At 71.7% G+C, this 57,077-nt stretch carries 48 protein-coding genes (2 of these 48 cut by a window edge); 18 read left to right on the top strand and 30 right to left on the bottom strand.

The features are described 5' to 3' along the window. From CGL27_RS12530 to CGL27_RS12520, 3 genes are all read right to left on the bottom strand, one after another. Positions 1 to 25: the 5' portion of a glycosyltransferase family 2 protein gene (locus tag CGL27_RS12530; protein WP_014059617.1), read on the bottom strand. 788 nt of this gene lie to the left of the window's left edge; the window shows 25 of its 813 coding nt (coding positions 1-25); the start codon lies at positions 23 to 25; the stop codon falls past the left edge of the window. Between the two features lie 368 nt (positions 26 to 393). After that, positions 394 to 1,497: a GNAT family N-acetyltransferase gene (locus CGL27_RS12525; RefSeq protein ID WP_119986627.1), complete on the bottom strand. Its 1,104-nt coding sequence runs from the start codon at positions 1,495 to 1,497 to the stop codon at positions 394 to 396. A 4-nt stretch (positions 1,498 to 1,501) separates the two neighbouring features. Continuing rightward, positions 1,502 to 1,897, bottom strand: a complete 396-nt coding sequence (locus tag CGL27_RS12520) for a hypothetical protein (protein ID WP_119986625.1) — start codon at positions 1,895 to 1,897, stop codon at positions 1,502 to 1,504. A gap of 404 nt (positions 1,898 to 2,301) precedes the next feature. Here CGL27_RS12520 and CGL27_RS12515 point away from each other — a divergent pair, with 404 nt between their 5' ends. Further along, positions 2,302 to 3,108, top strand: a complete 807-nt coding sequence (locus CGL27_RS12515; RefSeq protein ID WP_078640610.1) for an SGNH/GDSL hydrolase family protein — start codon at positions 2,302 to 2,304, stop codon at positions 3,106 to 3,108. 93 nt (positions 3,109 to 3,201) lie between these two features. On the opposite strand, the gene CGL27_RS12510 is transcribed toward CGL27_RS12515, so the two are convergent. The 3 genes from CGL27_RS12510 to CGL27_RS12500 all read right to left on the bottom strand — a co-directional run bounded on the left by CGL27_RS12510 (position 3,202) and on the right by CGL27_RS12500 (position 7,918). Continuing rightward, a complete protein-coding gene (locus tag CGL27_RS12510; protein WP_119986623.1) occupies positions 3,202 to 4,857 on the bottom strand; it encodes a sulfite exporter TauE/SafE family protein in 1,656 nt (551 codons plus the stop codon). After that, positions 4,854 to 6,215: a tetratricopeptide repeat protein gene (locus tag CGL27_RS12505; RefSeq protein WP_240450480.1), complete on the bottom strand. Its 1,362-nt coding sequence runs from the start codon at positions 6,213 to 6,215 to the stop codon at positions 4,854 to 4,856. The genes CGL27_RS12510 and CGL27_RS12505 overlap by 4 nt, the downstream gene beginning before the upstream one ends. Positions 6,216 to 6,403: 188 nt before the next feature. Next, positions 6,404 to 7,918, bottom strand: a complete 1,515-nt coding sequence (locus tag CGL27_RS12500) for a DUF4331 domain-containing protein (RefSeq protein WP_119986619.1) — start codon at positions 7,916 to 7,918, stop codon at positions 6,404 to 6,406. Between the two features lie 222 nt (positions 7,919 to 8,140). Here CGL27_RS12500 and CGL27_RS12495 point away from each other — a divergent pair, with 222 nt between their 5' ends. After that, positions 8,141 to 8,404: a hypothetical protein gene (locus CGL27_RS12495; protein ID WP_078640606.1), complete on the top strand. Its 264-nt coding sequence runs from the start codon at positions 8,141 to 8,143 to the stop codon at positions 8,402 to 8,404. Between the two features lie 245 nt (positions 8,405 to 8,649). Here the strand turns inward: CGL27_RS12495 and CGL27_RS12490 are convergent, their stop codons facing one another. The 3 genes from CGL27_RS12490 to hmgA all read right to left on the bottom strand — a co-directional run bounded on the left by CGL27_RS12490 (position 8,650) and on the right by hmgA (position 12,163). Continuing rightward, on the bottom strand, positions 8,650 to 9,858 hold the full coding sequence (locus tag CGL27_RS12490) for a type ISP restriction/modification enzyme (protein ID WP_119986617.1): 1,209 nt from the start codon (positions 9,856 to 9,858) through the stop codon (positions 8,650 to 8,652). A 95-nt stretch (positions 9,859 to 9,953) separates the two neighbouring features. Continuing rightward, a complete protein-coding gene (locus tag CGL27_RS12485; protein WP_014059608.1) occupies positions 9,954 to 10,703 on the bottom strand; it encodes a GntR family transcriptional regulator in 750 nt (249 codons plus the stop codon). Between the two features lie 110 nt (positions 10,704 to 10,813). Further along, a complete protein-coding gene (hmgA, locus tag CGL27_RS12480; protein WP_119986615.1) occupies positions 10,814 to 12,163 on the bottom strand; it encodes a homogentisate 1,2-dioxygenase in 1,350 nt (449 codons plus the stop codon). Positions 12,164 to 12,237: 74 nt separating this feature from the next. Between hmgA and CGL27_RS12475 the strand changes: the two genes are divergently transcribed. From CGL27_RS12475 to CGL27_RS12460, 4 genes are all read left to right on the top strand, one after another. Further along, a complete protein-coding gene (locus CGL27_RS12475; protein ID WP_119986613.1) occupies positions 12,238 to 12,972 on the top strand; it encodes a TetR/AcrR family transcriptional regulator in 735 nt (244 codons plus the stop codon). 140 nt (positions 12,973 to 13,112) lie between these two features. Beyond that, on the top strand, positions 13,113 to 15,341 hold the full coding sequence (locus CGL27_RS12470) for a molybdopterin oxidoreductase family protein (RefSeq protein WP_119986611.1): 2,229 nt from the start codon (positions 13,113 to 13,115) through the stop codon (positions 15,339 to 15,341). A 122-nt stretch (positions 15,342 to 15,463) separates the two neighbouring features. Continuing rightward, complete coding sequence (locus CGL27_RS12465) at positions 15,464 to 16,915, top strand: citrate:proton symporter (RefSeq protein ID WP_119986609.1); 1,452 nt, start codon at positions 15,464 to 15,466, stop codon at positions 16,913 to 16,915. Positions 16,916 to 16,918: 3 nt separating this feature from the next. Beyond that, positions 16,919 to 18,202: an MFS transporter gene (locus CGL27_RS12460; RefSeq protein WP_119986607.1), complete on the top strand. Its 1,284-nt coding sequence runs from the start codon at positions 16,919 to 16,921 to the stop codon at positions 18,200 to 18,202. A gap of 28 nt (positions 18,203 to 18,230) precedes the next feature. On the opposite strand, the gene CGL27_RS12455 is transcribed toward CGL27_RS12460, so the two are convergent. Beyond that, on the bottom strand, positions 18,231 to 18,746 hold the full coding sequence (locus CGL27_RS12455; RefSeq protein WP_119986605.1) for a DUF402 domain-containing protein: 516 nt from the start codon (positions 18,744 to 18,746) through the stop codon (positions 18,231 to 18,233). Positions 18,747 to 18,796: 50 nt separating this feature from the next. Between CGL27_RS12455 and sigJ the strand changes: the two genes are divergently transcribed. Both sigJ and CGL27_RS12445 read left to right on the top strand, forming a co-directional pair. Next, the gene (gene sigJ / locus CGL27_RS12450) at positions 18,797 to 19,732 is read left to right on the top strand and encodes an RNA polymerase sigma factor SigJ (protein WP_119986604.1); all 936 of its coding nucleotides are present in this window, start codon (positions 18,797 to 18,799) and stop codon (positions 19,730 to 19,732) included. A gap of 12 nt (positions 19,733 to 19,744) precedes the next feature. After that, positions 19,745 to 20,527 (top strand): aminotransferase class IV, encoded by a 783-nt coding sequence (locus CGL27_RS12445; protein WP_119986602.1) that lies wholly within the window; start codon positions 19,745 to 19,747, stop codon positions 20,525 to 20,527. A gap of 204 nt (positions 20,528 to 20,731) precedes the next feature. Here CGL27_RS12445 and CGL27_RS12440 read toward each other — a convergent pair whose 3' ends face one another. The 11 genes from CGL27_RS12440 to ispH form a co-directional block, all read right to left on the bottom strand. Next, positions 20,732 to 22,984, bottom strand: a complete 2,253-nt coding sequence (locus tag CGL27_RS12440) for an MMPL family transporter (RefSeq protein ID WP_119986600.1) — start codon at positions 22,982 to 22,984, stop codon at positions 20,732 to 20,734. A gap of 135 nt (positions 22,985 to 23,119) precedes the next feature. Further along, a complete protein-coding gene (gene pcaB, locus CGL27_RS12435; protein WP_119986598.1) occupies positions 23,120 to 24,565 on the bottom strand; it encodes a 3-carboxy-cis,cis-muconate cycloisomerase in 1,446 nt (481 codons plus the stop codon). After that, the gene (locus tag CGL27_RS12430) at positions 24,562 to 26,559 is read right to left on the bottom strand and encodes an FAD/NAD(P)-binding protein (RefSeq protein ID WP_078640594.1); all 1,998 of its coding nucleotides are present in this window, start codon (positions 26,557 to 26,559) and stop codon (positions 24,562 to 24,564) included. The genes pcaB and CGL27_RS12430 overlap by 4 nt, the downstream gene beginning before the upstream one ends. 37 nt (positions 26,560 to 26,596) lie before the next feature. After that, on the bottom strand, positions 26,597 to 27,406 hold the full coding sequence (locus CGL27_RS12425) for a hypothetical protein (protein WP_119986596.1): 810 nt from the start codon (positions 27,404 to 27,406) through the stop codon (positions 26,597 to 26,599). 104 nt (positions 27,407 to 27,510) lie between these two features. Continuing rightward, positions 27,511 to 29,130: a class I adenylate-forming enzyme family protein gene (locus CGL27_RS12420; RefSeq protein ID WP_119986594.1), complete on the bottom strand. Its 1,620-nt coding sequence runs from the start codon at positions 29,128 to 29,130 to the stop codon at positions 27,511 to 27,513. Between the two features lie 52 nt (positions 29,131 to 29,182). Beyond that, a complete protein-coding gene (locus tag CGL27_RS12415) occupies positions 29,183 to 30,151 on the bottom strand; it encodes a UbiA family prenyltransferase (protein ID WP_119986592.1) in 969 nt (322 codons plus the stop codon). Then, complete coding sequence (locus CGL27_RS12410; RefSeq protein WP_240450479.1) at positions 30,148 to 31,356, bottom strand: 4-hydroxybenzoate 3-monooxygenase; 1,209 nt, start codon at positions 31,354 to 31,356, stop codon at positions 30,148 to 30,150. The genes CGL27_RS12415 and CGL27_RS12410 overlap by 4 nt, the downstream gene beginning before the upstream one ends. Before the next feature lie 11 nt (positions 31,357 to 31,367). Further along, positions 31,368 to 32,519 carry a flavodoxin-dependent (E)-4-hydroxy-3-methylbut-2-enyl-diphosphate synthase gene (gene ispG / locus CGL27_RS12405; protein ID WP_119986591.1) on the bottom strand — a complete coding sequence of 384 codons (1,152 nt, stop codon included), beginning with the start codon at positions 32,517 to 32,519 and terminating at the stop codon, positions 31,368 to 31,370. Beyond that, the gene (dxs, locus tag CGL27_RS12400; RefSeq protein WP_119986589.1) at positions 32,516 to 34,414 is read right to left on the bottom strand and encodes a 1-deoxy-D-xylulose-5-phosphate synthase; all 1,899 of its coding nucleotides are present in this window, start codon (positions 34,412 to 34,414) and stop codon (positions 32,516 to 32,518) included. Before dxs ends, ispG begins: the two co-directional genes overlap by 4 nt. Before the next feature lie 68 nt (positions 34,415 to 34,482). Further along, entirely contained in the window at positions 34,483 to 35,556 is a 1,074-nt protein-coding gene (locus tag CGL27_RS12395; protein ID WP_237298801.1) for a polyprenyl synthetase family protein, read from the bottom strand. Next, positions 35,553 to 36,614: a 4-hydroxy-3-methylbut-2-enyl diphosphate reductase gene (ispH, locus tag CGL27_RS12390; protein ID WP_119986587.1), complete on the bottom strand. Its 1,062-nt coding sequence runs from the start codon at positions 36,612 to 36,614 to the stop codon at positions 35,553 to 35,555. Before ispH ends, CGL27_RS12395 begins: the two co-directional genes overlap by 4 nt. Positions 36,615 to 37,560: 946 nt before the next feature. Here ispH and pabB point away from each other — a divergent pair. Beyond that, a complete protein-coding gene (pabB, locus tag CGL27_RS12385; protein ID WP_119986585.1) occupies positions 37,561 to 39,687 on the top strand; it encodes an aminodeoxychorismate synthase component I in 2,127 nt (708 codons plus the stop codon). A 117-nt stretch (positions 39,688 to 39,804) separates the two neighbouring features. Next, a complete protein-coding gene (locus CGL27_RS12380; RefSeq protein ID WP_078640585.1) occupies positions 39,805 to 40,455 on the top strand; it encodes a TetR/AcrR family transcriptional regulator in 651 nt (216 codons plus the stop codon). Between the two features lie 44 nt (positions 40,456 to 40,499). Here CGL27_RS12380 and CGL27_RS12375 read toward each other — a convergent pair whose 3' ends face one another. Next, positions 40,500 to 40,961, bottom strand: a complete 462-nt coding sequence (locus tag CGL27_RS12375) for a MaoC family dehydratase (protein WP_119986583.1) — start codon at positions 40,959 to 40,961, stop codon at positions 40,500 to 40,502. Between the two features lie 236 nt (positions 40,962 to 41,197). After that, positions 41,198 to 41,809, bottom strand: a complete 612-nt coding sequence (locus tag CGL27_RS12370) for a hypothetical protein (RefSeq protein WP_078640583.1) — start codon at positions 41,807 to 41,809, stop codon at positions 41,198 to 41,200. A gap of 201 nt (positions 41,810 to 42,010) precedes the next feature. Here CGL27_RS12370 and CGL27_RS12365 point away from each other — a divergent pair, with 201 nt between their 5' ends. Then, positions 42,011 to 44,854 carry a penicillin acylase family protein gene (locus CGL27_RS12365; RefSeq protein ID WP_119986581.1) on the top strand — a complete coding sequence of 948 codons (2,844 nt, stop codon included), beginning with the start codon at positions 42,011 to 42,013 and terminating at the stop codon, positions 44,852 to 44,854. A gap of 61 nt (positions 44,855 to 44,915) precedes the next feature. On the opposite strand, the gene CGL27_RS12360 is transcribed toward CGL27_RS12365, so the two are convergent. Beyond that, the gene (locus CGL27_RS12360) at positions 44,916 to 46,250 is read right to left on the bottom strand and encodes a serine-threonine protein kinase (protein ID WP_119986579.1); all 1,335 of its coding nucleotides are present in this window, start codon (positions 46,248 to 46,250) and stop codon (positions 44,916 to 44,918) included. A gap of 300 nt (positions 46,251 to 46,550) precedes the next feature. Here CGL27_RS12360 and CGL27_RS12355 point away from each other — a divergent pair, with 300 nt between their 5' ends. The 4 genes from CGL27_RS12355 to CGL27_RS12340 all read left to right on the top strand — a co-directional run bounded on the left by CGL27_RS12355 (position 46,551) and on the right by CGL27_RS12340 (position 50,824). Further along, on the top strand, positions 46,551 to 47,591 hold the full coding sequence (locus CGL27_RS12355) for a LysR family transcriptional regulator (protein ID WP_119986577.1): 1,041 nt from the start codon (positions 46,551 to 46,553) through the stop codon (positions 47,589 to 47,591). Positions 47,592 to 47,704: 113 nt separating this feature from the next. After that, positions 47,705 to 48,487, top strand: coding sequence for an SDR family oxidoreductase (locus CGL27_RS12350; protein ID WP_119986576.1), 783 nt, complete (start codon positions 47,705 to 47,707; stop codon positions 48,485 to 48,487). A 69-nt stretch (positions 48,488 to 48,556) separates the two neighbouring features. Then, entirely contained in the window at positions 48,557 to 50,200 is a 1,644-nt protein-coding gene (locus CGL27_RS12345; protein ID WP_119986574.1) for an AMP-binding protein, read from the top strand. Positions 50,201 to 50,230: 30 nt separating this feature from the next. Continuing rightward, positions 50,231 to 50,824 carry a TetR/AcrR family transcriptional regulator gene (locus tag CGL27_RS12340; protein WP_078640577.1) on the top strand — a complete coding sequence of 198 codons (594 nt, stop codon included), beginning with the start codon at positions 50,231 to 50,233 and terminating at the stop codon, positions 50,822 to 50,824. Positions 50,825 to 51,265: 441 nt separating this feature from the next. Here CGL27_RS12340 and CGL27_RS50010 read toward each other — a convergent pair whose 3' ends face one another. After that, positions 51,266 to 51,757 carry a hypothetical protein gene (locus CGL27_RS50010; protein ID WP_162501056.1) on the bottom strand — a complete coding sequence of 164 codons (492 nt, stop codon included), beginning with the start codon at positions 51,755 to 51,757 and terminating at the stop codon, positions 51,266 to 51,268. A 12-nt stretch (positions 51,758 to 51,769) separates the two neighbouring features. Beyond that, positions 51,770 to 52,099 (bottom strand): hypothetical protein, encoded by a 330-nt coding sequence (locus CGL27_RS51960; RefSeq protein ID WP_240450972.1) that lies wholly within the window; start codon positions 52,097 to 52,099, stop codon positions 51,770 to 51,772. On the opposite strand from CGL27_RS51960, the gene CGL27_RS53125 reads away from it, so the two are divergent. Continuing rightward, complete coding sequence (locus CGL27_RS53125) at positions 52,091 to 52,216, top strand: hypothetical protein (RefSeq protein WP_276147939.1); 126 nt, start codon at positions 52,091 to 52,093, stop codon at positions 52,214 to 52,216. The genes CGL27_RS51960 and CGL27_RS53125 overlap by 9 nt on opposite strands. 108 nt (positions 52,217 to 52,324) lie before the next feature. Here CGL27_RS53125 and CGL27_RS12320 read toward each other — a convergent pair whose 3' ends face one another. The 4 genes from CGL27_RS12320 to CGL27_RS12305 all read right to left on the bottom strand — a co-directional run bounded on the left by CGL27_RS12320 (position 52,325) and on the right by CGL27_RS12305 (position 55,550). Beyond that, on the bottom strand, positions 52,325 to 52,519 hold the full coding sequence (locus tag CGL27_RS12320; protein WP_240450478.1) for a hypothetical protein: 195 nt from the start codon (positions 52,517 to 52,519) through the stop codon (positions 52,325 to 52,327). Between the two features lie 217 nt (positions 52,520 to 52,736). Beyond that, a complete protein-coding gene (locus tag CGL27_RS12315) occupies positions 52,737 to 53,951 on the bottom strand; it encodes an acyl-CoA dehydrogenase family protein (RefSeq protein WP_119986569.1) in 1,215 nt (404 codons plus the stop codon). Positions 53,952 to 53,958: 7 nt separating this feature from the next. Next, on the bottom strand, positions 53,959 to 54,981 hold the full coding sequence (locus tag CGL27_RS12310; RefSeq protein WP_119986567.1) for a phosphotransferase family protein: 1,023 nt from the start codon (positions 54,979 to 54,981) through the stop codon (positions 53,959 to 53,961). A gap of 164 nt (positions 54,982 to 55,145) precedes the next feature. Further along, entirely contained in the window at positions 55,146 to 55,550 is a 405-nt protein-coding gene (locus tag CGL27_RS12305; protein ID WP_119986565.1) for a helix-turn-helix domain-containing protein, read from the bottom strand. Between the two features lie 118 nt (positions 55,551 to 55,668). Between CGL27_RS12305 and CGL27_RS12300 the strand changes: the two genes are divergently transcribed. Together CGL27_RS12300 and CGL27_RS12295 are read left to right on the top strand one after the other, a co-directional pair. Continuing rightward, a complete protein-coding gene (locus tag CGL27_RS12300; protein WP_078640571.1) occupies positions 55,669 to 56,322 on the top strand; it encodes an NAD(P)-binding domain-containing protein in 654 nt (217 codons plus the stop codon). Between the two features lie 111 nt (positions 56,323 to 56,433). After that, a protein-coding gene (locus tag CGL27_RS12295) for an NADP-dependent oxidoreductase (protein WP_119986563.1) crosses the window boundary here: on the top strand, positions 56,434 to 57,077 show its 5' portion. 283 nt of this gene lie beyond the right edge of the window; only the first 644 of its 927 coding nucleotides appear in the window; its start codon is at positions 56,434 to 56,436; its stop codon lies off the right edge, out of view.

Below are 57,077 nucleotides of genomic sequence, written 5' to 3'. Positions count from 1 at the left end.
CGGCCGGGCGCACAAAGGAGCTCATGAGTCTGTTTTCCCTCTCGTCCGGTGGACCGTCCGCCCCCCGGACAGTCCTTTGGTGTATCCGGTTCGAAAGGGGGGTTCTCACCCGCGCATGACGGCATGGACTGCCGGCCAAGGCAAGGCAAGCTGGCTGGTGTTACTGGCCTCGCGGCCCGCGTGCACGGCGCATCCCAAAAGGATTCAGGACAGCCGGACGCGGCACCCCCCTACCGCGTTTCCCGCCCCGAGAGCCATCGCGACGCTATGAAGCCCCTCCCCTGGAGCCGCCTGAAATGATGGTCCCGACACGGGTGGAAGTGCGACGGTATTGACGTCGCAAACTGTATGGCAAGCCGGTTGCGGCTACACCCCCCTTGGTAATTTTGTTCGTCAGTCTTGTGGGTTCCTTTTCCGAAGGCTGCCCATGCTTTTGAGCACCCGGTCGGCCGGCCCGAAGAGCTCCGGCCGGGAAACCACGGTATTGCGCAGTGCGCGCACCGGGGCGCGCCGTGCCCGGTGACCGAGCGCCACCGGATGGTGGCGCGTCACCCACCCCTCCGACACGCTGAGATCGCGTGTTTTCAGGGAGTCCTTGTATTCCTTCTCACCGCGCCCGAGATCGAGATAGTCCACACCCTGCGCGGCGGCCCCTTCCGCCATGCGCAGATGCAGCACAAGTCCGGGCGAGTATTTGGCATATGCCGGGTCGTAGGCCGGAAACCAGCAGGCGAGCACCCGCTCCGAGCACAGCCCGAAGTGCGCGGCGACCGGCCGCTCGCCCGCGTACAGCACCGACAGCAGCCCCTGGCAGGAGGCGCCGCGGGTGTGGAAGAGCTGCTCCACCAGCCGGATGATCCACGGCCGGGCGAACCGGTCGCTGCGCCCGGTCCTGCGGTACTGCGCGGACTTCCAGCCGATCAGGGTGCGCAGTACGGCCGGATCGCGCTCGTCGTGCACATAGCGCACCTCGCCCACGTCCCGGCCCAGCTTGCGCTCCTTGGCCAGCGTGGTGCGGGTGAACCTCGGCGACCGGTCGCGCAGCCGGGCCAGATACGCCTCATAGCCCCGCTCCACATCGATCACGGGGGAGGGGAAGGAGCCACGGGCCCCCACCGCGAACGGCTTCTGCCCCTCCACCAGATGGTCGAACTCCCAGACGGCCAGGGAGCATGCGCGCAGCAGCTCCCGGGCGTCCCACTGGAACCCCGGCCGGTGCACCAGACCCTGGGCGTCCGAGAGGCCGAGACCGATCGCCCGCCCCACCCCGAGCCGGGTCCGCTGAAAAGGGAAGAAGGCCACCGGCTCCCCCTCCTCGCGGACCACCGCGATCCGCACCCCGCGTCTGCAGTGGCCGACGGCCAGCGTGAACTCCGGTGACAGAAAGGGGTTCGCCAGCTCCGGCGCGCCGAGCAGATGCGCCTGTGACTGCATGGCCGTCCACACCGCCCGGTCGGCCGCCGTCAGCTCCCCCGGGCGGTACACACCGATCTTCACGTATCTATTCCTGACTCTGGGTCATATGCCGTCGCCGGGTGAGGCGGGTGAGCAGCACCGGCACCAGGATCAGCAGGCTCACGACCCCGACCGCCGCCACCCCGCCGCGCGCCGACCACAGCCGCAGCGCGAGCATCGCCTGCGCCACCAGCAGATCCAGCGCGAGCGCGCCCGCCACCGCCAGCACCGGGCGGATCAGCGCGTCCAGCCCGCGCAGAGCGCTGCCGATGGCCAGCGCGGGCGCGGCGAGCAGGAAGAACAGCGTGAACGGGGCCCGCAGTGGCGAGTGGACGTCGGCCAGCGCGAGTGCCGCGCCGATGGCCGCGATGCCGACCGCGGCGCCCGCGATCACCGGCAGCGAATCCCCACCCGCCGGTCTCTTGTCAGTGATGGTATGCATTGGCGTCTTTGCCCCCCGAAGCGCCGGATGCCGGGCTTCAATGTCGCGCAGTCGACGGATGCCGTCAAGACGGAGAAAGTGTGCGAACGGTCCATGGCGGGCGCAGGGGTTGAGTGCCCATCAGGGCTGGTCGCGCCCTGTGCGCCGGTCGTGCGCCGGGTGAGTTCGGGCGGGGCGTGGTGACTCATCCGTATTCCGTCCGACCTATGGACGTATCGGCCATGGATCGAAAGATTTTTGCCAACTACCCGCATAGATCGGCCGTTTACGCGGGATGACATATCCATGTCACACCGCTGAAATCGATCCCTGGCGGCGTGGCTGACGGTTTCGAACGCGATTGCCTATTTTTCGCGCAATCGCGCCTCATATCGGCACAGCAGTGATCCTGCTAGGGAGATCGAATGAAACTGTCCAGACTCACGGCGACGATGGGTGCGTTCGTCGTCGGTGCCGTCCTCGCCCTCACCGGGGCCGGCGCAGCCCATGCCACCGAGAACAGCGCGGGCCCCGCCTATGTGGCGCTGGGCGACTCCTACTCATCCGGCCTCGGCTCGGGCAGCTACGACAGCTCCAGCGGTAGCTGTAAGCGCAGCAGCAAGGCGTACCCCGCGCTCTGGGCCGCCGCGCACGCCCCTTCGAGCTTCAACTTCACCGCCTGCTCCGGCGCCAAGACCGGTGATGTGCTGAACAACCAGCTCGGTCCGCTGGGCTCCGGCACCGGTCTCGTCTCCATCTCCATCGGCGGCAACGACGCCGGCTTCGCCGACATCATGATGACCTGCGTGCTGCAGTCCGAGTCCACCTGCATCAACGCGGTCAACAGCGCCAAGACGTTCGTCCAGAACACCCTGCCCGGCAAGCTGGACCAGGTCTACAACGCCATCAGCGCCAAGGCCCCCTCCGCGCATGTCGTCGTCCTCGGCTACCCGCGGTTCTACAAGCTCAGCGGCTCCTGCATCGTGGGCCTCAGCGAGGCCGAGCGCGCCGCGATCAACGGCGGCGCGGATCTGCTCAACTCCGTCACCGCCAAGCGCGCCGCCGACCACGGCTTCAGCTTCGGCGACGTCACCACGACCTTCACCGGACATGAGATCTGCTCCGGCGACGCCTGGCTGAACAGCGTCACCCTCCCCGTCGAGGAGTCCTACCACCCCACCCCCGCCGGCCAGTCCGGTGGCTACCTCCCGGTCTTCAGCTCGGCCGCCTGACCGTCACCCGCCACCACACACAGAAGAGGAGGCCCCGGCTGTCGGGGCCTCCTCGCCGGCCGTGGTCACCGGGCGACTCGGCCTGGGTCCACCTCATCCGAGCGTGGTCGCCGCCCCCCTCAGCACCAGTCCACACCCCAGCGCGAGCACCACGGCGGCGGTTCCGACGGGCGAGGCGCGGCGCACCGCCCCCAGCAGCCGGTCGATCCGGCCCCCCGACGCCTTACGGGCCGCCAGCCGCTCCGTGGCCCGCACGCCCAGGCGCACCGCGGCGAACCCGGCCAGCGTGAGCGTCAGCGCCAGCCCGAGCCCGTACGCCACCACCAGGACGAAGCCGAACCACGCCTGGCCCAGCGCGGCCGCGCCGACGAGCACGATGACGGCGGAGGGGCTGGGCACCATGCCCCCGGCGAAGCCGAGCAGCAGCGTGCCGCGCAGAGTGGGCCGCACCTCATGGGTGTGGGTGTGACCGTCGCCGTGGTCGTGCGTGTGCGTATGCGCGTGGCCGTGTGCGTGGTCATGCTCGTGGTCGTGTGCATGGCCGTGCGTGTGGTCATGACCGTGGTCGTGATCGTGGCCGTGGTGCTGGGCGCGCGCCTGCCTGTGGTGGCGCAGCGCCTTGCGGAGCAGCCCCGCCCCGGCCACCGCCACCAGCACGCCGCTCGCGATGCCCAGCCATGAGATCACCGACGGGGCCGCCGCCGAACCCGCCGTGACCAGCAGCCCCAGCGAGAACACCCCCAAGGTGTGCGTGACCGTCACCGACGCGCCCAGCGCCAGCACATCGCGCAGCGCGCTGCGCCCGCCCGCCGCGGCGGCCGCCGCCATCATCGTCTTGCCGTGGCCGGGGGCCAGGGCGTGCATCGCGCCCAGCAGTACGGCGGTGGCGAAGGCGGTAAGGGCGAAGCGGAGGGTGATGTCATGGCGCGCCACCATGGAGGTGAGCGCCTGTGTCCAGCGGTCCACACCGCGCGGCAGCACCGACGAGCCGATCGCGTCGTCCCGGCCGGACTGTGCCGTGGCGGCGAGCGCGGGGCCGCCCGCTGTGACGCTCAGCGCGGCCGACCGCTGATCGGGCGGCGAGGAGAGCTGCCCCGCCGGATAGCGGGTCAGCCGGTGGGAGGCCGAGGTCTTGGGGACGTCGGCGTCGGTGAGCGTCATACGGTCGCCCTGCGCGGTCACCTCCCGCCAGCCGGGGCCGGTACCGATGTCCTGTGGGCGATACGCGACCGTCGCCCGTTCGCCGTGCCCCAGTGCGGCCGTCAGCCCGCACTCCACCCGCAGCGTCGGCAGCCCGGCCTGGCCGGGGCGCTGGCGCGCCCGGGCGCGCCCGTCGCGTACGGGCACCTGGCGCCCGTCGACGGTCAGCCGCGCCCCCTTCGCCGCGCTCGCGCACCGCCGCGCCGCCCACGCGCCCAACTCCCGCCCGGACAGCGTGTCGTCGCCGTCGCGGTCGATCTCCGGCTTCGCCTGGGCGGACGGGATTTCGGCGAGGTCCTCGACATGGTCGACCCGCAGCGTCCCGGGGGTGACCACCAGCCCGTCGTAACGGTTGACGGTGAAGTTGCCGAGCGGGTGCGCCTCGGCGCTCCCGGTGGGGAGCACCACCAGCGCGACGGCCGCCATCAGCACACCGGCGGCCGTCAGCCGCCAACGGGTGCGCCGCTTCGGGGGCGTGCCCCGGGTTTCGCCGGTGGGGGTTCGGGGGCGGGAGGCCGCTCGGGACGGGGCGGGGTGCGGAAAGGTCATCGGGCACCCCCCAGCGCCTTCAGCGCCGCCTTCGCCGCCCGCGCGCCGGTCGGGGAGAAGCCCGGGTTGAGGTCGAGCGCGGCCTTCAGATGGCGGCGGGCCGACTTGTCGTCGCCGAGGGACTTCTCGATGACGCCCCGGTGGTAGAGGAACGCCGCGTTGCGGTAGCCGGGCCCGGCGGCGCGCTCGGCGTACTCCAGGGCCTTCTCGTCCTCGCCGTTGCGGTGCAGTGCCCACGCCAGCGCGTCGGCCGTGTGCACCGTCCGCCGCCGGTCCCACTCGGCTCGGGCCGCCTTCAGCGCCTCCTTCACCTCGCCGTGGTCGGCCGCCACCAGCGCGCTGTCCAGGTCGGTCGCCACACCGTTGGCCCGCGCGAGCGTGATCCAGGTGCCGACCACCGAGTACTGCCGGCGCGCCAGGGAGCGGTCGCCCCGCGCCTCGTACGCCTCGCCCAGCGCCGCGAGCTCCGCGGGCAGCGGATAGCGCCGTACGACCGCCTCCAGATCGCGGATCCCCGCCTTCTGACGGCCGTCCGCGACCGAGGTGCGGCCGCGCCCCTCCAGCGCCGGGAGATAGCCGGGAACGGCGCGCAGCGCGGTGGAGTAGGCGCGCCGCGCGGTGTCGTACTCGCCCTGGTTCCAGGCGAGTTGGCCGAGCGCCGTCGAGACGTAGGCGATATCGCTTGGCGAGGTAGCGGAGTCCTGTGCGCGCAGCAGCACGCGGCGCGCCCCGGCCGGGTCGCCGCGCAGTTCGAGGACGTAGCCGAGGCGGGTGAAGACGGGGATGCCGGGGCGCAGGGAGTCGGCCTTCTCGGCGGCCTTGTACGCGTCCTGGTAGCGGCCCAGCTCGACGAGGGCGTCCACCCGGACGGCCAGTGCCCCCTGGCTGTAGGAGTTCACCTTCAGGGCCTGGTCAACGTCGCGCAGCGCGCCCCGGAAGTCATGGCGGGCGGCGGCGAGCGAGGCGCGCCCGGCGAGCGCCACGTCGTTGTCGCGCGGCTGGAGGGCCAGGGACCGGGCGAACGCCTTCTCCGCCTGCGGATAGCGGGTGGGGTCGCCGCTGGTCCTGGCCTGCTCGACATAGGCCGAGCCGAGACCGGCCCAGCTCTCCGCGTCCTTCGGCTCGCCGCGCAGATGGGTCTGCATGGCGCCGATCTGCCGGGCCAGGCCGTCGCCGCTGAGCTGCTCGTAGCGCGCGGCGGCCGGGCGCACCCCGCGGGCGGCGTCCTGGCCGCCGCCGGACCCGCCCGGCCCGTCCGAGGCGCCGATCACGACCGAGGTGGCGGTCAGCCCGGCGGCGAGCGCGAACACCACGGCCGCGGTCCGGGCCGTATGGGGGAGGAATGGCCGAAGAGCCATGGTGACAGCTGCCTTTCGCATGAGCACGAACGCGCGGTGGGACGGGCGGATGGAAGCGGCGGGCGAACGGAAGGTGAGGGGCGAGCGGAGGGGGAAGGGCGAACGGAAGGGGCGGAGTGTGGGCGCGGCCGCCGCGCGGGTGTCGGCGGGGCCGCGCCCGGTGATACGGGCCCGAGGGCGCCCGTGGTTCAGTGCCGGCGCATGCGGGGAGCCCGCCGGCGCGACCGCATCCAGAGGAATCCGAGGCCCAGCAGCAGCACGGCCCCGCCACCGGCCGCCGCGGACCCGGCCAGCACCATGTTGTCGTCGGAGGAGGAGCCGATGCCCGAACCGCCGTTCAGCAGCGACTGCCCGGCGCTCTTCGAGACGGCCTTGGCGTCCGAACCGGAGCTGGGCAGCGCCAGATACGGGAAGGAGCCGCCGAACTTCTGGTCGTTCTCGTCCACCGCGTCGCCCAGGTCGTTCTTCTTGCCGAGCAGCTCGCCCTCCATGGCCTGCAGCGCGATGTCCAGGACGTCGTCGGAGAGCCTGCGGCCGTTGGGGAAGCCCGCGTTGTCACCGTCCAGGACGCCCAGCCGCTTGGGGCTGCCCGTGGGCGGGATGGAGGTGTTGAGCCGGAGCTCCTCGGCGGGGCGGACGTTCGGCGGCTGGTTGAGCTTGGGCACACCGGTGAGGAACGCCTGCACCAGGTCGTCGCGCGGGGTGTCCGGCGCCTTGATCTTGTAGATCTGCTCGACCAGCTTGGGGAGTTCGGGCTCCTGGACGAACTTCAGGAACTGCCCGTCGTCCCACGGCGCGGAGGCGTTGAACTTGTCCTTGTCCTTGCGCGGGATGACCACCTCGTTGACCAGCGGGCTGCCGAGCCGGGAGACCTGCGTCCAGTCGCCGTCGGCGGTCTGGCGGTGGGTGGTGGCCCATACGCCGATCACCGGCTGGTCCTTGGACTCGGTCAGCGCCGACGTCGGCACCTGGAGGGACATCGACTGGACGTTGTAGCCCTTGAGGGTGTCATTGCCGACCTCGGACATGTCGCCGCCGTACAGCAGGTCGAAGACGCGCAGATCGAGGAAGAACGGGTCGTCGGACTGGCCGGCGAAGGCCGTCGAGCCCCCGCTGTAACCGATCTTCTGCACCGCCTGGTCGCGGAGCTTCTGGTAGTCGGGCATGGACGCCTTGCCGACGTTCGACGGGGCGACCGGCAGATCGCTGCCGAGCTTGGCGCGGGCGACGGCCTTCTGATGCTTCAGCTTGATGACTTCGAGGTCGTATGTCTGGGTGAAGTTGAGGGTCGCGTCCTCGAGCGAGTTGACCGGGCCGGTGTTGTAGAGGAACGTGTCGCCGTTCTTGAGGTGGTCCTTGAAGGTCCACCGGAACAGCAGATCGCCCTGGCCGTCGCCGTTGTTGTCGACGTGCAGGTCGTAGCGGGCGTCATGGGCGAACTTGTAGAAGTTGGGGCCGCCCGCCGGGTCCTGGAACGGGAGCACGTTGACGACCATGGTGGTCGTGTCCGGCTTGTCGGGGCTGACGAACGCGTAGACGTCCGTGGCGTCGTACTGCGGCTGACCGGAGATCAGCGGCGCCTCGCGGTGGCTCGAAGCCTGCGCCGTCCCGGGCTGCAGTACGGCCACACCGGCGGCAGTGAGCCCGCCGGCGGCCAGTGCGCAGCTGACCAGCGCGGCCAAGCTCTTGGTGATTGCGGTCATCCTGTAGGTCCTTCGCACGCTTGTCGGAGCAGTCCTTCAAGCGGCTATTCGGGCCTGGCGAACGGATGGATTGGTCGGCTCGGGAATTTGTTTGCGAGTGATAGGTATCGTCAACACCCTTGACGCGGTGGTGAATCCGGAACCTGGGATGCGTGGGTGACGGCTCGGGGAGGTAGGGTTACTCTGCCCGGGGCGGGTGCCCTCGTACGGGTGGGGAGTGTCATGGAGCAGATAACGGTACGGAGCAGGCCACGAGTGCCTGCGATCAATTGCGGAAGCGGTGCGTCCAGCGCGCGGCTCGAGCGCCATCTCGCGGTGATGGGCGGCCCTGCCGTCCCCCAGCGGGAGGCGGAGGGCGCGACGGTGCTGATGCAGGAGCTGATCGCACGCGATCACACGCGCGCGAAGAACAGCCGGAGTGCGCGGGTGTCGCTGTTCGCGCCGCTGCGCCGGTTGCGCCGCACGTTGTTCGGCAACCACGGCTGACCCGGCCGGCCCGTAGGCGTCTTCGTTCGTCATCCCGGGCAGGCACGGGGTCAACCGGTTCGCTCCAGCCGGTGAGTCCGTGCTGTGGTCCACCCCACGCCGCTGCCGATGTGGGATGCCGACGAGAGGCCAGGCCGGCCGCACGGCCGTTGTCAGTGGGAGGCGCGCCCGGAGACGGGCGCGCCTCCCGTATGTAGCGGGAGAGGCGGCCCGAGAGCAGTCGGACCCAGGTCGGGCAGGCGGGCTCAGAGGAGGGCGAACTGCCCCTCCGGGCCCTCCTCATGGTGGTCCAGTACGGACGCCGGGCGCCGGGCCGCTCCGGACACCGGCAGTACCCCCGCATCCCGCAGCTCCGCCGCGTCGATGAGCGTGCCGTCCGCCAGCCGGTCGGCGAGCGCCCGCAGCTCCGGGCGCAGCGCGGCGAGCAGCGCCAGCACGGTGATCAGCTCCAGCAGCTCCGAGGTCCACGCGGGCGGCCAGCCCGCCGGGCCGATCGCCTCCAGCGTGCCCGGCTCCCGTGGGGCGGTGCGCTGCTCGAACCATGTCTCCAGCACCCGCACCCCGCCCGCCTGGAACTCCCATGCCGCCCGTGGCACCGGCGAGATACGGCCCTCGCCCAGCAGCAGGGCCTCCTCGCCCGGGTCGTAGCCCAGGGAGTCCGGCAGCCCGCTCGACGCAAGCGCGGCACGAACGTAGGGGCGCTGGCCACCCGGCATGCGCGGGCGTTCACCACTGGGCGCCCCGCGCGTATGGAGCCACAGCGCACGGCGGCCCAGCTCCACGCCCGACTCCCACATCTCGGGGTCGGCGGTCAGGGGTACGGAGCACGGGGCGCCGCGCGCCGTGGCGGCGGTCCATGCCACGAAGTCCTCGGCGGCCACCGGGCGGCCGAGCCGCGTGGCGAGGTGGTCCAGCAGCCCCGGAGCGAGATTGGGCTCCTGCCCGCCGGGGCGGCGGTACAGCGGACGGATACGGCCGGGGCGGCCCGCGGGGGAGTGGCCGTCCGGCAGCAGCGCGGAGAAGGTGAGCACCGGGTCCGGGTCCGGTCCGGCGGCCTCGATCACATGGATCTGCCGGTCGTCCGCCACCCGCCACAGCTCGGGGCGGGCGGCGTCGATCAGCCGGTGATCCGGTATCAGCCAGAGCTGGTCGAAGGGCCCGTGCGCGATCCGCAGCGGCTCGGGACACGGCCCGTCCTCGCGCGCCAGCCGGGCGGTGGAGGTGGCCTGGCCGGGCAGTTGCGGTACGGAGCTGTGCAGCGTACGGGCGCGGGTCGGCCGGAACAGCGCGGCCCGCGCCGCCTCGTCCTCGGCCCGGGTCAGCCGCTCCCAGCGCGCCTGGAGCGAGGCCGCGTCCGGTGCCGTGACCCACGCCCGCCCGAGCCGCAGCGGCCCCACGGCCCACGGCATCAGGTCCCCCAGCGGCGTCGCCTCACGTTCTCCCACGCCCGGCATGGTATCGATGCCGCCCAGGCCCCCGCCGGGGCTCCGCCCCCGGACCCCGCTCCTCAAGCGCCGGAGGGGCTGGAGTCGGAGCCGTATACCGATACCTAGTCGGCCTCGACCGTGACCGAGAAGGAGAAGCGGTCGCCCCGGTAGTGGATGCGGGCCACGTCCACCACGCGGCCGCTCTCGTCGTAGGTCACCCCCGTGTAGTGCAGGATCGGGCTGAGCAGCGGGACCTGCAGCAGGCGGGAGGTCTCGGGGTCGGCGAGGCGGGCCTCCACCGTGTCCGTGATCCGGCTGATCCGCACCCCCACCGCGTCCCGCAGCACCTTCGTCATCGGCCACCGGGCGAGGTCCGCGAGGTCGATGCGGTCGGCCAGCTCGGGGTGGACCAGGTTCTCCGCCCAGTTGGTGGGTTCACCGCTGTGGCCGTCGCGGCGCAGCCGGCGGTAGGCGGTCGTCTCGTCCAGGCCGGGGAAGTACTCGGCGAGTTCCGCCGGCACCGGCGCCGGGCCGTGCTCCAGCACCGTCGTCCGCTCACCCGACTGCTGGGCCACGATCGCGTCCACCGACCCCAGCAGCCGCACCGGCGCGGCGCGCCGCGCGCTCGGCTCGATGAAGGTGCCGCGGCGGCGGTGGCGGCTGATGAGCCCCTCCGTCTCCAGCTCCTTGAGCGCCTGCCGCATGGTGAGCACGCTGACCCCGTAGTGCTCGGCGAGCCGGTCCTCGGTCGGCAGCCGGAGCGGATCGTGCGGGGCCCGCCCGAGTATCGAGGCCCGCAGCGACTGCGAGACCTGGTACCACAGCGGCAACTTGCGGTTGAGGGCGAGGGAGTCGGGGGCGAAGGTGGTCACGCGGTCTCCGGTCACGAGTCACGGCAGCGGCCGCACGGTGGCGGTCAACCGCGTCAGCGGCACCGTCCAACCGCGTCAGCGGCACCGTCCAACGGCGTCAACGGCGGCGGTCAGGGGCGGAAATGGCGTTCCAGACCCTGCCATACGTCGTCATAGTGCCCCTGGAGATGGTCCGCCTCCAGCGCCTGCCGGGTGGGCGTGACCGGCCAGCGGGTCTCGAACATGAAGGCCAGCCCGTCGTCCAGCCGGTGCGGCGCCAGCTCGGCCGCGCTCGCCCGTTCGAAGGTCTCATGGTCCGGGCCGTGTGCGGACATCATGTTGTGCAGCGAGCCACCGCCCGGTACGAAGCCCCCCGCGCCGCCGGTCTTCGCGTCGTACGCGCCCTCGATCAGCCCCATGTACTCGCTCATCACATTGCGGTGGAAGTAAGGCGGCCGGAAGGTGTCCTCGCCGACCAGCCAGCGCGGGGCGAAGACCACGAAGTCCACGCCCGCGAGCCCGGGGGTGTCGGAGGGCGAGGTGAGCACCGTGAAGATGGACGGGTCCGGGTGGTCGTAGCTGATGGTGCCGAGCACATTGAACCGGCGCAGGTCGTACACGTACGGCACATGGTTGCCGTGCCAGGCGACCACGTCCAGCGGCGAGTGGTCGTATGTGGCGGCCCACAGGTTGCCGCAGAACTTGCTGACCACCTCCACCGGGCGCTCCACGTCCTCGTACGCGGCGACCGGGGTGAGGAAGTCGCGGGGGTTCGCCAGCCCGTTGGCGCCGATCGGGCCGAGGTCGGGCAGGGTGAAGGGGCGGCCGTAGTTCTCGCACACATAGCCGCGCACGGACGGCTCCAGCGGCTCCACCCGGAACCGCACCCCGCGCGGGATCAGCGCGACATGCCCCGGCTCGGCGCGCAGCAGGCCGAACTCGGTGCGCAGCAGCAGCCCGCCCCGCTCGGGGACGATCAGCAGCTCGCCGTCCGCGTCGCTGAACACCCGGTCGTTCATGGGCGCGTTGGCGGCGTAGAGGTGGATGGCCATTCCCGCGCGCTGGGTGGCGTCGCCGTTGCCGCCCAGCGTCCACAGCCCGCTGAGGAAGTCGGTGCCCTCCGGCGGCTCCGGCAGCGGATCCCAGCGCAGCCGGTTCGGGTCGGGCACGGCCTCGGTGAAGGGCGCGCCGCGCAGCGCGCCGCCCGCGATCCGGGTGAACGGCGGATGCGCGGCGGACGGCCGGATGCGGTACAGCCAGGAGCGCCGGTTGGTGGCGCGCGGCTCGGTGAAGGCGGTGCCGCTGAGCTGCTCCGCGTAGAGCCCGAGTGGTGCGCGCTGGGGGGAGTTGCGGCCGATGGGCAGTGCGCCGGGCACGGCCTCGCCGCTGTGCTCATTGCCGAAGCCGGAGGCGTACGCCAGCCCTTCGGCCGTCTTCCGCGCCTGCTCGATCCCTTGCTCGATGCCCGTGCCATCGCCCATCGCGCGCTCCCGCCGCTCCGCCGCACCGCTTGATTCCTATGTCAGACGATAGGAATCGAAGCCCGGGTGCGTCAATGATCGGGCAGGATGGGGGCGTGCCCATACCGCCCCTCCGCCGCCAGCCGGTCCAGCGCCGCAGCGCCGAGCGCCTCGGCCGGATCCTCGACGCCTGTGCCGAGCTGCTCGACGAGATCAGCTACGAAGAGCTGAGCACCCGGGCCGTCGCCGAGCGCGCCAATGTCCCCATCGGCTCGGTCTACCGCTTCTTCTCCAACAAGCGGGCGATGGCCGAGGCGCTGGCCCATCGCAATCTGGACGAGTACGCGGCGCGGATCACCCGGCGGCTGGCCGCGTCAGAGCCCGGGTCGGACTCCGGGCCGGACTTTGGGCCGGACTTTGGGCCGGACGGGGGCGGCGGCTGGCGGGAGGCGATGGACGTCGTCGTCGACGAGTATCTGGCGATGAAGCGCGGGGCGCCCGGGTTCGCGCTCATCGAGTTCGGGAATCCGGTCCCGGCCACCGCACAGCCGCAGCAGCCCAACCATCTGGTCGCCGACCGGCTGCGGATGCTGCTCGCCGACCGGCTCGCGAGCGGCGGTCCCGGCGGGGCCGGTGACAGTGGCGGGACCGGTGACACCGCCGGGGACGAGGCGGCCGAGGAGCGGCTGCGGGTGGCCTTCCTACTCGCGGTCGAGACGGCGGACGCGCTGCTGCGGCTGGCGTTCCGGGTGGATCCGGAGGGCGATCCGGCGATCGTGGCGGAGACGAAGGAGCTGCTGCGCGCCTATCTGGCCCGGGTCCTGGACTGATCCGGTACGTGGCCCGGGTCCTGGACTGATCCGGGACTCAAAGGGACTTCCCGTACACCTCCCCGACATGCCTACCAGTCGGTATGGTGACCGGGTCCGGCGCGTCATCGCGGCCTCGCCGCCGTCCCTGGGAGAGACCGATGAGCACTGCCCTGCGTATCTGCCCGCTCTGCGAGGCCACCTGCGGGCTGACCCTCACCATCGACGAGGGGAGGGTGACCGGGGCGCGCGGCGATCGCGAGGACGTCTTCAGCCGAGGCTTCATCTGCCCCAAGGGCGCCGCGATCGGCGAGCTCGACGCCGACCCCGACCGGCTGCGGCGCCCCCTCGTACGCCGCGCCGGGCGCCTCGAGGAGACCAGTTGGGACGAGGCGTTCGCCGCCGTGCGGGAGGGGCTGGCCCCGCTGCTGGGCGAGCACGGACCGCAGGCCGTGGGGGTCGTGCTCGGCAACCCCAATGTGCACACCGTGGCCGGAGGGCTCTATCCGCAGCTCCTGCTCGGCGCGCTGCGCACCCGTAACGTCTTCAGCGCCAGCACCCTCGACCAGATGCCCAAGCATGTCTCCAGCGGGCTGCTGTACGGCGACGCCAACGCCATTCCGGTACCCGATCTGGACCGTACGGACCATCTGCTGATGCTCGGCGCCAACCCGCTGGACTCGAACGGCAGTCTGTGCACCGCCCCCGACTTCCCCGGGCGGCTGCGGGCGCTGCGGCGGCGCGGCGGCCGGCTGGTGGTGGTCGACCCCCGGCGCACCCGGACCGCCAAGATGGCCGACCGCCATGTGGCGATCCGGCCCGGCACCGACGCCCTGCTGCTCTTCGCCATGGTGCAGGTGCTGTTCGCCGAGGACCTGGTGGCACCGGGCCCGCTCGCCGAGCACGTCAGCGGGGTGGCGGAGGTGCGGCGGCTGGCCGCGGACTTCCCGCCGGAGGCGGTGGCCGAGGCGTGCGATGTGCCCGCCGAGGAGATCCGCACCCTCGCCCGTGAGCTGGCCGCCGCGCCCAGGGGCGTGGTGTACGGGCGGATCGGCTCCACCACCGTCGAGTTCGGCACGCTCACGAGCTGGCTGGTCGATGTGGTCAACGTGCTCATCGGACAGCTCGACCGGCCCGGCGGCATGATGTTCCCGCTCGCCGCGACCGGCCGCCGGGAGCGCCCGGCGCGGCCCGGGAAGGGGTTCGCGCTCGGCCGCTGGCACAGCCGGGTCAGCGGATACCCCGAGGCCAAGGGCGAGCTGCCGACCGTCGCGCTCGCCGAGGAGATCGAGACCCCGGGCGAGGGGCGGATACGGGCGGTGCTGGCACTCGCGGCCAACCCCGTGCTCTCCGCACCGGACGGCGACCGCCTCGATGGGGCGCTGGCCGGGCTCGACTTCATGGTCAGCGTCGATCCGTACCTCAACGAGACCTCGCGCCACGCCCACGTGGTGCTGCCCCCGCCCCCGCCCAGCCGCAGCCCCCACTTCGACTACGCCTTCAACAGCCTGTCCGTGCGCAACCAGGTTCGCTACACCCGACCGGTGATCCCGCTGGAGGCGGACCGGCTGAGCGAGAGCGCCATCCTGGCGCGGCTGGTGCTGTGCGTGAGCGGGCACGGCGGCGCCGATCCGGCGGCGGTGGACGCGATGGCGATCGAGGGGACCCTCGGCAAGGAGGTCGCCGACCCGGCGTCGCCGGTGTACGGACGCGAGCCCGCCGAGCTGGCCGCGCGGCTGACCGGGGTGGACGGCCCCGAGCGTCGGCTGGACATGATGCTGCGGCTGGGCCCGTACGGCGACGGGTTCGGCGCCGACCCCGACGGGCTGAGCCTGGAGAAGCTGCTCGCCCATCCGCACGGCATCGACCTGGGGCCGCTGCGCCCGCGCGTCCCCGGGCTGCTGAAGACCCGCAGCGGCACGGTGGAGCTGTGCCCGGAGCCGCTGGCCGCCGATGTGGAGCGGCTGCGCCGGTCGCTGGCCGACCGGCCCTCGGGGCTGCTGCTGGTCGGCCGCCGCCATCTGCGCTCCAACAACAGCTGGATGCACAACGTCCCGGCCCTGATGGGCGGCACCAACCGCTGCACGCTCCAGATGCACCCCGAGGACGCCGTCCGGCTGGGCCTGGCCGACGGCGGCCTGGCCCGGGTCAAGGGCGACGGCGGGGAGCTGGAGGTGCCGGTCGAGGTGACGGACGCGGTACGGGCCGGAGTGGTGAGCCTGCCGCACGGCTGGGGCCACGCCCGTACCGGCGTCCGGCTGTCCGTGGCCGGGGCCAGCCCCGGGGTCAATGTCAACCAGCTCTTCGACGGCTCACGGCTGGATCCGCTCTCGGGTACGGCGGTGCTCAATGGCCACCCCGTGCACGTTTCGCCCTCGCTACAGCACTGACCTGGGGTTTTGCGCTTATTGCTCACGCGTCAAGACCTTGTTAACGGAAAGTTGCCGCACCTAACGTCACCTCGACCGCCAAATCTGGGGGAGTTCAAAGGCGAACGTGAGGTACCCAAAATATGCTGACCATCCTCGGCTTCGTCATGATCGCGACATTCCTTGTCCTGATCATGATGAAGAAGATGTCCCCGATGGGCGCCCTGGTGCTCATCCCCGCGCTGTTCTGTGTGCTTGTCGGGAAGGGGGCGCACCTCGGGGACTACGTCCTCAAGGGCGTCGGCGAGCTGGCACCCACGGCCGCCATGCTGATGTTCGCCATCATCTACTTCGGGGTGATGATCGACGTCGGCCTCTTCGATCCGATCGTCCGGATGATCCTGCGGTTCTGCAAGGCGGACCCGATGCGGGTGGTGGTCGGCACCGCGATCCTCGCGGCGATCGTCTCGCTCGACGGTGACGGCTCCACCACCTTCATGATCACCGTGTCGGCGATGGTGCCGCTCTACCGACGGCTGAAGATGAGCCTGGTGGTGATGACCGGTGTCGCGGCCATGGCCAACGGCGTGATGAACACGCTGCCCTGGGGCGGCCCGACCGCCCGCGCCGCCGCCGCGCTCAAGGTCGACGCCAGCGACATATTCGTGCCGATGATCCCGGCCCTCGCGGTCGGTCTGCTCTTCGTGATCGCCCTCTCCTACGGCCTCGGTCTGCGGGAGCGCAAGCGGCTCGGCGTGCTGACACTGGACGAGGTCACCGCGGGCGACCCCGAGCAGGTGCTGGTCGGCGCGGGCTCCGGTGGCAAGGGGGCCAAGGGCGGTAAGGGCGGCAAGGCCACGCTGACCGGCGGCGCGGGCTCCGGCACCGACGCGGAGACCCAGTCCCCGAACGGCTCCGGCACCTCGGACGCCTCCGACGCGGACGACGACGAGTTCAAGGGCCTCGACCCGAACCGCGCCACCCTGCGCCCCAAGCTCTACTGGTTCAACGCGGCCCTCACCATCGCGCTGCTCGCCCTGATGGTGACCGAGACCATGCCGATCCCGGTCCTCTTCCTGCTCGCCGCGGCCGTCGCGCTCACTGTCAACTTCCCGCAGATGAACGACCAGAAGGCCCGCATCGCCGCACACGCAGAGAACGTCGTCAACGTCTCCGGAATGGTCTTCGCCGCCGCCGTCTTCACCGGTGTCCTCACCGGCACCGGCATGGTCGAGCACATGGCCCGCTGGCTGGTCGACGGCGTCCCCGAGGGCATGGGCCCGCAGATGGGCATCGTCACCGGTGTGCTGTCCATCCCGCTCACCTACTTCATGTCCAACGACGGCTTCTACTTCGGCATCGTGCCGATCCTCGCCGAGGCCGGAGCCGCGCACGGGGTCTCCACGCTGGAGATCGCCCGCGCCTCGCTCGTCGGACAGGCCCTGCACATGTCGAGCCCACTGGTCCCCGCGGTCTACGTGCTCGTCGGCATGGCCAAGGTCGAATTCGGCGACCATACCCGGTTCACCGTGAAATGGGCGGTGCTCACCTCCCTGGTGGTGCTCGCCGCCGGTCTCCTCTTCGGCATCATCTGACCCGTGAAGAGTTCAGAGCCCGGTAGGGGCTGGTTGCTGCGCCTGGTCATCGCCTTCTCGTTCACCCAGGGGGCGGTGAGCATGGCGCGGCCCGCCGTCTCCTACCGGGCCCTCGCGCTCGGTGCCGACGCCCGCGCGGTCGGTGTGATCGCCGGTATCTACGCCCTGCTGCCGCTGTTCGCCGCCGTACCGCTGGGGCGCCGCACCGACCACGGGCGGTGCGCCCCGCTGCTGCCCATCGGGGTCGCCCTCATCGCCACCGGCTGCGCGTTCAGCGGCACGGCCGGATCGCTGCCCGCGATGGCCGCGTGGAGCGGGGTGATGGGGCTCGGCCATCTGTCGTTCGTCATCGGCGCCCAGTCCATCGTGGCCCGCCAGAGCGCCCCCGACGAACAGGACCGCAACTTCGGCCACTTCACCATCGGCGCCTCGCTCGGCCAGCTCATCGGGCCCGTCGCGGCCGGTCTGGTGGTCTCCGAACACGACGGGGCGATGGCCCGCACCAGCGCCGTCGCGCTGTTCGTCTCCGCCGCCCTCGCGGCGTTCTCCTGCACCTCGCTGTGGCGCATCGAGCGCCGCCCGGCCGGTAGGGCGGCCACGCCCGCCAAGGAGGCCCCCGCCCGGAAGGTCTCCGTACGGTCCATCCTGACCACCCGCGGGGTCGCCTCCGGCATGTTCATCAGCCTCGCCGTGCTCTCCGCCACCGACATCCTCACCGCCTATCTGCCAGTCGTCGGCGAACAGCGCGGTATCTCGCCCGCGGTCGTCGGGGTGCTGCTCAGCCTGCGCGCCGCCGCCACCGTGGCCTGCCGGCTCGCCATGACCCCGATGATCCGGCTGATGGGCCGCACCGTGCTGATGGCCGTCAGCTGTCTGGGCGCCGCGCTGCTGTGCGCGGGCATCGCCCTGCCGGTGCCCGCCTGGGCGCTCGGGGTGCTGCTGGCCGGACTCGGCTTCTGCCTCGGCGTCGGACAGCCGCTGTCGATGACGACCGTCGTCCAGGCCGCCCCGGAGGAGGCGCGCAGCACGGCCCTCGCGCTGCGGCTGACCGGCAACCGGCTCGGCCAGGTCGCCGCGCCCGCCTCCGCCGGTGTGCTCGCGGGGCTCGCGGGCACGGCCGCCCCCTTCGTCATGCTGGGCGGACTGCTCCTGGTATCGGCGGGCATAGCCGTCCGGCCGCTGCGCGGGCGCCCGGCCGCGGATCCCGGCGAGGCCCGGCCCGCGCCCAGGGAGCGGCGTACGGAAGGGACTTCGGCCTCGCGGGGCGCGGGACACCCACCCCGGTGAGACGGCGGTGCGATGACGGTGAGCCGCCTCAGGGCCGCTCGCCGTCGACCATGCCCAGCCACCGCTCGCAGGCGCCCGCGAACGGCTCGGCGCGCCCGCCGACCGCGTCCATCAGCCACCGCCCCGCCGCCTCGGCCTCCGCGATGACATCCGCCGGATAGCCGTACCGCACCTGGTGCTCGGCGAACTCGTCCTCGTCGTCCAGCAGGGTCCTGCCGTCCCGCTTGCGGATGACATCGAGGTCCAGGTCCACCATCGTGACCTCGTGGGAGGAGACCCACCGCGGCGGCGTGGCGATGTCGCAGTAGATCTCGGTCTCCCGGGGCGGGGCGTTGAACGCCGCGGTCCACCACGCCTCGCGCGGCAGGAGGATCACATGCGCGCAGGCGATCGACACCATCGGGCCGAACCCCTTGCGCATGACCGTCCCGCCGGGCAGCCCCAGCCAGACGCCGTGGTCGTCCTGGCCCAGCCTGCGCATCCGCAGGTTCCAGTGCGAAGTGCCGTCGTACTTGGTGTAGTTCACGGATACGAGATCGGCCATGAGCCGATCCTAAGCGGTGGCGGGAGGGGCGTGACGCCTACCATCGGTGCATGGAGACCCCCGTATCACCGTGGAAGGACCGCGCGGGACCGCAGGACAGGCCGGTGCCGGATGCGGGGAGCGAGGACTTCCTCCACCATCGTGAACTGCTCTTCTCCATCGGCTACAACATGCTCGGCACGGTCACCGACACCGAGGACGTGGTCCAGGAGACCTGGCTGTCCTGGGCGTCGGTCCAGGACAAGGAGATCGCCCACCCCCGCGCCTATCTGGTGCGGATCGCCGTCAACCACGCGCTCACCCAGATGCGCCGCGCCCGCCGGAGCCGGGAGAGCTATATCGGCCCCTGGCTGCCCGAGCCCGTGCTGACCGAACCGGACACCCCCGACACCGCGATCCGCACCGAATCGGTGTCCCTGGCGATGCTGGTGGTCCTGGAGACCCTGACCCCCTTGCAGCGCGCGGTGTTCGTGCTGCGCGAGGCGTTCGCCTACGACCACGCGGAGATCGCCGCGATCCTGGGCCGCAGCTCCGCCGCCGTCCGCCAGCTCGCCCACCGGGCCAAGGAGCGCGTCGAGGCCCGCCGGCCGCGCTACGACCTCGACCGCGGCACTCAACGCATCGTCACCGAGCGGTTCCTCGACGCGGCCCTCGGCGGCGACCTCGACGCCCTGATGGACGTCCTGGCCCCGGAGGTGGTCATGTGGAGCGACGGCGGGGGCAAGCACCGCGCCGCCCTCCGCGTGGTCGAGGGCCGGGAGAAGGTGGCCCGCCTGGTGGCCGCCGTCAGCGCGCGGCTGTCCACCTTCGCCATGCGGCCGGTGCAGCTCAACGGGGGCCCGGGGGTGGTCCTGTTCGTCGGCGGGACGCTCTACGCGGCCGCCGTGCTCGACCCCGCGCCGGGCGGCGACCGGGTGCGCGGTATCTACGGTCTGGTCAACCCGGACAAGCTGGCCGGACTCGCCGAGGCCGTCCGGCCCGGCTGAAAGACTGGCCCCATGACAGAGCTGAACGGGGAACCGGCGGGCATCCGCGAGCTGACGGCGCTGGCCATGACCAACTACGGCCACTTCACCACCATGCGGGTGGAGGATGGGCGGGTACGGGGGCTGTCCCTCCATCTGGACCGGCTGGTACGGGACAGCGGGGTGCTCTTCGGCACCGCACCGGACCGGGACCGGATCCGCGAACTGGCGCGGCGGGCCGTCGCGGACACCACGGGGCCGCTCACGGTCCGGGTGACGGTGTACGACCCCGACCTCGGGCTGGAGCGGCCCGGAGCCGAGGCCGACCCGCGGATCCTGGTCACCACCCGGCCGGCCGCCGCCCCCTCGCTGCCGCCGCTGAGCGTGCGCACCGCAGCGCACCGCCGCGACCTGCCGGAGGTCAAACACGTCGGGCTGTTCGGGCTGTTGCGGCTGCGCCGCCTCGCCCAGCTCGACGGCTACGACGATGTGCTGCTGACGGACGAGCGGGGCGCGGTGTCCGAGGGCGCGACCTGGAACGTGGGATTCTTCGACGGCCATCGCCTGCTGTGGCCGGAGGCCGGGTGCCTGCCCGGCGTCACCCAGGAACTGCTCCGCCGCGGCCACAGCGGCCCGCAGCACACCGAGCGGATCGACCGTGACCGCTTCGGCGAACTGCGCGCGGCGTTCGCCCTGAACGCGGGGGTGGGCGTACGGCCGATCCGGTCGATCGACGGCGTGGAGTTCGACCCCGGCCATCCCGTCCTGGACGTGCTGCGCGAGGAGTACGCCGCGACGGAAGCGGAACCGCTGTAGGACGGGGATCGTGCCGCCTGCGGCGGGCCGTTCCCCTCCCCGCCCCTTCCCGAAACCGGGGCTCCGCCCCAGACCCCGGACCGGGGCTCCGCCCCAGACCCCGAAACTGGGGGAACAGCCCGCCGCAGGCCGCCCGCATGCGGCGGGTCCGCCGTCCGGGATGCCGGGCGGCGGACCCGTGAGCCGCCAAACGTGGTGGGCCGGTCAGCCGGTCAGCGCCCGGTCGCCGTCGCGCCGTGGCGCCGCCGCCACGGGCTCCTCCCGCAGGCCGTACCGGCTGTGCAGCCGGCGCAGCGGAGCTGGGGCCCACCAGGTGGCGCGCCCGCCCAGCCGCATCGCGGCGGGCAGCACGGCCCCGCGGATGAGCGTCGCGTCCATCAGGACGGCCAGCGGCAGCCCGATCCCGTACGCCTTCACCAGCGAGATGCCGGAGACGGTGAAGGCCAGGAAGACCACCGAGATCGCCACCGCCGCCGCCGTGACGATGCGCCCGGTGCGCTCAAGGCCCCGGGCCACGGCGGCCGTCGGCGAACCGGTCAGCTCGTACTCCTCCCGCATCCGGGACAGCAGGAAGACCTGATAGTCCATCGCGAGCCCGAAGGCGAGGCCGAAGAGCATCACCGGGATCGTCCCCGCGATGTTGCCGGTCGGCGTGAAGTCGCCGAACAGCCCCGCGAGATGGCCGTCCTGGAAGACCCACACCAGCGCGCCGAAGGTGGCCGTCAGGCTCAGCGCGCTGAGCACCAGCGCCAGGAACGGCAACATGACGCTGCCGGTCACCAGGAACAGCAGCACCAGCATGGTCAGCAGCACCGTGCCCAGCGCGTACGGAAGCCACTTCTCCAGCGCCGAGGCGGCGTCGTGGTTGGTGGCCGCGGCCCCGCCCACCAACGCCTCGAACGGCGCCTTCTGCGACCGGATCTCGCCGACCAGCCGGTCCGCGTCGTCCGCGCTGGCCGTCTCCGGCACCACGGCGAAGTAGACGGCGTCGCCCGAGGCGAAGCGGGCGTACCGCTGATCGGGCGGGGCGGCCTGGCGGCCCTCGGCGTAGGCGCCGGTGGCGGTGCGGACCGCGGCGACGTGCGGCAGCTCGGACAGCCGCTTCGCATACGCGCCGACGGCCGCCCGGTCGGTGCCCCCCTCGGGCGCCACGACCTGCAGCGCGTTCTGCTCACTGCTGTCGAACTCGGCCCGCACGGTGTCGGCGACCTGACGGGCCGACGAGGACGAGGGCATCACCCGCTCGTCCGGCATGCCGAGGTTGATGCCGAGGAACGGCGCGCCGAGCAGCAGCAGGAACGCGGTCACGATGGTCACGATCGGCACCGGGCGCCGCATCACGGTGGTGGCCAGCCGGTGCCAGAAGCCGCTCTCCACGCTCCGGCCGGCGGGGTCGGTGCCCGTCCCGCCGGTCGCCGCGGTCCGCCGCCGGCGGAACACCCGCCCCTTCTCGATCCGGTCGCCGAGCAGGGCGAGCAGGGCCGGCAGCACGATGAGCGAGGCCGCGCCGGACAGCAGCGCCGTGAGCGCCCCCGCATAGCCCATGGACCGGACGGCCTGCAGCGGGAACCAGGCCATGGCCAGGGACGACACGGCGACGGTCAGCGCCGAGAAGGTCACCGTGCGCCCGGCGGAGGTCAGCGTCGCCCGGATGGCGTCCGGCGGGGCGAGCCCCGACCGCAGCTCCTCGCGGTAGCGGCTGACCATCAGCAGGCTGTAGTCGATGGCCAGGCCCAGGCCCAGCAGGGTCACCACGCTCGCCGCGAGCGAGCCGACCGTCGTGACGCTCGCCAGGATCCACGTCAGCCCCATCGTCAGCATCATCGCCACCAGGGCGACGGCCAGCGGCAGCGCCGCGGCCACCACGCTGCCGAAGATGAACACCAGCGCGACCAGCGTGATCGGGATGGCGACCGTCTCGCCGGTGGTGGCGTCCTTCTGCCCCTGCTCCAGCAGCTCCCGCTGGAACTTCGTATAGCCGCCGAACGTCACCTCCAGCCCGTCCCGCGAACCCTGGTAGCGGTCCGCCAGCTCGGCGACGCGCTTTTGCGACGCGGTGTCGTCCCCGGTGACCGTCCCCATGATGAGGGCCTTGTGGCCGCTCTTGCCGCGTAGCTGCGGGGCCTTCCCGGTGGTCCAGTAGGAGCTGACGTTCGCCACTCCGGGTTCCCGGCTCAGCTTCCGGGTGAGCTGGGTGCCCGCCGCCGTCACCGACGGATCGTCGACCCGCCCCTTCGAGGTCACCAGCAGCGTGAGATTGGGCAGCCCCTGCCCGAACCTCTCGTCCAGCGCGGTGATCGCCCGCGAGGACTCCGACGTCGGATCGTCGAAACCGCCCGCCGTCAGCTTGTCGAACAATGTCGTACTCGCCACCCCGCCGATCACGGCGAGCAGCAGGCCGACGACCAACACCGCCAGGCTTTTCCGCACGACGAAACCGGCCAGTCTGTCCAGCATTCCCTCTTCCTTCCTCAGGCGCACGGCGTCTGGAATCCCGTCCAGCACGGCGTCTGGATATCCGTCTCGGCATCCCAGACGCCGAGCCCCGCCCGGATGTGACATCCCCGGCCGCGGCCGCTCCCCGAGCGGCCGTCAGGACCAGTCCCCGGGCCCTCGAACCGCCCGGTCCACCAGCAGCTCGGCCACCCCCGGATAGTTCGCCGGGTCCAGCAGGGCGGCCAGCTCCTCCGCCCGGTAACGGCCCGCGAGTTCGGGGGCGGCGGCCAGCACCTCGCCCAGCGTCCGCCCGCCGCGCGCCGCCTCCGCCGAGGCCCGGCTCATCAGCTCCTTCGCGGGCCCCTTGCCCAGCACCGGGGTCAGCACCGCGGCCAGCCGCTCCGAGACGATCAGTCCGCGGGTCAGCCCCAGATTGGCGCGCATCCGGTCCGGGAAGACGGCCAGCCCCTCGACCAGTTCGACGGCCGTGTGCGCCGCCCCGCCCGTCAGCCGCAGACACTCGCGCAGCGGAAGCCACTCGGCGTGCCACGCCCCGGCCGACCGCTCGTCCTCCGCGAGCATGCACCCCATGACCGCGCTCGCCAGCGCCGGAACCTGCAGTGCGGCCGAGCGCACCAGGGTGGCCAGGGCGGGGTTGCGCTTGTGCGGCATCGCGGAGGACACCCCCCGGCCCTCGGCGGCGGGCTCGGCGACCTCGCCCGTCTCGGTGCGCGACAGCAGCTGTACGTCCACCGCGATCTTGCCGAGCGCCCCGGTGGTCAGGGCCAGTTGAGCGGTCAGCCCCGCGACCGGCGTACGGGCGGTGTGCCAGGGCAGGACGGGCTCGTTCAGCCCGACCTGCGCGGCGAACTCCGCCATCAGCCGCTCCGCGAACTCCCTGGGCCCCGGCGCCCCGGGCCGTATCCGCTGATCCATCAGGGCGTACTCGGTGTACCCCGCCAGCGTGCCCGCCGCGCCGCCGAGCTGCACCGGCAGTTCATGGTCGCGGATGCGGGCCAGCCGGGCCGCCGCGTCCTCCACACCGCTCAGCCAGCCCGCCGCCTTCAGCCCGAAGGTGGTGGGCACGGCGTGCAGGGCGAGCGTACGGCCGGGCATGAGCGTCTCCCGGTGTGCCACGGCCAGTTCACGCAGCGCCCCCGCGATCCGCTCCAGGTCGGCCACCAGGGGCCCCAGGGTTCTGCGGGCCACCAGCATGGCGGCGGTGTCCATGATGTCCTGGCTGGTCGAGCCCCGGTGCACATACTCCGCGGCGGCCGGGTCCTCGGCGGCCACCAGCGCGGTGAACGCCCGGACCAGCGCCACCACCGGATTGGCCGCGCCCCGGGCCAGCCGGGCGATCTCCACCACGTCCAGGCGCTCGGCCCGGGCGAGCGCGGTGATGGTGCGGGCCGCCGCCTCGGGCACCAGGCCCAGCCGCGCCTGCGCCCGCACCAGGCCCGCCTCCGCGTCCAGCATCGCCTGCAGCCAGGCGTCGTCCGACGTGGTCGCCTCGGCCGGGGTGCCGGCCCGGGCGGGGCTCAGCAGACCCGCGTCGGCATGGCGCGGGGCGTCATCGGTGGCATCGTTCTGGGCGTCGGTCATGGAACGGAAACCTCGATCGTCTCGGGGCCGGTGGGATCGGTGGGACCGGTGAGCGAGTCATCACTCAGCGCCAGCACGGTACGCGCTATGGCGTCGGCATCGGCCAGGATCACGGAGCCGACACCCGGGCGGATGCCCGCCGCCGTGGCCCAGTGGACGGATTCGGTGGGCACACCGAAGGCGAACCGCCGTGGATGCGGCCGACCGGAGGCGTCCAGCAGGTGGTAGGGGCTCGGCCCCACCGCGAGCCCGCCCGTCTCATGACCGCCCTGCCCGTCGCCGGTGCCGCCGACCCCGGTGCCGCCGACCACATAGGGGCCGCACTGACCGCTCGCCAGCAGCGCCGACAGCAGCGGATCGGCGCTGGAGCGCACATCGGTGCCCGGCAGCCGGGCCTCGATCAGCGTGGTCACCCGCCCCCACGAGCCGGGAACGGCACGGGATTCGAGGACGAAGGCCCCCTCCTCGGCGTCGGCGCGTGCCACGGTGCGCGGCCCCAGCACGGTCAGCACGCCCGCCTCGATGAGCGCGACCGCCTCCTCGACGCGCCGGGCCGGCGGACCGATCGACACGAAGGCGTTCAGCGGGGTGTACCAGGCGTCCAGGTCGTCGCGGTGCGAACGGTCCGTCAGCCCGCCGTGGTCCACCACCAGCCGGATCTCGTTGCGCAGATCGCGCAGCACGTCCAGGGCCGCCTTCAGCGGGCCGTGCACATTGCCCGCCCGCGCCGCGTCCAGATCCGCCCGCAGATACTCCAGCAGCCAGGACCGGAACGCCTCGGGCGACCGGAGGCCGTGGGCGGGGCAGGGCCGGGCGATCCGGTCCCAATTCCAGCGCCGGTGAGGCGGAATGCCGCTCTCGGTCAGCAGCCGGTCCTCTTCGGCGCCGCCCCGGGGAGCCGACGGATAGGCGGCGCGCAGCCGGTGCGCGGCCGCCTCCTGCCCCCGGGAGGTGAGGAGCGCGGTGTAGTAGACCGTCTCCACCTCCTTGGAGATCAGCGGCCACAGCTCGGAGCGGAAGTCCAGGCCGCCCCGCTCATGGACGCGCCGCCGCAGACCGCGGATCACCTTCGGGGTCAGCACCAGCGGGAGGTGACGGCCGTGCGGGCCCTTCTGGTTCTCGCCCCGGGAGTGGAACGGCACACCCCGGCGCGAGCCGGCCAGCAGCCGCGGCTCCCGGCCCGACGGCCGGTAGACCAGACGCCCCGCCCGCCGCTCGAACCGTCCGCCCCGGCCCTCGGTGAGCAGCGCCAGGTAGTCGAAGAAGTTCAGCCCCAGCCCCAGCAGGCCCACGGCCTCCCCGGGCCGGATACCGGACAGGTCCACCTCCGCCGGGCCGGCGGGCGGGAGGTAGCGCAGCCCCCGCGCCTCGGCGAAGGCCGCGTAGGCCGCTTCCCGCGGCGACCGCCGCTGCGGCAGATGGCCCTGGGCCAGCACCACGGCGTGCAGCCCCTCGATACGGGTGCCGTCCTCCAGCACGACGGTCTGCCCGCCGTGCGCCGTGCGCTCCTCGAGCCCGACCGCCCGCGAGCGGTGGGCCACTGTGCGCACCGACGCCGGCGCGGTGCCCGTCACCCGCCGGTGGACCCACTCCAGATAGTGCCCGTGGAAGGCGCGAGTCGGATACGAGTCGGGGCCCAGGCGTCGCGCCTCGGCCAGGACGGCCTCGTCGTACCCGCCCTCGTCGAGGGCGCCGGTGAGGCTCACGAAGCGGGCCCATTCGTACAGGCTGGGCCCGGGCAGGACCGGCCCGGCCATCTCCACGGTCTCGTCCGTGAACATGGTGACCTGGCCGGCGACGGTGTTCATGAGCAGATGGCGGGACTGGCCGGAGCGCCAGACCCGCCCCGCCCCCGGCGGATACGGGTCCACCACATGGACGGTGACCGGGGTGGTGGGCGCCGCCTCGGCGGCGTTCGCGCACAGCCGCTCCAGGACCGAGAGCCCCCGGGGCCCGGCACCGATGAGGCAGACGTCCAGACGTTGCGTGGTCATGGTCATTCTCCGTGGACGTAACAGGCCCGGGCGCGGCTCAGCCCGACGCCCCGCTGCGGACGGCCGGTTCCCGCTCCTCCTGGCGCGGTGCGCTCCCGGCGGTGGCGAGGCCGTCCGGAGCGTCGGGGGCCTCGGCCGGGGGCCGGTTCCACGCCCACGGCGAGCGGCCCTCCTCGCGGACCTTCCGGTAGAGCAGTACGCAGTAGGTCGCGTCGATGGTCCAGACGGTCAGGAAGAGGAAGATGAACAGGTGGTGGCCCGGGTACATCACCAGCACCGTCCACCCCGCGAAGAACGATCCGATGCCCTTGGCGAGCGCCACGTACATCGACTGCCCGAGCGAGGATCCGCGGCGGCTGAGCATGAAGATGAACGACAGGCTCAGGAACACGTTCAGCCCGGTGCCGGTGTAGATGCCGGTGGCGTCCTTGAGCTCATAGGTCGTCATGATGTGGAAGACCGCGGACCACGCGATGACGCCGAAGACCATCCACCGGAAGGCCCGCCGGCTCATCGACGGATAGTCCTTCCACCCGTAGCGCAGCGTCTGCCGGAGGATGAAGCAGTCGACCAGGAACCAGCTGAGATTGATCGGGCGCTGCACATCGGCCTGGTCCAGGATCAGGGAGAGGGTGAACTCCCAGGCGAGGTTGACCTCGACCACGAAGACGGGAATCCCCACCCGCTTGTCCAGTTTGGCGCGGTAGATGGCGAGCCCGTAGGCCACCAGCCAGCCCGATGCGCACGGGCCCATCAGGATCCAGAACAGCCAACTCGGCCGGTCCGCCTCCGGCAGGGTCACCGGAGCGATGTCCGGGAGATCGAAGAGAGCGGGCGGGAACCACACGGCTAATTACCCCTCGTTCACGGTGGATACGGTCGTCTCGACGCGTTGCGTGGCGTTGCTTTGTACGGCGTTGCTTTGTACGGCGTTGCTTCGCGTGGCGCGGGTCAGGTCCACTGCCCGGTGCCATAGGTGTCGCTGGAGCCCAGCAGCCGTTCGCGCAACTCCCCCCGGCGCACCTTCCAGGTGGCGGTGCGCGGCATCTCCTCCCAGGGGACGAGCCGCGGCTTGTCCAGCTCGGGCAGGCCCCGGCAGGCCCGGTCCCACTCCTGGGGGTCGAGGGCGTCGTCGCGCATGCACAGCACCGGGATCGGCAACTGCCCCGGGACCCCCAGCACGATCACCTCGGAGGCCCGGTCCAGCCGGTCGAGCAGGGTCGACTCCAGCTCGATGCAGCTCATTCCGGGGATCATGTCGACCTCGCGGTCGATCAGCCGGATGCGGCCGTAGCCCGCGTACTCGCCCAGGTCGCCGGTGTTCCACCAGCGGCCCCGGTCCTTGGCGCGGTGCCGGTCGTCCTCGCCCAGGTAGGTCAGACACCGCGACTTGGTCCTGACCATCAGCAGCCCCGGCTTTCCCCGGGGCCGTTCGCGGCCGGTCTCCGGGTCCACGACCTTGACCCGGACCAGGGGCGGGAACCCGACGTTGGTGGCGTCATGCGCCCGGGGTTTGTCCGGGCGGACCATGGAGCGGGTGGCCACCCCGGCGGCGATGCCCGCGATCTCGGACTGCCCCACGCCCCAGGCCCACAGCGGCAGCCGGGCCCGGGAGGCGCCGAGGAACTTGCGGACCGTCCTGGGGTGGACCGCGTCGAAGGTGCTGATGAAGCGCCGTACGCCCGAGAACAGCTCCGGCCGGGTGTCGGCCAGCTCCTCCCAGTACTGGAAGACGTTCGGACATGCCTCCAGGGAGGTGGGAGGGTGCGCGGCCAGCGTGCGGGCCACACTGTCCAGCGCCGGATCGGAGAGGATCACCATCTTCCGCGGCCCGCGGAACAGCGTCCCGTTGGTCCAGGACAGATTGCGGTTGTGGGCGAAGGAGATCCCGCTGGCCACCACGTCCCTGGGACGGGAGGTCATGAGCGGCAGTCGGTAGGACTCGATGCGGAACGGCACGGCCGCCAGGGTGGTGGCGGGCGAGTGCACCACCAGCTTCGGGACACCCGTGGTGCCCGAGGTGTGGGTGACCAGCATGGGTTCGTGGAGGCCGCGGAATCGCACCGGCGGCCGGGAGCCGTCGCGCACATCGTCGATCCGCAGTGTTCCGCCGGGCAGCCCCGGGCGCTCGGCGCCGACGGCCACCAGGGTCATCCCCGGATCGGCCGGCGCGATACCGGCGGCGGTCATCCGCTCCAGCACCGTCGTGCCCATCACCAGCACCTTCGGGGAGATCCTGGTGAGCAGGGTGCGGATATGCGCGGTCGACCTGATGGGCGCGATCATCGCGGGCAGCGCCCCGAGCCGGGCGGCGGCCGCGGCGAGCAGGATGAAGTCGTAGTGGTTCTCCTTGACGATGGCGAGCCGGTCGCCGTGGCGCAGCCCCGCCCCGTGGAGCCAGCTCGCGGCGTCCTCCACCGTCGCCGCCAGGGCGGACACATCGAAGCGGGTGCCGGCATCCGGGGCGATGTCGAAGGGCCGGTCCAGATGCATGACCGTCGGCTTGCCCTGCTCGGCGGCCCGGTGGAACAACCGGCCGACGTTGACGGGCCGTTGGGAACGCGCCGCCATGCCTCATCTCCTCGTCTATGGGGGTGCGAAACGGCTGGGACAGAACGAACGGCTAGGTCAAAAGGAACAGCGCGGGCGCCAGCAGCCCGAGAAAGCCCAGGTCGTAGGCGTACAGCCCGAGCTTGCGGGCGGTCAGCCAGCGCCCCCGCACCGGGCCCTCGCGCAACTGGGCCGCATGGAGGACGGTGGCGGGCAGCAGGGTCAGCAGGGTCCACCATGGCCACGGCGTGGCCAGGCCCAGGACGCAGATCAGCGTGGCCGACACCAGGACGAAGGCGACCATGGCGGTCTTGTAGACCCGCGGCCCGGTCGACGCGGCCAGCGTCCGGCGGCCCACCGAGCGGTCCCCGTCGGCGTCGTTGACGTTGGAGTAGCTGCTCACCATGACCAGCCAGAGCCCCAGCAACAGGCCCACCAGTACCGCGGGGGAGGACCAGTGCCGCTCCACCGCCAGATAGGGAGCCAGCAGCCCGGCGGTGGTGGCCAGGCACAGCAGCGTCTCCGCACCGCCCCGGTGGTAGCTCAGCCGCAGCCCGGCCGAGTACTGCACGCTGAAGAAGAACCCGACCCCGTAGAGGACGTACGCCACGGCCGGAGCCCGCCAGTCCAGCGCCCAGAACGCGCCGATCCCCGCGAGCACCGCGACCGAGGCCGCGCAGGCGATGAACCGTACCGCCTCGCGCTCGGTCACCGCCCCGCTGAGCAGCGGTTTGCCGCGGATGTCGCGCTTGGTGTCACCGGCCTTGTAGTTGCGGGCGTCGCTGCCGTTGCGGAAGCCGACCAGGTCGTCGGTGGCGCAGGTGCAGGTGACGATGCCCATGGAGCCGAGCAGGAACAGCAGCATGGCGGCGGTGGTCCCCGGGCGGTCGCGCACCTGCGGGCTCAGGGTCAGCCACGCCATGCCCCACCCGAAGTAGTTCTGGTACACGAAGATCTTCGACAGCCGGAACAGACCGCGCGCCACCTCCCCGCCACCGCGGGCGCGCGCCGTCCTGCGGCTCTCGCCGGTCAGTGAGGTCATGGCCGGCCTCCCCGGGCCGGGGTCCGCTCCCGCGCCAGGCCCACATAGTTCTCGGCGAAGGTCCGCGCGGCGGCGGGGGAGTTCACCACGGACGCGAGCCGGGCGTCCCGCAGCCGCCCGTCGAACACCTCGCCCTCCGGGGGCCGGTGCAGCAGCCCCGACATCCAGTCGGAGAACTCCTGCGCCTGCCAGACCCCGGGCAGACAGGCGGCCGAATAGCCGTCCAGCGCGGTGCGGTCGCCGCTTCCGTAGAACTCCCCGAAGGCCGCGGCGAGCACCCTGACGTCCGCCACGGCGAGGTTGAGCCCCTTGGCCGCGGTCGGCGGCACGATATGCGCGGCGTCACCGGCCAGGAACAGCCGGCCGTAACTCATCGGCTCGGTCACGAAGCCACGGAGCGCCACACAGCTCTTCTCCAGGACCGGCCCCTCGGCCAGTTCTGGGGCACCGTCGATGTCCAGCCGGGTGTGCAGCTCCTTCCAGATCCGCTCATCGGGCCAGTTCTCCACCCGCTCGCCGGCCTCCACCTGCAGATAGAGCCGGCTCACCGCGGGCGAGCGCATGCTGTGCAGCGCGAAGCCCCGGCTGTGCACCGCGTAGATCAGCTCCTCGGCGGCGGGCGGGGCCTCGGCCAGCACGCCGAGCCAGGCGTACGGATAGGTGCGCTCGTAGGTCGAGAACGTTCCGGGCGGCACGGACCGGCGGGAGACCCCGTGGAATCCGTCGCAGCCCGCGACGAAGTCGCAGGCGATCTCCACCGGTTCGCCCGCCACCGTGCACCGCACGGTCGGCGTGTCCGTGTCCAGACCCTGTGGTTCGACATCGGGGACGTCGAACCACAGCCGCGCCCCGGCCGCCGTCCTGGCCCGGATCAGGTCCTTCACCAGCTCCTGCTGGCCGTACATATGGACGGTCCGGCCGGTCAGCTCGGTGAAGGGCATCCGGTGGGCGCGCGAGCCGAACCGGAAGACGAAGCCCTCGTGGACCAGCCCCTCGCGCTCCAGCCGGTCCGCCAGACCGGCCTCGCGCAGGAAGTCCACGGTGCCGCCTTCCAGCAACCCGGCCCGCACCCGCTTCTCCACGTACTCCCGGCTCCGCCGCTCCAGCACGATCGAGTCCACCCCGCACCGCTGGAGCAGATGGGAGAGCAGCAGGCCGCCGGGTCCCGCCCCGACGATCGCGACCCGCGTGTTCAGGCGTTTCACCGATGTCCCCCTCACCGCACGCTGACAGTGGGGGACTCGGCGGCGTCCTGCGGGCCCGCCTCCTCGGCCAGGCGCATGGCCTCCTCGATCAGGGTCTCCACGATCTTGCTCTCGGGGACGGTCTTGATGACCTTCCCCTTGACGAAGATCTGGCCCTTGCCATTGCCCGAGGCGACACCGAGATCGGCCTCCCGGGCCTCACCGGGGCCGTTGACCACACACCCCATCACCGCGACCCGCAGCGGCACTTCCATGCCCTCGAGACCCGCGGTGACCTGGTCGGCCAGCTTGTACACATCCACCTGGGCCCGGCCGCAGGAGGGGCAGGAGACGATTTCCAGCTTGCGCGGCCGCAGATTGAGCGACTGCAGGATCTGCGTGCCGACCTTCACCTCCTCCACCGGAGGCGCCGACAGCGACACCCGGATGGTGTCGCCGATGCCCTGCCGCAGCAGCGCACCGAAGGCCACCGCGGACTTGATGGTGCCCTGGAACGCGGGGCCCGCCTCGGTCACCCCCAGGTGCAGCGGATAGTCGCAGGACTCGGCGAGCAGTTCATAGGCGCGCACCATGACCACCGGATCGTTGTGCTTCACCGAGATCTTCAGGTCGTGGAAGCCGTGTTCGGCGAAGAGCTCCGCCTCCCACAGCGCCGATTCCACCAATGCCTCGGGGGTGGCCTTGCCGTGCTTGGCCATCAGCCGCGCGTCCAGCGAGCCGGCGTTCACCCCGATGCGGATCGGGGTGCCATGGTCCTTCGCCGCGCGGGCGATCTCCTTGACCTTGTCGTCGAACTTCTTGATGTTTCCCGGATTCACCCGCACCGCCGCACAGCCCGCCTCGATCGCGGCGAACACGTACTTGGGCTGGAAGTGGATGTCGGCGATCACCGGGATCTTGGACTTGCGGGCGATCTGCGGCAGGGCGTCGGCGTCGTCCTGGCTGGGGCAGGCCACCCGGACGATGTCGCAGCCCGTCGCGGTCAGCTCGGCGATCTGCTGCAGGGTGGCGTTGACATCGGCGGTGACGGTGGTCGTCATGGACTGCACGGAGACGGGGAAGTCGCTGCCGACCCCCACCGCGCCCACCCCGAGCTGACGGGTGACGCGGCGCTTTCCGAGCACCGGTGGCGGCGCGGCGGGCAGGCCGAGATCGACGGTCATCGGGAATCCTCCTCAAGCGCCCGGACACCCGGCGCACGGTCGGCCGCGATCCGCGACCGGATGGAACGGGCCAGGTCTTCGGGACTCAGGCCGCATTCGGCGAGCAGCTCGGCGCGTTTGCCGTGGTCGAGGAAGCGCTGCGGAATCCCGAAACCGGACACCGGGGCCGGGACACCGGCGTCGCGCAACTCCTGGGCGAGCAGCGAGCCGTAGCCCCCGACGCGCAGGTTGTCCTCGACGGTGACGACGAGCCGGTACTGCTCCGCCAGCTTGATCAGGGACGGGCCGACCGGTTTGATCCAGCCGGGGTCCACCACGGTGACGCCCAGGCCCTCCCCGGTGAGCCGGCGCGCCGCGGCACAGGCGGTCGCGGCCATGGCGCCCACGGACACCAGCAGGACGTCGTCGCCCGGGGAGCGGTGGAGTACGTCGATGCCGTCGTGCTGGTCGACGGCGGGGATGTCGGGCCCCACCGGCCCCTTGGGGAACCGGATGGCGCTGGGGCCGTCGGTGACCGCCACCGCCTCGCGCAGCGCGGCGCGCAACGAGGCCCCGTCGCGGGGTGCCGCGACTCGCAGGCCGGGCACGATCCCGAGCACCGACAGATCCCACATGCCGTTGTGGGAGGCCCCGTCGTCACCGGTGACCCCGGCCCGGTCGAGGACGAACACCACGGGGCAGGAGTGCATCGCCACGTCCATCAGAAGCTGGTCGAAGCCGCGGTTGAGGAACGTGGAGTACACGGCCACCACCGGCACCATCCCGGCCATGGCCAGCCCCGCGGCCGAGGTGACCGCGTGCTGCTCGGCGATGCCGACGTCGAAGACCCGGTCGGGGAACTCCTCGGCGTACGCCGCGAGCCCGGTGGGCCGCAGCATCGCCGCCGTCACCGCCACCACCTCGGGGCGCTCACGGGCGATCTCGACCAGCTCCGCGCCGAAGACCGAGGTCCAGGACGGGCCCGGGGAGCCCAGCGGTTCGCCGGTCGCCGGGTCGCCGGCGGCGACCGCGTGGTGGTGGTCGCGCTCGTCGGCCTCCGCGCGCGGGTAGCCGCGGCCCTTGCGGGTCAGGCAGTGCACCACGACCGGCCCGCCGAACCCCGCGGCCTGCCGCAGGGCGGCCTCCACCGCCGCGATGTCGTGTCCGTCCACGGGCCCGAGGTATTTCAGGCCCAGGTCGGCGAAGAGCCCCTGCGGGGCGAGCATGTCCTTCAGCCCCGTCTTGACCGCGTGCAGCGCCTCGTAGAGCTTCGGGGCCTGCCGTAGCCGGTGCTTGGACCACTCCAGGAACCGCTCGTAGTCGGGGGAGGTGCGCAGGCCCGCCAGATGGGTGGCGAGGCCGCCCGTGGTCGGCGCGTAGGAACGGCCGTTGTCGTTCACCACGATGACGACGGGACGGTCCGGGGCGCCCGAGATGTTGTTCAGCGCCTCCCAGGCCATGCCGCCGGTCAGCGCCCCGTCCCCGATGACGGCCACCACCGCGCGGTCCGACTCGCCGCGCAGCCGGAACCCCTTGGCGAGGCCGTCCGCGTAGGACAGGACGGTGGAGGCGTGGCTGTTCTCGATGGTGTCGTGCTCGGACTCCGCCCGGCAGGGGTAGCCGGACAGGCCGCCCTTCTGCCGGAGCCGGTCGAAACCCTCCCGGCGGCCGGTGAGGATCTTGTGTACGTACGCCTGGTGCCCGGTGTCCCACAGGATGCGGTCCCGCGGGGAGTCGAACACGCGGTGCAGCGCGATGGTGAGTTCGACGGTGCCCAGGTTGGGCCCCAGGTGCCCGCCGGTCCGCAGCACCTTGTCGATGAGGAAGTGCCTGATCTCACGCGCGAGACCGGTCAGTTGGCTCGCGTTCAGGTGCTTGATGTCGGCGGGACCGTGGATGGTCTCCAGCAGTGTCATCCGGGCTCTTTCCCTCCGCGTCGGTGCCGCCACCGGGTGCGGTCGCTGTCGGTGCCCATCGGCCGTCCTCACGCGTTCCGGTAGGCGACCTCGTGGGCCATGGCGGCCAGTTCCTCCCGCCACTCCGGCTCCAGCGGGGCGGCGGCGATGGCACGGCAGGCCCGCTCCACGAGCCCGTCGATGTGCTTCTCGACGTCGTCGCGCACACCCGTCTCGATCAGCAGCTCCCGCAGGTGGTCGGCGCCCCGAAGCTGAGCGGGCACCAGCTCCCGGATGTGCGCGTTGCGCTGGATGGCCAGGGCCATCAGCAGCGTCATCTTGTGCTGCTCGAAGTCCAGACCGCTCGGCTTGCCGGTGACCTCGGAGTCCCCGAAGGCGTCCAGGAGGTCGTCGCGCAGCTGAAACGCCTCGCCGAGCGCGGCCCCGTACTCCTCGAAGGCCGGTGCCGCGTCGGGGCGGCCGGCCACCGCGGCGCCCAGGACCAGCGGGCGGTGGATGGTGTAGCGGCCGGACTTGGCGATGGCGATCCACCGCGAGGTCTCCGGGTCGGGCTCGAACTCCACGGACGCCGCGACGTCCATGTACTGGCCGATGATCAGCTCCGAGCGCAGCAGATGCCACTCGGCGGCGACCGCGGGCTCCACTTCGGCCATGATCTCGTCGGAGTAGACCAGGGCCAGATCGCCCGCGAGGATCGCGACGTTCTCCCCGTAGCGGCCCGCCGCGCCCCGCCAGCCGCGCTCGCGGTGCAGCGCGGCCTGGCTGGTGTGCACGGTCGGCGCGCCACGGCGCACCGGGGACTCGTCCATCACATCGTCATGGATCAGCGCGCAGGCGTGGAGCAGTTCCAGCGCGGCGGCGACGGGGATGACGCGGTGGTCCTCCGGATCGCCGCCGACGGCCAGATAGCCGCTCAGGCAGAACGCGGGGCGCATGCGCTTGCCGCCCGCGTTGACCAGGTCGGCGATCCCGTCGATGGGGACGCTGGAGCGTGGGTCCAGCGCATGCCACCGGTCGTACTCGGCGGACAGGAAGGCGTGCAGCCGCTCCTCGACCCGGGGCAGCAGGCTCATCAGCGCCCGGCGGGCGGTGGTGGCCGGGGCCGAGGCGGGGCGGGCGGTCGCCATCACATGGGCAGTCACATCGTCCTCCTAGGGGTTCCGGCCGGTGCGTCCGGTGGGACCTTCGACCAGGCGTCGTCGAGCCGTTCCCGGTCGTCGGACCGGATGCCGTCGGTGAGCTGCAGGGGCATGGAGAAGACCACGTCCTCGACGACCGTGGACTCGATCTCGACCTCGTCATGGCCGAACTCGGCCAGCCGGCCGAGGAGTTGGTGGACGAGGGCGTCCGGGACGCTGGCGCCGGAGCTGACGCCGACGGTGGTCACGCCCTCCAGCCAGCCGGCTTTCAGCCGGGATACGTCCGGGACCAGCTGGGCGGGGGTTCCGGCCTCCCGGGCGACATCGACCATCCGCTGGGAGTTGCTGGAGTTCTCCGAGCCGACGACCAGCACCAGATCGGCCTGCTGGGCGAGGGACTTGACGCCGTTCTGCCGGTTCTGGCTGGCGTAGCAGATGGTGTCGGTCCCGGGGCCGACGATGTCGTCGAACCGCTCGGTGAGGGCGCGGACGATGTCGGCCGTCTCGTCCACCGACAAGGTGGTCTGGGTCAGATAGGCCACCGGGGTGTCCCGGGGGAGGTCCAGCCGTTCGACGTCCTCGACGGTTTCGACGACCAGGGTCTCGCGCGGTGCCTCGCCCCGGGTGCCTTCCGTTTCCTCGTGTTCCTCATGCCCCACCAGCAGCAGGACCCGGCCGTCCCGGACCACCCGGCGCGCCTGCTGGTGGACCTTGGCCACCAGTGGGCAGGTGGCGTCGATGACCTGCAGGTTTCTATCGGCGGCAGCGGTGCGGACCGCGGGCGAGACGCCGTGTGCGGAAAAGAGGCACACCGCCCCTTCGGGAACTTCGAATTCCGATTCCACAAAGCGTGCGCCCTGGTGCTCCAGGAGGCTGACGACGTAGTGGTTGTGGACGATCTGTTTTCGAACATAAATAGGCGGGCCGTATACCTCGAGCGCCCGCTCCACCATGGAAATGGCGCGGCGGACACCCGCGCAGAAACCGCGGGGTTCGGCGAGGATGACGCGTTTGCGGGGCGCTCCGGTATCGGAGCGCGCGGACTTCGTGCTTAAGTGCATGACGTATTGCTCCAACGCCGGCATGCGGCTCGGATGTGAATGGGCGCGTCGCTGTGCGGGCATGCCGCAGCGGGCGGACATGGCTTTGTCCTGGCGTTTGCGGATGGCTGTCGATGGATCGGCGGCCTACGGGTCAGCAATCGCTCACAAGGGTCTGACGACCCATCTGGCCTGGGTATATGCCGAAAAAGCCACTGCCAGGAGGCGAGGCGTTATGGACGTTCTCCGGAAGCCGGTGCTCGGAGACGATTCGGTCGAAGAGACATTCACTTACCCCCGTAAGTCTCATTTGACAGCTACGCCATCCGAAGCGGTTTCCCCGTCGGATATGCGCAGGTCGAAAACACTATAGAAGGCGAGACTGAGTGCAAGTCCTACGCATGTGACCCTCGTCACATGTCGAAATGTGGGCGGAACTGTCGCTTACGGTTGCGGGCGATTGCTAGGCTCCCTGCCGCGCTGATTCGACGTGTCGTCGGCTTGCGCAACGGGGGCTCTGAGCCGGAAATTCCGGTAGTAACCGCTGGTAAACCCTTCCGGGTGGATGGAGAAATCCGCTCGAAGGAGTGACGGACGTATATCCAGCTTTTCTATCTTCGCTGGTCGCGGTTTTGCGGCCGGGAGCGGGTTCGTCTGTTTCCTCGGTTCCGTCGACCCGTCCGGCCTGCCGGTTCGGGGGTCCCCACAGGTGTCCCGCGCCGTCGCGACGCGTCAGCGGAAGTCGCGACGCCTCAGCGGGATGTGTCCGGCTCGACCAGTGGAGGCTTCCTTACATGACCGCTCCCGGCCCGACCGCGGAGAAGGTGACCGCTCAGCGGCCGCCGTGGGCTGTGACCCCCGGCTGAACCCCGAGCAGGCCGCCGAAGCGGTCCACGCGTTCACCGCCTTGCTCCGCGCGGCGTGAACCGGGCCCGTCATCCAGAGTTCCGATAGGTTCGAGGTTTCGATGCGCACGCTGCTGGTAGACAACTACGACTCGTTCACCTACAACCTGTTCCACTACCTGGCCGAGGTCAACGGCCAGGAGCCCGAGGTGATCCGGCACGACGACCCCGGCTGGAAGCCCGAGATGCTGCGGGACTTCGACAACGTCGTCATCTCTCCCGGGCCCGGCAGCCCCGAGCGCCCGGCCGACTTCGGCGTCTGCCGCGACATCATCCTCGACGGCGCCCTGCCGCTGCTCGGTGTCTGCCTGGGCCACCAGGGGGTGGGCCTGCTCAGCGGCGCCCGGGTGGTCCGGGCCCCGGAGCCCCGGCACGGCCGGCTGTCCCGGGCGGCGCACGACGGCTCCGGCCTCTTCACCGGGCTGCCCAGCCCCTTCGACGTCGTCCGCTACCACTCGCTCACCGTCACCGACCTGCCCGAGGAGCTGCGGGCCACCGCCTGGACCGAGGACGGTGTGCTGATGGGGATCGCCCACCGGGAACGGCCCCTGTGGGGCGTCCAGTTCCACCCCGAGTCCATCTGCACCGAGCACGGCCGGCTGCTGCTGAGCAACTTCGCCGACCTCACCCGCTCCTGGCAGACCGGGCACGGCGTGGAACCGGCGCGACGGCGCGGGCCGCGCTCCCCGCGCGGCGGCGCCGAACCCACCGCCGCGCCGCGCGCCACGCCGCGATCCCTGCGGGTGCTGGTGGAGACCCTGCCCACCCGCTGGTCGGACGAGGTCGTCTTCGACCGGCTCTTCCGCGCCGACCGGCACGCCTTCTGGCTGGACAGCAGCGCCGTCGGGGGCGAGCGCGGGCGGTTCTCGATGATGGGGGACGCCTCGGGGCCGCTGGCCCGGGTCGCCACCGCCGACACCTGGGCGGGCACGGTCACCGTCACCGCGGACGGCTCCCGCGAGGTCCTGCACGAGGAGTTCCTGTCCTGGCTGGAGCGCGATCTGCGCGCCGCCCGGGTCGAACTCCCCTCGCTGCCCTTCGACTTCGCCCTCGGCTGGACCGGATACCTCGGGTATGAGCTCAAGGCCGAGTGCGGCGGTGAGCGGACCCACCGCTCCCCGGAGCCCGACGCCGCGATGATCTTCGCGGACCGCGCCGTGGTGTTCGACCACGAGACCTCGGCCACCTATCTCCTCGCCCTCGCGGAGGAGGGCGCCGAGCGGGGCGGGGAGGAACCGGCCCGGGCATGGCTGCGGGAGACCGCCGCCCGACTGGCGGAGCTGACCGGTCACAAGCCCCGTCGCACCCCGCTCAACGGCGGCCCGGGAGAGGTGCGGCTGCGCCACGGCCGCGAGCGGTACCTGGAGATGATCGCCGCCTGCCAGGAGCTGATCACCGCGGGGGAGACCTATGAGGTGTGCCTGACGAACATGGCCGAGGCCGACGGGCCGGTGGACCCATGGGCCGCCTACCAGTACCTGCGCCGGCTCAGCCCCGCGCCCTTCGCCGCCCTGCTCCGCTTCGGCCCGCTGTCCGTGCTGAGCACCTCGCCCGAGCGCTTTCTGCGGGTCTTCGGGGACGGCACCGTCGAGTCCCAGCCGATCAAGGGCACCCGGCCGCGCGGAAGCTCCCCGGCCGAGGACGAGCTGCTCCGCGTCGACCTGGCGACCAGCGAGAAGGACCGCTCCGAGAACCTGATGATCGTCGACCTGGTGCGCAACGACCTCGGCCGCACCGCGGAGGTCGGATCGGTGCGGGTGCCCAAGATCTTCGACGTGGAGACGTATGCGACGGTGCATCAGCTGGTCAGCACGGTGCGCGCCACCCTGCGGCCGTCCAGCTCCGCGGTCGAGAGCGTGCGCGCCGCCTTCCCCGGCGGATCGATGACCGGCGCGCCCAAGATCCGCACCATGCAGATCATCGACGATCTGGAGGAGGGCCCGCGCGGCGTGTACTCGGGCGCCATCGGCTACTTCTCGTTGTCCGGGGCCTGCGATCTGAGCATCGTGATCCGCACGCTGGTGATGACCCCGGACCGGATCCGGTACGGGGTGGGCGGGGCGATCGTGGCGCTGTCCGACCCGGCCGAGGAGTTCGAGGAGACGGCCGTGAAGGCGACCCCGCTGCTGCGGCTGCTGGGCGCGGAGTTCCCCGGCCGGGTGGCCACGGAGACGGCGGCCGCGCGCTGAGCGGGCACTGGCGTCGAGCGGGCACGGCCGTCGAGCGGGCACGGCCGTCCGTTGTGGCCCTGCGGGGACCCCGGGGACCTCTAAGCGCTTGCTCACTCTCCGTGTAGGGTGTCCGCCATGGACGCGGAGCCGAAGAACAGCGGGGGCAAGGTCGAGCCCTGGGGCGACATCACCCCCGACGCCGCCCGGCGGCTGGTGAGCGCCGCCGTGCACGCCTTCGCGGAGCGCGGCTATCACGCCACCACCACCCGGGACATCGCGAGCCGCGCCGGAATGAGCCCGGCCGCCCTCTACATCCACTACAAGACCAAGGAAGAGCTGCTCTACCAGATCAGCAAGGTCGGCCATGAGCGGGCCCTGGAGATCGTGGAGCGGGCGCGGGACAGCGCGGGCACGCCCGCCGAGCGGCTGGCCGGCGCCGTCCGCGCCTTCGTCCGCTGGCACGCCGAGCACCATATGACCGCGCGGGTGGTGCAGTACGAGCTCGGCGCGCTGGCCGAGGAGCACCACGCCGAGGTCATCGCCGTCCGCAAGGCAACCGACGGGGCGGTGCGCTCGATCATCGAGGACGGGGTGAAGGCGGGCGCCTTCGACGTCCCGGACGTCCGCGGCGCCACGGTCGCGGTGCTGTCCCTGTGCATCGACGTCGCCCGCTGGTTCAACGCCCGCGGGCGCAGCACCCCCGACGAGGTCGGCGACCTCTACGCGGGGCTGGTGCTGCGCATGGTGGGCGCCGACGGCGGTCAGGACCGTCGGTCGTCATCGTAAGGACGACGGCCGGTCAGGACCTGCCGTAGGAGCGACGGCCGTCGTCAGGCGTAGTAGCGCACGACGCACTCCGCCACGCACACCGGCTTGGTCCCGCCCTCCCGCTCGAGGGCGACCGCCAGCGTCATCTGCAGCCCGTCCTTGACCTCGGTCACCTCCACAATCCGGCCGGTGGCGCGCAGCCGGGAGCCGACCGGGACGGGGGAGGGGAAGCGGACCTTGTTCACGCCGTAGTTGATGCCCATCCGCACGCCCTCGACCCGCAGCAGCTGCGGGGTGAACGACGGCAGCAGGGACAGCGTCAGATAGCCGTGCGCGATCGTGGTGCCGAACGGACCGGCGGCGGCCTTGTCCGGGTCCACGTGGATCCACTGGTGGTCGCCGGTCGCGTCGGCGAACAGATCGATGCGCTTCTGGTCGATCTCCAGCCAGTCACTGGGGCCGAGTTCCTCGCCGACCGCGGACCGCAGTTCATCGGGCGAGGTGAAGATCCTGGGCTCTGCCATGCGTGCCTCCCGGGCAACCACTCACTAAGCGACTGCTCAGCATGGTTGGCCGACCCGGATCCTGTCAACGCGCGCCGCGCCCCCGCACGCGGGCTCCGCGCCGACGCGGCCACCGGCGGACGTCAGCGTTCGCCGGTCCTCGTCAAGGGGTTCCGCGCGCTCGCCGACCACCCGGTGCGGGGACTGCGGCGAGCGCGCTCCCGGCCACAGGCGGCCGGGCGCCATGCGGTGGCGCGTCATACGGTCGCGTAACGGCCCAGCCGGACCGTGCCCCGGGACGCTGCCAGGGCCTCGGTGGTCAGCAGCGGCAGCGGCACCACGATGCCGCAGTCCGCGCAGACCGGCCCGGCCGATGGATAGCGGTCCAGGTCCTCGCGCCAGACCAGGCCCCGTTGCGCACATACGGGGCAGGCCGACCCCGGTCCCGACTCCATCGCCGCGATCAGCCGTCGCAGTACGTCCGCGAGGCGGTCGCCGGGATGGGTCGAGGGGCTCTCGCAGGGAATGATGTCGCATCCGCCCCAGGTGTTCAGATGCCAGTCGTCGACGGTGCTCGGCTGCCGGATGCCGAGAAGTTTCTCCTGCCTGCGCCGGGCGGCGAAGTCCGCCTCGTACGCGAGCCACAGCGTGCGGGCCTCCTCGAGCTCTTCCAAAGCGGTGAGCAGTCGTAGGGGGTCCGGCCTGCGGTCCTCCGGGGGGATCCCGGAGCTGGTGCACAGATGGTGCCAGGTCGCCCGGTGCCCGTACGGCGCGAACCGCTCAAGGCATTTGCGCAGCGATGTGCGCCGAGCAGTGATGTGTCTGCGTGGATTGCGAACTTCTCGTGCCAGTGCTCTGAAACCGGCCACTTCATACCACCTCCGCGAGTGCGGACCCGACTCGTTGTCGAATGGACGTAACGCAGTGCGATCCGGATCCATCGAATTCCCCGGACTTTCTCCGGCAGTCCTCATTGGGCCTCTCGCGTCACGAAGTTGACGTCCGCTCATCTTCCGGGCTGGTAATACCGCCGGTAACCTCCGTCGCGACGGCAATCGGGAGGAGCGCACATGCGACGACGAACCCCCAGGCCCACCAGGACCCGCAAGCTCACCAATACCGTGCTCGCCGTGGCCGCCGCGCTGGGCCTCGGCGTCGCCCTCGCGGCCCCGGCGCCCCAGCCGGCCAGGGCCGAGCCGGCCGCGGCGGCGGCCACCGACTACTGCCGGGGCCAGTGCTCCGACATCCTCCCGCCGGGCGCGACCGGCAACGCCACCCTCGCCGACATCCTCGCCAACCGGGTGCTGGGCACCCACCCCGAGCACAGCGCCGACCAGCTCGGCCCGTACGGCGACCTGGCGAGCGGCTACCCCACCCTCACCGACGACAAGCTGACGAACTTCTTCAACGACTCCTCCTTCGGAGTCCCCGCCGACCAGGTCGCCTCCGTGACCAAGCCGCGCGGCGACGTCACGATCACCCGCGACAAGAAGACCGGCGTCCCGCACATCCAGGGCACCACCCGTGAGGGCACCGAGTTCGGCGCCGGATACGCCGCCGCCCAGGACCGGCTGTGGCTGATGGACCTCTTCCGCCACGTGGGCCGCGGCGAGCTGACCTCCTTCGCCGGCGGCGCCCCCGCCAACCAGGGCCTGGAACAGGACTTCTTCCGCCAGGCGCCGTACACCGAGGACGACTACCAGGCGCAGGTCGACTACATCCTCTCCCACGGTGGCGAGCGCGGCCGCCAGGCGCTGGCCGACGCCCAGGCGTACATCGACGGCATCAACGCCTACGCCAAGAAGGCCAAGGACGGCCGCTACTTCCCCGGTGAGTACGTGCTCACCGGCCATATCGACGCGATCACCAACGCCGGTGAGATCCAGCCGTTCAAGCTCACCGACCTGATCGCCCTCGCCTCCGTCGTCGGCGCCCTCTTCGGCAACGGCGGGGGCGGCGAGGTGGAGGGCGCGCTCTCGCTCCTCGCCGCCCAGCAGAAGTACGGCCTGACCGAGGGCGCGAAGGTGTGGGAGTCCTTCCGCGAGCGCAACGACCCGGAGGCGGCGCTGACCGTACACGACGGCAGCTTCCCGTACGCCGGAAAGCCCGCGACGCCCAAGGGCGGCGCGCTGCCCGACGCCGGGTCGGTCACCCCGGAACAGCTCGTCTACGACCGCGAGGGCGGCGCCACCAAGTCCGGCGCCACGGCCCGCACCAAGGTCAAGGCCCCGAAGGCATCACTGGAGCCGCTGCGCGGCATCTACGACGACGGGGTGCTGCCCCGCGATCTGTTCAGCCGCAAGAAGGGCATGTCCAACGCGCTCGTGGTCTCCGGCAAGTACACCGCGAGCGGCCACCCGGTGGCCGTCTTCGGCCCGCAGACCGGCTACTTCGCCCCGCAGCTCCTGATGCTCCAGGAGATCCAGGGCCCGGGGATCAGCGCCCGCGGCGCCTCCTTCGCGGGCGTCGGGATGTACATCCAGCTCGGCCGGGGCCAGGACTACGCCTGGAGCGCCACCACCTCCGGCCAGGACATCACCGACACCTACGCGGTCGAGCTGTGCTCCCCGGACGGCTCCACCCCGTCCAAGGACTCCACGTACTACCGCTACCACGGCGACTGCCTGCCGATGGACAAGCTGGAGCGGCGCAACGCCTGGAAGCCCACCCTCGCCGACTCCACCGCCGCGGGCTCGTACCGGATGCAGGTCTACCGCACCAAGTACGGGCTGGTGGCCCATCGCGCGACCGTCGACGGCAAACCGGTGGCCTACACCATGCTGCGCTCCACCTACCGCCACGAGGCCGACTCCATCATCGGCTTCCAGATGCTCAACGACCCGGACTATGTGAAGGACGCCAAGTCCTTCCAGAGCGCGGCGCAGAACATCAACTACACCTTCAACTGGTTCTACGCCGACTCCCGGCAGACCGGCTACTACAACAGCGGGCTCAACCCGGCGCGCGCCGCGGACGTCGACGCCTCGCTACCGGTGAAGGGTGAAGCCGCCTACGAGTGGCGGGACTTCGATCCCAAGGACAACACCGCCGCCTCCACACCGCCCGCCGAACACCCCCAGTCCATCGACCAGGACTACTACATCAGCTGGAACAACAAGCTGGCCAAGGACTACAGCGTGGCCGGTTTCGGCAACGGCTCGGTGCACCGCGGCAACCTCCTCGACGACCGGGTGCGCGCCCTGGTCCGCAAGGGCGGTGTCACCCGCTCCGCGCTCACCCGCGCCATGGCCGAGGCCGCCGTCACCGATCTGCGCGGCGAGGACGTGCTGCCGGAGCTGCTGAAGGTGCTGCGCTCGGCGCCCATCGACGACCCCCAGCTCGCCACGGCCGCACAGCAGCTCGACTCCTGGCAGTCGGCGGGCTCACAGCGCCATGAGACCAGCGCCGGCTCGCACACCTACGGGCACGCCGACGCGGTACGGATCATGGACGCCTGGTGGCCGCTGCTGGTCGAGGCCGAGTTCAAGTCCGGACTGGGCGACGGCCTCTACGACGCCCTGCGCGCCAATCTCACGGTCGACGAAGCGCCCTCGGCCGGACACGGCCCCACCGGCTCGCACGCCGGGTCCTCGTTCCAGTACGGCTGGTGGTCCTATGTCGACAAGGATCTGCGCACGGTCCTCGGCGAGGACGTCAAGGGTCCGCTGGCCCGCCCGTACTGCGGCGGCGGACAGCTCAGCGCCTGCCGTGACGCCCTGCTGACCAGCCTGAAGACGGCCGTGGGCAAGACCGCCGCCCAGGTCTACCCGGGGGACGACAACTGCTCCGCGGGCGACCAGTGGTGCGCCGACGCCATCATCCACCGGGCGGTCGGCGGGCTGACCCACGACAAGATGAGCTGGCAGAACCGGCCCACCTTCCAGCAGGTCGTGGAGTTCCCGGCCCACCGCTGAGGCCACCGGGGCGGGGCCTCGCCCCCGGCGAGGCCCCGCCCCCGGCCCGCTGTCCGACTCGCTACTTCGCCCCGATGCGGCCCGCGCGCAGCACCACCCGGGCCAGCTCCGCATGGCAGATGTCGCTGTGTGCCCCGACCGGCGGCACACCGTGCCGTACGACCTCCGAGACATCGACGCTCACACAGCCCTCCGCCGGGAGCGGGCCGTCCAGCGCCTCGGCCAGGTCCAGGCGCGGGCACCCCTCCACCGCCTGGACGCCGTGGTACCCGATCGCCCCCCAGCGGGTGTCGCCCGGCAGCGGCGAGGCATCGTCCCCGGAGACCCGTGACGCCACCGGGTACAGCAGCCCGAGCGCGGTGTCATGGTGCGAATGGCAGGACACCACGGGCCCGCGGACCCGGTGGGCGGCGGAGCGCAGAGCGCCGCCGCGGCCGGCGGCGTGCGGTAGCCGCCCGGCGAACGCGTAGTGCGAGAACGCCCCCTGGAGCAGGGTCACCGACGCCACCGTGGCGCCCTCCGGCAGCCCGGTCAGCGCGTACGACACCAGCCGGCCGCCGAAGCTGTGGCCCACCAGATGGAGCCGCGGGGCGGGCCGGACGGCCGCGAGGGCGCCCAGCACCGGTCCGAGGCCCTCGCGCCCGACCGCGCCGGCCCGCCGCTTCATCACGTAGTACGTCCCCTGGCGGAGCAGCTCGTGCGCCCCGTCCCAGAGGCCGCCGGGCCCGCTGTCGGGAAAGGCGCGGTCCTCCGCGTCGGTCTTGCCGCGCGCCTCGGTGAGCGCGGCGGCGAACCGCTCACAGACCTCCGTCACGTCCGCCCCGAACATCGCCGGTACGCCGTCTTCGTCTTCGTCGGCGTCCGCCGTGTCCCCGGCCGCGCCTAACTCCCCGTGGACCCGGACCAGCCCGCGCACCAGCACCCCGAACTCGTCCAGCGCCGCCGGCCGTTCGGGCCGCTCGGCCAGCAGCTCGGCCAGGCGCGCCACGATCTGCCGCCGCCCCGGGAAGACCGTGTCCAGCGCCCGGTGGGTCTCCGCGTCAAGCCCCGGGCGCGGGGTGCCCGCGTCGAGGCCCGGTGGCGCGCCGGGCGCCGGCTCCGGGGTTGAGCCCGCGAGCGACTCGTCCGCGAACCGCATTGACGGCCACACCACTCCCACATAGCCGAGCCGCGCCGGGCCCGCCTCGCCGAGCAGCTCCGGAAAGGGCGCGAAGAAGCGGTCATAGAGCCGTGTGGCCATCGTCCGGGTGTTGTTCCAGCCGTGCGCGAACACCACCAGATCCGTGAGGTCTTGCTGGGCGGCCTGTTCCAGCAGCCGGTCCAGCTGCCGGAGGTCGACGTCCCCGTAGGCGTCGAATCTCAGCTCCCAGTACGGCCGTACGCTCATCCCCGTCATCGCTGCTCCCCCTTGGATGGCCCGATGTGCGTGCATCGTCCCAACTGCCCCGTCCGCTGGCCATACGACACGCATACGGTGGCCGTCGGACAATCGGCCAGCCGTTCGACTTACCCGGAATGACGCGGGCGGAACCTGGAATGCCGGACTCCGCGGCCATCCGGAGATAGGGAATTCCCGAATATCCATCGGAAGAATATCCCCGCTGTTCTCGGGATCAGTTCCCCCGGAAGGCGCTGCACTATGCTGCGAACGGAAACGTCATTGGGGTGCCGAATACTCTTCGAGCGGAAGGCCGGAATGCCCTTAAAGGATCGATGGCAGTACCCGACGGCGCTGCTGGACACCACGATGGACCAGCTCAGAACGTTGCTCGCGGTCCATGAGGCGGGCACCGCACTGGGCGCCGCCCGGCTGCTGGGGCGAGAGCAGTCCAGTGTGCAGAAACAACTGGACACCCTGAACCGGAACTTCGGCGCACTGTGCGGAGAGCCGCTGGTGGTCAAACGGGGACGCAGTCAGAATGTGCTCTTCACCGCGACCGGGGAGTCGCTCGCCGGACTCGCGCGCGGCACCCTGGAGGACTGGCTGGAGGGACTGCACGACAGCCGCCGCCGTCTCGGCAGCCGGCTCTGTGTCGGCTCCACCCGTTACACCCTCGGCTTTCTGCTGAATGCCGTGGAGTTGGTCACCGGGGAATTCGACCGCCGGGGTGTCGAGCTCAAGGTCGAGCATGTGCGCACCCGGGATCTGCTGGAGCGGCTCGACGCGATCCAGCTCGACCTGGTATGCGGCAGCGTCCTCACCACGGCGGGCCACGACAGCCGGCTCGACGGCTTCGAGGTGATGGAGTGGCGGCGCAGTGGGCTGTCCCTGGTCACCAACCTCGACGCCGAGGAGCTGCCCGGGCCCTCGGTCCCGGTGAGCGAGCTGCCCCGGCTGCCGCTCGCGGTCTCGGCCGACGGGCTCATACCCGGCTTTCTGCGTGGCTGGTTCGGCGCCCGCTACCGCCAGGAGCTGCATATCGCGGCCGAGATCGACACCGTGCAGTACGGGCTGGAGCTGCTCTCCTCGGGCGTGCTGCGCGGCTGTGTGCTGGTCACCGAGGGCATCGGCGACGCGGTGGCCGACGGGCGGATCCGCGCCGGTGCCGGGCTGCGCACCCTGGAGCTGACCGACGGCGTGGGGCCGGAGCTGGAAGTGCTGATCGGGGTGTTCGTACGGGCCGGGGAGCGCACCGCGCAGGACGCCGGCCATCCGCTCAATGTGCTGTGGGACGCGCTCGCCGGGGAGAACGCCCGCTGGCGCGGGGTGATGCGCAAGAAGCGCCCCGGCCGGTAACCCGCCGGCCGTGCGCCGGGAGGCCGGTGGGCCTCTTCCGTTTACACATACCGACTGGTTAGTCTGCGCTGCGGGCAGGAGCCGATCCGAGTCGATCCGAGGAGCTGCGAATCGTGGGTACCGTGCGTGGGGCGCGTGTTGTGGTCACCGGGGCGGGGGGTGGCATCGGCGCCGCCCTCGCCCGGCGCTTCGCCGCCGAGGGCGCCCAGGTCGTGGTCAACGACCTCGACGCCGCCAAGGCCGCCGCCGTCGCCGAGGAGATCGGCGCGACCGCCGTCCCCGGCGACGCCTCCGGCATCGTGCCCGCGGCCCGCGAAGCGCTCGGCGGCGCCATCGACATCTTCTGCGCCAACGCGGGCGTCGGCCACGACGGCGGCCCCGAGGCCGACGAGGAGCTGTGGCAGCAGTCCTGGGACGTCAATGTGATGGCCCATGTGCGGGCCGCCCGGGAGCTGCTGCCCGAGTGGCTGGAGCGCGGCAGCGGCCGCTTCGTCGCCATCGTCTCCGCCGCCGGGATACTCACCATGATCGGCTCGGCGCCGTACGCCGTCTCCAAGCACGCCGCGCTCGCCTTCGCCGAATGGCTCTCGGGCACCTACCGCCACCGCGGCATCGGCGTCCACGCCGTCTGCCCGCAGGGGGTGCGCACCGACATGCTGACCGCCACCGGGGCCGCCGGGGACCTGGTGCTGGCACCCACCGCGATCGAGCCCGAGCAGGTCGCCGACGCCGTCCTGGCCGGCATCGAGGAGGAGCGCTTCCTGATCCTTCCGCACCCCGAGGTGGCCCGGCACTACGCGGCCCGCGCCGGCGACACCGACCGCTGGCTGGGCGGCATCAACAAACTGCAGCGCAAGCTCGAGGATCTCGAGACGGCATCCGGGACCTCGGGCTGACCCCACGGGCCGCCGCTCCCGTACTCTCCGCACCACCACCCTCACCCCCGTCCAGACAGGGCCGCACCCATGACCACGTACCAGGACCAGCCATGGCTCGCCCAGCTCACCGAGGCACAGCGCCGGACGATCAACCCGCGGCCGAGTCCGCTGCACGCGTTCCGGGACGCCGTGCGCACCGCCCCCGGCCATCCGGCGCTCGCCTACTTCGACGGACGGCTGACCTACCGCGAGGTCGACGAGCTCTCCGACGGCATAGCCGGCCGGCTCGCCGCGGGTGGCTTCGGGCCCGGCGACCGGATGGCGATCATGCTCCAGAACACCCCGCACTTCGTGATCGCGCTGCTGGGTGCGTGGAAGGCGGGCGGTGCGGTCGTCCCGGTCAACCCCATGTACAAGGGCGCCGAGCTCGCGCACATCCTCGGTGACGCGGAGGTGAGCGCCCTGGTCTGCTCCCGCCACGCCTGGGAGGACTACATACGCCAGACGGCCGCCGCGTCCCCGGTGCGCATCGCGTTCACCGCCGACGCCCGTGAGCTCCAGACCCGCGACGACGAGCGGGTGCTGCGCGATGAGCCCCTCCCGGTCCCCGAGGACACCGAGGACCTCCTTACGGCCGCCCGTGCCGGGGCCCGCCCGCCGTCCGTCCCCGCACCGCGCGCCGAGGACATCGCGCTGATCAGCTACACCTCCGGGACCAGCGGCACCCCCAAGGGGGCCATCAACACCCACGGCAACATCTCCTACAACGCCGACCGGCAGCACCTCCTGCACGAGCTGCCCGAAGGCTCGACGCTCTTCGCGCTGGCCCCGCTGTTCCACATCACCGGCATGGTCTGCGAGCTGTGCGCGTGCATGTCCGGAGCGGGCACCCTGGCCCTGGCCTACCGCTTCGAGACCGGTGTCGTCCTCGACGCCTTCGCCGAGCACCGCCCCGCCTACACCGTCGGCCCCTCCACCGCCTTCATGGCGCTGATGGCCCACCCCCAGGCCACCCGCGACCACTTCTCGTCCTTCCGGATCATCTCCTCCGGCGGCGCCCCGCTGCCGCCCGCGCTGGTCGAGCGGTTCCAGTCGGCCCTCGGCCCGTATCTGCACAACGGCTACGGGCTCACCGAGTGCACCGCGCCCTGCGCCAGCGTCCCGCCCGGCGTCCGCGCCCCGGTCGACCCGGTCTCCGGCACCCTCGCCGTCGGCGTCCCCGGCGCCGACACGGTCGTACGCATCGTGGACGACGCCGGACAGGACGTGCCGTTCGGCGAACAGGGCGAGATCGTCGTCCGCGGCCCGATGGTGGTGCCCGGCTACTGGCGGCGCCCGGAGGCCACCGCGGCGGCCCTCCCGGACGGGGAACTGCGCACCGGCGACATCGGCTTCATGGACGAGGGCGGCTGGCTGTACGTGGTCGACCGCAAGAAGGACATGATCAACGCCTCGGGGTTCAAGGTCTGGCCGCGCGAGGTCGAGGATGTGCTCTACACTCACCCCGCCGTACGGGAGGCGGCCGTCGTCGGCAAACCCGACGCGTACCGCGGCGAGACGGTCAAGGCGTATGTGAGCCTCCGACCGGAGGCCGAGGCCACACCGGACGAGCTGTCCGCGTACTGTGCGGAGCGCCTCGCCGCGTACAAGTACCCGCGCGAGGTGGAGATCCTGCCCGAGTTGCCCAAGACGACGAGTGGCAAGATCCTCCGGCGGGAACTGCGAGGATGAAAGAGAAGAGGAAGAGAACGGGTGGCGAGCATGGCCAAAACGACGGACGGTGACGGACAGCCGGTGCCACAGCGGCTGCTGGCGGCTGCCACCCGCCTGTTCGCGGAGCGCGGATACGACCGGACGTCCGTACAGGAGATCGTCGAGGCGGCGGGCGTCACCAAGGGCGCGCTCTACCACTACTTCGGCTCCAAGGACGATCTGCTCCATGAGATCTACGGCCGGGTGCTCCGGCTCCAGCAGGAGCGCCTGGACGCCTTCGCGGACGCCGACGAACCGGTGGAGCGGCGGCTGCGGGACGCGGCGGCCGATGTCGTGGTGACCACCATCGAGAACCTCGACGACGCCACCATCTTCTTCCGGTCGATGCACCAACTCAGCCCGGAGAAGCACAAGCAGGTGCGCGCCGAGCGGCGCCGCTACCACGAGCGGTTCCGCGCGCTGATCGAGGAGGGGCAGCGGACCGGGGTGTTCAGCTCCCGGACCCCGGCCGATCTGGTGGTGGACTACCACTTCGGCTCCGTCCACCACCTGGGCACCTGGTACCGGCCCGGCGGCCCGCTGGGCCCCCAGGAGGTCGCCGACCACCTGGCCGACCTGCTGCTGCGCGCGCTGCGGCCGTAAATGCCCTCAATCTCCCCCAGCCACCGCTGGGAGGTGCCCCCTGGACTGGCTGGAAAATCCAGCCCGTCCGGCGATTGAAAACCGGGGGTCCGGGGGCGGAGCCCACCTGGCGCAACCTTGCCATCGGAGCCCTCCGCACGGCCGGAGCGAAGAACATCGCGGCCGGCCTCCGCCGCAACGCCCGCGACTCTCGCCGACCCCCCGCACTCCCCGACCTCGGATGATCACGAACCGGACGTCACGCGATTACGCCGAAGCCCTGCCCCTCAAGGGGAACGGTGTACGCACCTTGCGGCTCGGAGGCCGCGCAGCGCGGTTTGTTCTGGAACCGCAGAACAAACCGGTTTACCCGGTGCTACCACCCGTCTGGATCACGCACCGCTGAGCTGCGGCTTCCACTCTGGAGGGGAACGCTGTACGCCGTGATGCTCGCTGACTCCTCTACGGGTGGTAGATCTCCTGCATAGCGGTGATCTGGTTCTGGCCGTTGACGCGGTAGTGGAAGTACGGGGTGTTGGTGAGCTCGTGGTTCACCAGCCACTTCGGGGCGACCTTCACGGTTGTGGTGTCGCGGAGGACCTTGACGGAGGCGCCTGAGGCGAAGCCGAGCGACCGGGCCGCTCCGCTCGGGGTGTAGACGACGTCTTCGTCGTTCTCCGTGTTGACCTTGCACGTCTGAGGGGTGACGCGCACGACGGTGTTGCCGGAAACCTTCTTGGCGGAGTCCAGCTTGAAGAAGTGCTTGTACCCCGCGGGCAAGTGGCACGGCTTCCAGGCCGTAGCCCCCGTGGTCCTGGCCGAACCGGCCTTGGTGGACACGGCCGGGTTGCTTGCCGCTGACCTCGGGCTGGCGCTGGAAGACCCGCACTCGGCGACGAGGAGCGCGGCGGCGGAGGCGAGGACGACGAGGGCGGATGCGTAACGGTGGTTCATGAACATCCTCTGCTACGAAGATCTGCTGGCACCAAGGGAGATACTGGATCGCGGGTATGGGTTCCACCAACCGTCGGCTGCGATGGGACGGCGGCAACCGCCACACTGCGGAGACGGCTGTATCCACTGGTAGCCACCCGGGAGGCAACGCCTATTCACCCGCATTGCCAGTTTCCGCAGGCAGACACCGCTCGCGAACAGCGGAGCGGGCCGTACGCCAAGGTGTTCCAGGACAGCGGACGGGGCGTCAGCGCTCCACTCGCTGACTGCCGGCAGGGAGGTTGCTCCGGCCGGAACCGCGTACGCGGTCAGTGCGAGCACGACGACCAGAGCGTGCCGCACACCGCGGGGATCTCGCGGGTCGGGCACCTCGCCGAGCCGCTCCAGCAGGCCCGGGATCTCCTCGGGCACGGCCACTGGATGCTGGCGGAGTTGGTCAAAGGCAGACGGGGGCGGTGATGATGCGTCGGCAGGCACGGTCTTGCACTCGGATCACAGAGCGTCGAGAACTCCATGACCTTGGAAGCCTGTGCCTGTCACGTCCCCACAACCTCGCTGAACCGGACGTCAAGCGACAACGCCGAAGCCCTGGCCATCCGCCGAGTTGCGGACGTCGAACGGACCGACCTTCGACGCGCTCACATCCAGGTCCACAGCCTCACGGACCCCGCCGCCTCGACCGAAGTCGATACCGAGCGCCGCCGCCGCTATGTCGTCGGCCTCCCGCTGCCGCTCCGGGCTGGTGGTCTCGTCCGTCCGCACTGACAGCCGGATACCGGACCCCGCGCAGGGTCTCGGCGACGCTGACCCCTACCGTCGTATTCGTCTCCATGTCCCGGGGGAGCGCAAGGGGTGCGAGACTGCTTTGACCTGCTGCGTTACCACCACTGTCGATCACTTCAGAACTACCTGTCTGGAGCATCGGTAAGGGGCGGGGTGGGGAACGAACCCCGCCCCGCCCCCACCCGCACCGCTTCAGTTACACGTACCGCTTCAACTCGCGCCGCGCCAGCGACCGTTGGTGCACCTCGTCCGGCCCGTCAGCCAACCGCAGCGTGCGGGCCGCCGCCCACAGCTCGGCCAGCGGGAAGTCCTGGCTCACCCCGCCCGCGCCGTGCAGCTGCACCGCCCGGTCCAGAATCCGAACCACCGTACGCGGCGTCGCGATCTTGATGGCCTGGATCTCGGTGTGCGCCTCGCGGTTGCCCACCGTGTCCATCAGCCAGGCCGTCTTCAGCACCAGCAGCCGAAGCTGCTCGACCGCCACCCGCGCGTCCGCGATCCACTCATGGACCTGGCCCTGCTGGGCGAGCGCCTTGCCGAAGGCCGTACGGTCCACGGCCCGTCGGCACATCAGCTCGATACCGCGCTCGGCCATGCCGATCAGCCGCATGCAGTGGTGGATCCGGCCGGGGCCGAGCCGGGCCTGGGCGATGGCGAAACCGCCGCCCTCCTCGCCGATGAGGTTGCTCACCGGCACCCGCGCCCGGTCGAAGACCACCTCGGCGTGGCCGCCGTGGTAGTGGTCCTCGTAGCCGTACACCCGCATGGCCCGCCGCACCTCGACGCCCGGGGTGTCGCGCGGCACCAGCACCATCGACTGCTGACGGCGCACATCGGCGCCCTCCGGGTCGGTCTTGCCCATCACGATGAAGATCTTGCAGTCGGGGTTCATCGCCCCGGAGATGTACCACTTGCGCCCGGTGATGACGTAGTCGTCGCCGTCGCGCTCGATCCGGGTCTCGATATTGGTCGCGTCGGACGAGGCGACCTCCGGCTCGGTCATCGCGAAGGCCGACCGGATCTCCCCCGCGAGCAGCGGCTCCAGCCACTGCTTGCGCTGCCGCTCGTCGCCGAACTGGGCGAGCACCTCCATGTTGCCGGTGTCGGGGGCGGCGCAGTTCAGGGCGGTGGGGGCCAACTGGGGGCTGTGGCCGGTGATCTCCGCGAGCGGGGCGTACTGCAGATTGGTCAGCCCCGCGCCGTACTCCTCGTCGGGCAGGAAGAGGTTCCACAGCCCCTGCCGGCGGGCCTCGGCCTTGAGCTCGCCGACGACCGCCGGGGTCAGCCACGGGGAGTCCAGGGCCGCGCGCTGCTCCTCCGCGACCGCCTCCGCCGGATGGACATGCTCGTCCATGAAGGCGAGCAGCTTGGCGCGCAGCTCTTCGGTCCGGGCGTCGAATGCGAAGTCCATGACGGGATCAGCTCTCCTCGAGGGTGGTGAGGCCGTGGTCGATGAAGGCGGGGACGATGTCGCCGATGCGGTCGAAGCCCGCGCCGACGGTCTGGCCGAGGGTGTAGCGGTAGTGGATGCCCTCGAGGATCACCGCGAGCTTGAAGTAGGCGAAGGCGGTGTACCAGGACACGCCGCTCACATCGCGTCCCGAACCCTCGGCATAGCGCTGGATCAGCTCGTCCGTGGCGGGGTGGCCGGGGGCGCCCTGGGTGGAGGAGATGGGGGAGTCGGCGAGATTCGGATGACCGCTGTACATCACGATCAGCCCGAGGTCGGTCAGCGGATCGCCGAGCGTGGACATCTCCCAGTCGAGGATCGCCGTGATCCGGTCGTCGGCGTCCACCAGGACGTTGTCCAGGCGGTAGTCGCCGTGGACGACCGTGGGCGTGGGGGAGGCCGGCAGCGCCTTGGCGAGCCGGGCGTGCAGCTCGTCGATCCCGGGCAGCTCACGGTTGCGCGAGGCCGCCAGCTGCTTGCCCCAGCGGCGAAGCTGCCGCTCCAGGAACCCCTCCGGACGCCCGAAGTCGCCGAGCCCGACCTCGGCCGGGTCCACGGAGTGCAGCGTCACGAGCGTGTCGACGAGGGAGAGGACGACCTCCCGGGTGCGCTCCGGGCCGATGCCGGCGAGCTGCTCGGCGGTGCGGTACGGGGTGCCCTCGACGAACTCCATGACGTAGAAGGGCGATCCGACCACCGAGTCGTCCTCGCACAGCAGCACCGGCTCGGGCACCGGCACGGCCGTCGGGTGCAGGGCGCTGATCACCCGGTGTTCCCGCGCCATGTCATGGGCGGTGGCGAGCACATGGCCCAGCGGCGGCCGGCGGACGACCCAGCGGGAGGTGCCGTCGGTGACGGTGTAGGTGAGATTCGAACGGCCGCCTTCGATCAGCTCGGCGCTCAGCGGCCCGCGCACCAGTCCCGCGCGTTCGCGGTCGAGGTGGGCGCGGAGCCGATCGAGGTCGAGCCCTGGGGGATTGCCTGCGTTCATCGAGCCTCTTCCTCGGTTTCCTCGGTCCTTCTTGGTACTGCTCACAGCCGCTCGGCCGGGGGAGCGGGCGAACCGTTCCGCATCATGATGCCGACCAGTCGGTATGTAGTCCAGTGGGTGTCCGTCGCCGGGCATATCGGGGCCGCGGCCCGGAGGGCTCGGAACTACTGCCCCCGCCCCCGCTCGGCCCGCTCCTCGGCCCGCCCCTGGGCCTCGACCACCGCGTCCCCGTACTCCACCGACCAGGCACCGAGCGCCTCGACCGGCCCCAGCAGGGTCTCCCCGAGCGGGGTCAGCGCGTACTCCACCCGGGGCGGCGCCTCCGCGTACCGGCGCCGCTCCACCAGCCCGCCGTCCTCCAGGCGGCGCAGGGTGTCGTTGAGCACTTTCGGGCTGATGCCGCCGATCGCCTCGCGCAGCTCGCCGGGGCGGCGCGGCCCCTCCCGCAGCCCGAAGATCACGACGGCGGTCCAGGTGCGGGCCAGCAGATCGAAGCCCAGCCGCGCCCGGCAGTCGGCGATGAATCCCTCCGGTGCGAGGGGCCGCGATGTCGTCGCCGGTTCACTCACTGATGGCCTCCTGACCTGCTGACCGCCGTCCTAGCGCATCCGTCGCACACCGTGCGGTGTGCGACGGACTTCCTAGTGTCCTTCCCCATCGACAGGCGAGAACGAGGAGGAGGCCGCGATGCGGATCGGAGTGCTGGGCACGGGCACGATGGCGGACGCGCTGGGGACCCAGTGGGCGCGGGCGGGGCATGAGCTGTTCATCGGCGGCCGCTCACGGCCGAAGGCGGCGGCGCTGGCCGCCCGGATCGGCCACGGCGCGCGGGCCGGGAGTCCGCGCGAGGCCGCCGGATTCGGGGATGTGACGCTGCTGGCGGTGGCGTACGACGGCGTCGAGGCGGCCCTGGAGGCGGCGGGCGCGGCCGAGGGCACGCTGAGCGGCCGGGCGCTGATCGACTGCACCAACGCGGTCGTCCCCGGGCGCTTCACCCTCGCCACCGACGGCGGCCCTGGCATGGCCGAGCGGATCGCCGCGCGGGCCGTGGGGGCACGGGTCGTGAAGGCGTTCTGCCACTGCTCGGACGCGGTGTGGCGGATGACCCCGCCGGTCTTCGCCGACGGGCCGCTGGCGGTCCCGCTGTGCGGGGACGACGAGGAGGCCCTGGAGGCCGTGCGCACGCTGGTGCGCGACATGGGCTGTGTACCGCTGGACGCCGGGGGCCTGGAGCGGGCCCGCCTGCTGGAGTCCACCGTCGCGTTTCTGCTCGGCTTCTGGTTCGGCGGGGTGGAGCCACGGGCCGCACTGCCGCCGCTGGCGGCACAGAGCCCGGCGTAGCGCCGGGGCAGTGGCCGGGGTGGTGCGGATTTGCGCCGGCGGTGGGGGAGCAGGAGCGTCGAAGGAGAGGAGCGGGACAAGGAGAACGTGAGAGCCGCGAGGAGCGCCACCATGAAGGCCATCACCTACCGCCGCTACGGCGGCCCCGAGATCCTGGAGTACGGGGAGCGGCCGGAGCCGAAGGTCGGCCCCGACTCCGTCCTGATCAGGGTCAGGGCCGCCAGCGTGAACCCCGTCGACTGGAAGGCGCAGGCCGGAAACCTCGAACCGTTCCTGGACGCGGTCTTCCCGGTGATCCCCGGCTGGGACGTCTCCGGGGTCGTGGAGCGGCCCGGCCCCGCGGTGACGGAGTTCCGGCCCGGTGACGAGGTGATCGGATACGTACGGGAGGACTTCCTCTCCCGGGGCACCTGCGCCGAGTATGTGGCGGCGCCCATCCGCACCCTCGCCCGCAAACCGCGGAACCTCTCCTTCACGCAGGCCGCAGGCATCCCGCTGGCGGGCCTGACGGCCTTCCAGTCGCTGGTGCGGGCGCTGAGGGTCGGCGAGGGCGACACCGTCCTGGTCCACGCGGCGGCGGGCGGGGTCGGCTCGATGGCGGTCCAGCTTGCCCGGCATATGGGCGCCCGGGTGATCGGTACCGCGGGCGAGCGCAACCACGAGTATCTGCGCGCGCTCGGCGCGGAGCCGACCACGTACGGGGAGGGGCTCGCCGAGCGGGTCCGCGCCCTCGCCCCGAACGGGGTGGACGCCGT

This window comes from Streptomyces sp. 11-1-2 (genome assembly GCF_003595545.1).
Classification (GTDB): Bacteria; Actinomycetota; Actinomycetes; order Streptomycetales; family Streptomycetaceae; genus Streptomyces; species Streptomyces hygroscopicus_B.
Note: the sequence above shows the minus strand (reverse complement) of the source record. Positions and strands in the feature narration are given on the sequence as shown.

What these genes read in the sequence shown, in the direction of transcription:
- CGL27_RS12355 (WP_119986577.1), top strand. Translation starts at nt 46,551, where the DNA reads ATGCCCTTAAAGGATCGATGGCAGTACCCGACGGCGCTGCTGGACACC.
- CGL27_RS12340 (WP_078640577.1), top strand. Translation starts at nt 50,231, where the DNA reads ATGGCCAAAACGACGGACGGTGACGGACAGCCGGTGCCACAGCGGCTG.
- pabB (WP_119986585.1), top strand. Translation starts at nt 37,561, where the DNA reads ATGCGCACGCTGCTGGTAGACAACTACGACTCGTTCACCTACAACCTG.
- dxs (WP_119986589.1), bottom strand. Translation starts at nt 34,414, where the DNA reads ATGACACTGCTGGAGACCATCCACGGTCCCGCCGACATCAAGCACCTG.
- CGL27_RS12510 (WP_119986623.1), bottom strand. Translation starts at nt 4,857, where the DNA reads ATGACCTTTCCGCACCCCGCCCCGTCCCGAGCGGCCTCCCGCCCCCGA.
- CGL27_RS12315 (WP_119986569.1), bottom strand. Translation starts at nt 53,951, where the DNA reads ATGGACTTCGCATTCGACGCCCGGACCGAAGAGCTGCGCGCCAAGCTG.
- CGL27_RS12505 (WP_240450480.1), bottom strand. Translation starts at nt 6,215, where the DNA reads ATGGCTCTTCGGCCATTCCTCCCCCATACGGCCCGGACCGCGGCCGTG.
- CGL27_RS12440 (WP_119986600.1), bottom strand. Translation starts at nt 22,984, where the DNA reads ATGCTGGACAGACTGGCCGGTTTCGTCGTGCGGAAAAGCCTGGCGGTG.
- CGL27_RS12445 (WP_119986602.1), top strand. Translation starts at nt 19,745, where the DNA reads ATGACAGAGCTGAACGGGGAACCGGCGGGCATCCGCGAGCTGACGGCG.
- CGL27_RS12430 (WP_078640594.1), bottom strand. Translation starts at nt 26,559, where the DNA reads ATGACCACGCAACGTCTGGACGTCTGCCTCATCGGTGCCGGGCCCCGG.
- sigJ (WP_119986604.1), top strand. Translation starts at nt 18,797, where the DNA reads ATGGAGACCCCCGTATCACCGTGGAAGGACCGCGCGGGACCGCAGGAC.
- CGL27_RS12465 (WP_119986609.1), top strand. Translation starts at nt 15,464, where the DNA reads ATGCTGACCATCCTCGGCTTCGTCATGATCGCGACATTCCTTGTCCTG.
- CGL27_RS12375 (WP_119986583.1), bottom strand. Translation starts at nt 40,961, where the DNA reads ATGGCAGAGCCCAGGATCTTCACCTCGCCCGATGAACTGCGGTCCGCG.
- CGL27_RS50010 (WP_162501056.1), bottom strand. Translation starts at nt 51,757, where the DNA reads ATGAACCACCGTTACGCATCCGCCCTCGTCGTCCTCGCCTCCGCCGCC.
- CGL27_RS12475 (WP_119986613.1), top strand. Translation starts at nt 12,238, where the DNA reads ATGATCGGGCAGGATGGGGGCGTGCCCATACCGCCCCTCCGCCGCCAG.
- CGL27_RS12415 (WP_119986592.1), bottom strand. Translation starts at nt 30,151, where the DNA reads ATGACCTCACTGACCGGCGAGAGCCGCAGGACGGCGCGCGCCCGCGGT.
- CGL27_RS12310 (WP_119986567.1), bottom strand. Translation starts at nt 54,981, where the DNA reads ATGAACGCAGGCAATCCCCCAGGGCTCGACCTCGATCGGCTCCGCGCC.
- CGL27_RS12495 (WP_078640606.1), top strand. Translation starts at nt 8,141, where the DNA reads ATGGAGCAGATAACGGTACGGAGCAGGCCACGAGTGCCTGCGATCAAT.
- CGL27_RS12380 (WP_078640585.1), top strand. Translation starts at nt 39,805, where the DNA reads ATGGACGCGGAGCCGAAGAACAGCGGGGGCAAGGTCGAGCCCTGGGGC.
- CGL27_RS12515 (WP_078640610.1), top strand. Translation starts at nt 2,302, where the DNA reads ATGAAACTGTCCAGACTCACGGCGACGATGGGTGCGTTCGTCGTCGGT.
- ispG (WP_119986591.1), bottom strand. Translation starts at nt 32,519, where the DNA reads ATGACCGTCGATCTCGGCCTGCCCGCCGCGCCGCCACCGGTGCTCGGA.
- CGL27_RS12500 (WP_119986619.1), bottom strand. Translation starts at nt 7,918, where the DNA reads ATGACCGCAATCACCAAGAGCTTGGCCGCGCTGGTCAGCTGCGCACTG.
- CGL27_RS12365 (WP_119986581.1), top strand. Translation starts at nt 42,011, where the DNA reads ATGCGACGACGAACCCCCAGGCCCACCAGGACCCGCAAGCTCACCAAT.
- CGL27_RS12420 (WP_119986594.1), bottom strand. Translation starts at nt 29,130, where the DNA reads ATGGCGGCGCGTTCCCAACGGCCCGTCAACGTCGGCCGGTTGTTCCAC.
- hmgA (WP_119986615.1), bottom strand. Translation starts at nt 12,163, where the DNA reads ATGGGCGATGGCACGGGCATCGAGCAAGGGATCGAGCAGGCGCGGAAG.
- ispH (WP_119986587.1), bottom strand. Translation starts at nt 36,614, where the DNA reads ATGCACTTAAGCACGAAGTCCGCGCGCTCCGATACCGGAGCGCCCCGC.
- CGL27_RS12490 (WP_119986617.1), bottom strand. Translation starts at nt 9,858, where the DNA reads ATGCCGGGCGTGGGAGAACGTGAGGCGACGCCGCTGGGGGACCTGATG.
- CGL27_RS12455 (WP_119986605.1), bottom strand. Translation starts at nt 18,746, where the DNA reads ATGGCCGATCTCGTATCCGTGAACTACACCAAGTACGACGGCACTTCG.
- pcaB (WP_119986598.1), bottom strand. Translation starts at nt 24,565, where the DNA reads ATGACCGACGCCCAGAACGATGCCACCGATGACGCCCCGCGCCATGCC.
- CGL27_RS12360 (WP_119986579.1), bottom strand. Translation starts at nt 46,250, where the DNA reads ATGACGGGGATGAGCGTACGGCCGTACTGGGAGCTGAGATTCGACGCC.
- CGL27_RS12300 (WP_078640571.1), top strand. Translation starts at nt 55,669, where the DNA reads ATGCGGATCGGAGTGCTGGGCACGGGCACGATGGCGGACGCGCTGGGG.
- CGL27_RS12520 (WP_119986625.1), bottom strand. Translation starts at nt 1,897, where the DNA reads ATGCATACCATCACTGACAAGAGACCGGCGGGTGGGGATTCGCTGCCG.
- CGL27_RS12345 (WP_119986574.1), top strand. Translation starts at nt 48,557, where the DNA reads ATGACCACGTACCAGGACCAGCCATGGCTCGCCCAGCTCACCGAGGCA.
- CGL27_RS12470 (WP_119986611.1), top strand. Translation starts at nt 13,113, where the DNA reads ATGAGCACTGCCCTGCGTATCTGCCCGCTCTGCGAGGCCACCTGCGGG.